General features: G+C 67.5%; 44 protein-coding genes (2 of these 44 cut by a window edge). 31 read left to right on the top strand and 13 right to left on the bottom strand.

What is annotated here, in order from left to right; all coding sequences use genetic code 11:
- The 4 genes in view from PSEMAI1_RS0120290 to PSEMAI1_RS0120275 are tightly spaced (at most 43 nt apart) and all read left to right on the top strand, a layout consistent with a single transcriptional unit that may run on beyond the window.
- Positions 1-585, top strand: the 3' portion of a protein-coding gene (locus tag PSEMAI1_RS0120290; protein WP_024304632.1) for a glycosyltransferase family protein. Its footprint begins 594 nt before the window's first position; the window shows 585 of its 1,179 coding nt (coding positions 595-1,179); the start codon falls outside the window, past its left edge; it ends in the stop codon at positions 583-585.
- Positions 582-1,727 carry a glycosyltransferase family protein gene (locus PSEMAI1_RS0120285; RefSeq protein WP_024304631.1) on the top strand — a complete coding sequence of 382 codons (1,146 nt, stop codon included), beginning with the start codon at positions 582-584 and terminating at the stop codon, positions 1,725-1,727. Before PSEMAI1_RS0120290 ends, PSEMAI1_RS0120285 begins: the two co-directional genes overlap by 4 nt.
- Positions 1,717-2,511, top strand: coding sequence for a polysaccharide deacetylase family protein (locus PSEMAI1_RS0120280; protein WP_024304630.1), 795 nt, complete (start codon positions 1,717-1,719; stop codon positions 2,509-2,511). Before PSEMAI1_RS0120285 ends, PSEMAI1_RS0120280 begins: the two co-directional genes overlap by 11 nt.
- 43 nt (positions 2,512-2,554) lie before the next feature.
- The gene (locus tag PSEMAI1_RS0120275) at positions 2,555-4,654 is read left to right on the top strand and encodes a mechanosensitive ion channel family protein (protein ID WP_024304629.1); all 2,100 of its coding nucleotides are present in this window, start codon (positions 2,555-2,557) and stop codon (positions 4,652-4,654) included.
- A 29-nt stretch (positions 4,655-4,683) separates the two neighbouring features.
- Here PSEMAI1_RS0120275 and PSEMAI1_RS0120270 read toward each other — a convergent pair whose 3' ends face one another.
- Positions 4,684-6,564, bottom strand: coding sequence for a sigma-54-dependent Fis family transcriptional regulator (locus PSEMAI1_RS0120270; RefSeq protein ID WP_024304628.1), 1,881 nt, complete (start codon positions 6,562-6,564; stop codon positions 4,684-4,686).
- Between the two features lie 309 nt (positions 6,565-6,873).
- Between PSEMAI1_RS0120270 and yiaY the strand changes: the two genes are divergently transcribed.
- Both yiaY and PSEMAI1_RS0120260 read left to right on the top strand, forming a co-directional pair.
- A complete protein-coding gene (gene yiaY / locus PSEMAI1_RS0120265) occupies positions 6,874-8,022 on the top strand; it encodes an L-threonine dehydrogenase (protein WP_024304627.1) in 1,149 nt (382 codons plus the stop codon).
- A gap of 182 nt (positions 8,023-8,204) precedes the next feature.
- A complete protein-coding gene (locus PSEMAI1_RS0120260) occupies positions 8,205-8,615 on the top strand; it encodes a hypothetical protein (protein WP_024304626.1) in 411 nt (136 codons plus the stop codon).
- Positions 8,616-8,714: 99 nt separating this feature from the next.
- Here the strand turns inward: PSEMAI1_RS0120260 and PSEMAI1_RS0120255 are convergent, their stop codons facing one another.
- The 3 genes from PSEMAI1_RS0120255 to PSEMAI1_RS0120245 form a co-directional block, all read right to left on the bottom strand.
- Positions 8,715-10,103 (bottom strand): aminopeptidase P family protein, encoded by a 1,389-nt coding sequence (locus PSEMAI1_RS0120255; RefSeq protein WP_024304625.1) that lies wholly within the window; start codon positions 10,101-10,103, stop codon positions 8,715-8,717.
- Positions 10,104-10,203: 100 nt separating this feature from the next.
- Positions 10,204-11,808, bottom strand: a complete 1,605-nt coding sequence (locus PSEMAI1_RS0120250; protein WP_024304624.1) for a methyl-accepting chemotaxis protein — start codon at positions 11,806-11,808, stop codon at positions 10,204-10,206.
- A 450-nt stretch (positions 11,809-12,258) separates the two neighbouring features.
- A complete protein-coding gene (locus PSEMAI1_RS0120245; RefSeq protein WP_024304623.1) occupies positions 12,259-13,443 on the bottom strand; it encodes a benzoate/H(+) symporter BenE family transporter in 1,185 nt (394 codons plus the stop codon).
- A 189-nt stretch (positions 13,444-13,632) separates the two neighbouring features.
- Here PSEMAI1_RS0120245 and PSEMAI1_RS0120240 point away from each other — a divergent pair, with 189 nt between their 5' ends.
- The 11 genes from PSEMAI1_RS0120240 (at position 13,633) to PSEMAI1_RS0120190 (ending at position 27,385) form a co-directional block, all read left to right on the top strand.
- Complete coding sequence (locus PSEMAI1_RS0120240) at positions 13,633-15,066, top strand: PLP-dependent aminotransferase family protein (RefSeq protein ID WP_024304622.1); 1,434 nt, start codon at positions 13,633-13,635, stop codon at positions 15,064-15,066.
- A gap of 11 nt (positions 15,067-15,077) precedes the next feature.
- The gene (locus PSEMAI1_RS0120235) at positions 15,078-16,178 is read left to right on the top strand and encodes an NAD(P)/FAD-dependent oxidoreductase (protein WP_029770866.1); all 1,101 of its coding nucleotides are present in this window, start codon (positions 15,078-15,080) and stop codon (positions 16,176-16,178) included.
- A gap of 187 nt (positions 16,179-16,365) precedes the next feature.
- Positions 16,366-17,094 carry a response regulator gene (locus tag PSEMAI1_RS0120230; RefSeq protein ID WP_024304621.1) on the top strand — a complete coding sequence of 243 codons (729 nt, stop codon included), beginning with the start codon at positions 16,366-16,368 and terminating at the stop codon, positions 17,092-17,094.
- Positions 17,095-17,102: 8 nt separating this feature from the next.
- Positions 17,103-19,691 carry an ATP-binding protein gene (locus tag PSEMAI1_RS0120225; RefSeq protein WP_024304620.1) on the top strand — a complete coding sequence of 863 codons (2,589 nt, stop codon included), beginning with the start codon at positions 17,103-17,105 and terminating at the stop codon, positions 19,689-19,691.
- A gap of 168 nt (positions 19,692-19,859) precedes the next feature.
- Positions 19,860-21,128: an ABC transporter substrate-binding protein gene (locus PSEMAI1_RS0120220; RefSeq protein WP_024304619.1), complete on the top strand. Its 1,269-nt coding sequence runs from the start codon at positions 19,860-19,862 to the stop codon at positions 21,126-21,128.
- A gap of 77 nt (positions 21,129-21,205) precedes the next feature.
- Positions 21,206-22,150, top strand: a complete 945-nt coding sequence (locus PSEMAI1_RS0120215; protein WP_024304618.1) for a carbohydrate ABC transporter permease — start codon at positions 21,206-21,208, stop codon at positions 22,148-22,150.
- 1 nt (position 22,151) lies between these two features.
- Complete coding sequence (locus PSEMAI1_RS0120210; RefSeq protein WP_024304617.1) at positions 22,152-22,982, top strand: carbohydrate ABC transporter permease; 831 nt, start codon at positions 22,152-22,154, stop codon at positions 22,980-22,982.
- A 14-nt stretch (positions 22,983-22,996) separates the two neighbouring features.
- Entirely contained in the window at positions 22,997-24,631 is a 1,635-nt protein-coding gene (locus tag PSEMAI1_RS0120205; RefSeq protein WP_024304616.1) for an alpha-glucosidase family protein, read from the top strand.
- Entirely contained in the window at positions 24,631-25,770 is a 1,140-nt protein-coding gene (locus PSEMAI1_RS0120200; protein ID WP_024304615.1) for an ABC transporter ATP-binding protein, read from the top strand. The genes PSEMAI1_RS0120205 and PSEMAI1_RS0120200 overlap by 1 nt, the downstream gene beginning before the upstream one ends.
- Positions 25,771-25,857: 87 nt before the next feature.
- Entirely contained in the window at positions 25,858-26,877 is a 1,020-nt protein-coding gene (locus tag PSEMAI1_RS0120195) for a porin (RefSeq protein WP_024304614.1), read from the top strand.
- Positions 26,878-27,145: 268 nt separating this feature from the next.
- On the top strand, positions 27,146-27,385 hold the full coding sequence (locus tag PSEMAI1_RS0120190) for a hypothetical protein (RefSeq protein ID WP_024304613.1): 240 nt from the start codon (positions 27,146-27,148) through the stop codon (positions 27,383-27,385).
- A 135-nt stretch (positions 27,386-27,520) separates the two neighbouring features.
- On the opposite strand, the gene PSEMAI1_RS0120185 is transcribed toward PSEMAI1_RS0120190, so the two are convergent.
- Positions 27,521-30,580, bottom strand: coding sequence for a transglycosylase domain-containing protein (locus PSEMAI1_RS0120185; RefSeq protein ID WP_232219960.1), 3,060 nt, complete (start codon positions 30,578-30,580; stop codon positions 27,521-27,523).
- 265 nt (positions 30,581-30,845) lie between these two features.
- Between PSEMAI1_RS0120185 and PSEMAI1_RS0120180 the strand changes: the two genes are divergently transcribed.
- Positions 30,846-31,046 (top strand): DUF1059 domain-containing protein, encoded by a 201-nt coding sequence (locus tag PSEMAI1_RS0120180; protein ID WP_024304611.1) that lies wholly within the window; start codon positions 30,846-30,848, stop codon positions 31,044-31,046.
- Between the two features lie 172 nt (positions 31,047-31,218).
- Here PSEMAI1_RS0120180 and hutH read toward each other — a convergent pair whose 3' ends face one another.
- The 4 genes from hutH to hutI form a co-directional block, all read right to left on the bottom strand.
- Positions 31,219-32,754, bottom strand: a complete 1,536-nt coding sequence (gene hutH / locus PSEMAI1_RS0120175; RefSeq protein WP_024304610.1) for a histidine ammonia-lyase — start codon at positions 32,752-32,754, stop codon at positions 31,219-31,221.
- Positions 32,755-32,782: 28 nt separating this feature from the next.
- Positions 32,783-34,111 (bottom strand): YjiH family protein, encoded by a 1,329-nt coding sequence (locus PSEMAI1_RS0120170; RefSeq protein ID WP_024304609.1) that lies wholly within the window; start codon positions 34,109-34,111, stop codon positions 32,783-32,785.
- Positions 34,112-34,190: 79 nt separating this feature from the next.
- Positions 34,191-35,864: a urocanate hydratase gene (gene hutU, locus PSEMAI1_RS0120165; RefSeq protein WP_024304608.1), complete on the bottom strand. Its 1,674-nt coding sequence runs from the start codon at positions 35,862-35,864 to the stop codon at positions 34,191-34,193.
- A gap of 472 nt (positions 35,865-36,336) precedes the next feature.
- Positions 36,337-37,575, bottom strand: coding sequence for an imidazolonepropionase (gene hutI, locus PSEMAI1_RS0120160; RefSeq protein ID WP_024304607.1), 1,239 nt, complete (start codon positions 37,573-37,575; stop codon positions 36,337-36,339).
- Positions 37,576-38,135: 560 nt separating this feature from the next.
- Between hutI and PSEMAI1_RS0120155 the strand changes: the two genes are divergently transcribed.
- The 6 genes from PSEMAI1_RS0120155 (at position 38,136) to PSEMAI1_RS0120130 (ending at position 42,858) form a co-directional block, all read left to right on the top strand.
- A complete protein-coding gene (locus PSEMAI1_RS0120155) occupies positions 38,136-38,906 on the top strand; it encodes an ABC transporter substrate-binding protein (RefSeq protein WP_024304606.1) in 771 nt (256 codons plus the stop codon).
- A 172-nt stretch (positions 38,907-39,078) separates the two neighbouring features.
- A complete protein-coding gene (locus PSEMAI1_RS0120150; protein WP_024304605.1) occupies positions 39,079-39,768 on the top strand; it encodes an ABC transporter permease in 690 nt (229 codons plus the stop codon).
- Positions 39,765-40,487, top strand: a complete 723-nt coding sequence (locus PSEMAI1_RS0120145) for an ABC transporter permease (protein ID WP_036986363.1) — start codon at positions 39,765-39,767, stop codon at positions 40,485-40,487. The genes PSEMAI1_RS0120150 and PSEMAI1_RS0120145 overlap by 4 nt, the downstream gene beginning before the upstream one ends.
- 25 nt (positions 40,488-40,512) lie before the next feature.
- Positions 40,513-41,280, top strand: a complete 768-nt coding sequence (locus PSEMAI1_RS0120140) for an ABC transporter ATP-binding protein (RefSeq protein ID WP_024304603.1) — start codon at positions 40,513-40,515, stop codon at positions 41,278-41,280.
- Positions 41,281-41,376: 96 nt separating this feature from the next.
- Positions 41,377-42,231, top strand: coding sequence for a D-hexose-6-phosphate mutarotase (locus tag PSEMAI1_RS0120135; protein WP_024304602.1), 855 nt, complete (start codon positions 41,377-41,379; stop codon positions 42,229-42,231).
- Positions 42,232-42,306: 75 nt separating this feature from the next.
- Positions 42,307-42,858, top strand: coding sequence for a hypothetical protein (locus tag PSEMAI1_RS0120130; RefSeq protein ID WP_024304601.1), 552 nt, complete (start codon positions 42,307-42,309; stop codon positions 42,856-42,858).
- A gap of 71 nt (positions 42,859-42,929) precedes the next feature.
- Here the strand turns inward: PSEMAI1_RS0120130 and PSEMAI1_RS0120125 are convergent, their stop codons facing one another.
- The gene (locus tag PSEMAI1_RS0120125; protein WP_024304600.1) at positions 42,930-43,658 is read right to left on the bottom strand and encodes a 16S rRNA (uracil(1498)-N(3))-methyltransferase; all 729 of its coding nucleotides are present in this window, start codon (positions 43,656-43,658) and stop codon (positions 42,930-42,932) included.
- A gap of 142 nt (positions 43,659-43,800) precedes the next feature.
- Between PSEMAI1_RS0120125 and PSEMAI1_RS0120120 the strand changes: the two genes are divergently transcribed.
- Positions 43,801-44,592: an inositol monophosphatase family protein gene (locus tag PSEMAI1_RS0120120; protein WP_029770864.1), complete on the top strand. Its 792-nt coding sequence runs from the start codon at positions 43,801-43,803 to the stop codon at positions 44,590-44,592.
- Between the two features lie 168 nt (positions 44,593-44,760).
- On the opposite strand, the gene rarD is transcribed toward PSEMAI1_RS0120120, so the two are convergent.
- Positions 44,761-45,666 carry an EamA family transporter RarD gene (gene rarD / locus PSEMAI1_RS0120115; RefSeq protein ID WP_024304598.1) on the bottom strand — a complete coding sequence of 302 codons (906 nt, stop codon included), beginning with the start codon at positions 45,664-45,666 and terminating at the stop codon, positions 44,761-44,763.
- 328 nt (positions 45,667-45,994) lie between these two features.
- Here rarD and PSEMAI1_RS0120110 point away from each other — a divergent pair, with 328 nt between their 5' ends.
- The 5 genes from PSEMAI1_RS0120110 (at position 45,995) to PSEMAI1_RS21940 (ending at position 55,644) form a co-directional block, all read left to right on the top strand.
- Positions 45,995-49,477, top strand: a complete 3,483-nt coding sequence (locus PSEMAI1_RS0120110) for an indolepyruvate ferredoxin oxidoreductase family protein (protein WP_024304597.1) — start codon at positions 45,995-45,997, stop codon at positions 49,475-49,477.
- Positions 49,478-49,836: 359 nt separating this feature from the next.
- Positions 49,837-52,743 carry a type VI secretion system Vgr family protein gene (locus tag PSEMAI1_RS0120105; protein WP_024304596.1) on the top strand — a complete coding sequence of 969 codons (2,907 nt, stop codon included), beginning with the start codon at positions 49,837-49,839 and terminating at the stop codon, positions 52,741-52,743.
- The gene (locus PSEMAI1_RS20785) at positions 52,724-54,016 is read left to right on the top strand and encodes an N-acetylmuramidase domain-containing protein (RefSeq protein ID WP_024304595.1); all 1,293 of its coding nucleotides are present in this window, start codon (positions 52,724-52,726) and stop codon (positions 54,014-54,016) included. The genes PSEMAI1_RS0120105 and PSEMAI1_RS20785 overlap by 20 nt, the downstream gene beginning before the upstream one ends.
- Positions 53,988-54,722, top strand: coding sequence for a hypothetical protein (locus PSEMAI1_RS21945; protein ID WP_156943175.1), 735 nt, complete (start codon positions 53,988-53,990; stop codon positions 54,720-54,722). Before PSEMAI1_RS20785 ends, PSEMAI1_RS21945 begins: the two co-directional genes overlap by 29 nt.
- Before the next feature lie 307 nt (positions 54,723-55,029).
- Positions 55,030-55,644 carry a hypothetical protein gene (locus tag PSEMAI1_RS21940; RefSeq protein WP_156943174.1) on the top strand — a complete coding sequence of 205 codons (615 nt, stop codon included), beginning with the start codon at positions 55,030-55,032 and terminating at the stop codon, positions 55,642-55,644.
- Positions 55,645-56,201: 557 nt separating this feature from the next.
- On the opposite strand, the gene PSEMAI1_RS0120080 is transcribed toward PSEMAI1_RS21940, so the two are convergent.
- Complete coding sequence (locus PSEMAI1_RS0120080) at positions 56,202-56,432, bottom strand: hypothetical protein (RefSeq protein WP_024304591.1); 231 nt, start codon at positions 56,430-56,432, stop codon at positions 56,202-56,204.
- 173 nt (positions 56,433-56,605) lie between these two features.
- Between PSEMAI1_RS0120080 and PSEMAI1_RS0120075 the strand changes: the two genes are divergently transcribed.
- Complete coding sequence (locus tag PSEMAI1_RS0120075) at positions 56,606-57,118, top strand: GNAT family N-acetyltransferase (protein WP_024304590.1); 513 nt, start codon at positions 56,606-56,608, stop codon at positions 57,116-57,118.
- A 68-nt stretch (positions 57,119-57,186) separates the two neighbouring features.
- Here PSEMAI1_RS0120075 and PSEMAI1_RS0120070 read toward each other — a convergent pair whose 3' ends face one another.
- Positions 57,187-57,671, bottom strand: partial view of a tripartite tricarboxylate transporter permease gene (locus tag PSEMAI1_RS0120070; protein ID WP_024304589.1) — the 3' end only. 1,021 nt of this gene lie beyond the right edge of the window; 485 of the gene's 1,506 nt are visible here — the last part of the coding sequence; its start codon lies beyond the right edge, outside the window; the stop codon is at positions 57,187-57,189.

Raw genomic sequence — 57,671 nt, 5'->3', positions numbered from 1 at the left:
CACCTGCCGGAGCACGAAAGCTCGGGCCTGCTGGAGGAGCTGCCCGAGTCCTACCTCTTGGTGACGCCGGGCGGCGGCGGCGACGGCGCCGAGATGGTGGACTGGGTGCTGCGCGCCTACGAGAGCGGCGCCGAGCTGCCGTGGCCGGCGCTGATCATGCTGGGCCCCTTCATGTCGACGCACGAGCAGGAGGCATTCCGGCTGCGCGCCGCCCCGCTTCCCAACGTGCGCGTCGCCACCTTCGACACCCAGTTCGAGTCGCTGATGAACCACGCCAGCGCGGTGGTGGCGATGGGCGGCTACAACACCTTCTGCGAGATCCTGTCGTTCGACAAGCCGGCCTTGCTGGTGCCGCGCACCGAGCCGCGCATGGAGCAGCTGATCCGCGCGCGCAAGGCGGCGGCGCTGGGGCTGACGACGATGCTGGACCCGGCGCAGCTGGCCGACACCGCGCCGATGGTGGCCGCGCTGCAACGCCTGCCGCAGCAGCCGCCGCCGTCCGCCGCGGCGCGCCGCAACATGCTGTGCGGACTCAGGACCATCGGCAATCGGGTCGGCGCCATCGTGCGGGAGAATGCGTCGTGAGGGTGCTGTTCTACGTGCAGAGCCTGCTCGGCATCGGCCACCTGCAGCGCGCCGCGCGCCTGGCCCGGGCGATGCAGGACAGCGGCCTCGAGGTGCACGTGCTGCTGGGCGGCGAGGAGAGCCCGCTGGTCGACTTCGGCGCCGCCACGCTGATCGCACTGCCGCCGCTGACCAGCGCCGACGCCCGTTTCAGCACGCTGGTCGACGCGGCGGGACGGCCGCTCGACGCCGCGCTCGAGGCGGAACGGCGCGAGCGAGTACTGGCCGCGCTCGAACGCGTGCACCCGGCGCTGCTGCTGATCGAGAGCTACCCGTTCGGGAGGCGCCGGCTGCGTTTCGAGCTGCAGCCGCTGATCGAGGCCGCACGCGCTATGACCCCGCGCCCGCTCATCGTCGCCTCGGTGCGCGACGTGCTGCAGGCGCGCCCGACCGAGCGCCAGGCCGAGAGCGCGGCGCTGTTCCGGCGCGACTTCGACCAGTTGCTGGTGCACGGCGACGCCGCGTTCCTGCCGCTGTCGCGCTCCTTCCCGGTCGAACTGTTGCCGGCCGAGCGCGTGCACCACACCGGCTACGTCGGCGCGGCGGTGACGTCGTCGGACGACCCGGACGCGGCCGGCGAGGTGCTGGTCTCGGCCGGCGGCGGCGCGGTCGGCGCCGAACTGCTGCGCTGCGCGCTGGCGGCCCGACCGTTGAGCCGGCTCGCCACGGCGCGCTGGCGCCTGCTGTGCGGCCCGCGGCTGGAGCCGACGCTGCGCCGTACGCTGGAGCGCGAGGCGCCGGACGGCGTGATCGTCGAGGACCTGCGTGCCGACTTCGCGCCGCGCCTGGCGGTGGCTGCGCTGTCGATCTCGCAGGCTGGCTACAACACCGTGCTCGACGTGCTGGCCGCCGGCTGTCCGGCCGTGTTGGTGCCATTCGAGGGCGACAACCAGACCGAGCAGCGGCGGCGCGCCGAGGCGCTGGCCGCGCACGGGCGCGCCGTGGTGCTGGGCGAGAACGCGCTGACGCCGGCGACGCTGGCGGCCGCCGTCGATGCCGCGCTGGCGCTGCCGCCAACCAGGGTGCCGCTCAGGATGGACGGTGCCGAACAGAGCGCGCGGCTGCTGCGGCGCTGGGCCGAAGAGGCCGGCCATGGCGACTGACGACGCCTTCGCCCCATTGCGCCGCGAACTCGACCGCTGGCAGGAGGCGGGCCGCCCAGCCACGTTCTGGTGGCGCGACGACGACGCGGTAGCGGACAGTGCCGCGCTGCAGCGCCTGCTCGCGCTGGCCGATGCCCACGGCGCGCCGCTGTGGCTGGCGGTGATTCCGGCCCGGCTGGAGGAGTCGCTGCCTGCCGCGCTGGAGGACCGGGCCGCGATCGGCGTGCTGCAGCACGGCATCGCCCACCAAGACCACGCCGCGCCGGGCGAGCGCCAGTGCGAGCTGAGCGCTACCTGGCAGTGGGAGCCGCTGCGCGCGGCGCTGCAAGCCGGACGGGAACGCCTGGCGGCGGCCTTCGGCCCGCGCTTCCGCCCGGTGCTGGTGCCGCCGTGGAACCGCATCCACGCCGGCTGGACGACGCGCCTGCCCGAGGCCGGGCTCGTCGGGCTGTCGACGCTCGGCCCGCGCGAGCCCGTGCCCGGCCTGACCGTGGTCAACGTGCACGCCGACCTGATCGACTGGCATCGCCGCCAGTACGCCGGCGACGCCGCGGTGGCGGCGGCACTGGCGCGCCATCTGGCGGCACGTCGGCAGGGTGAGGGCCAGGGCGGGGCCGACCCCGCCGAGCCGACCGGCCTGATGAGCCACCACCTGGTGCACGACGCCGCGCTGTGGGACGGCTGCGCGCGCCTGTTGGCCGTGCTGGCGGAACATCCGGCCGCCATCTGGCTCGAACCGGAGACGCTGTGGAGCACGAGGGGGGTTTCCCATCCACGGCGATGAAACGACGGGGAACACGCCCTAATGCGGCAGAAGGAGCGCCGCCATGCTGAACGAACTCTTCAACAGTACCAACCAGATCGCCGACGTGCTGTGGATCATCCAGCAGGTTCTCGGCCGCGCCCCCGACGAACTGCTGACGATCGTGCGCCAGATCGACCGCGACGTCACCGCCGCCGGCTGGGACCGCTTCCTCGCCCTCGCCGGGCTGGTGGTGGCGACGGCGACGCTGGCCGAATACCTGGCCGGGCGGCGCTTCCGCGCGCTAGCCAACGCCATCGGCCGCGAGGAGGCGAGCGGGCTGGGCAGCCGCATCGGCTACCAGCTGCTGCGCACGCTGTTCCGGCTGCTGTGCGTGGGTATCTTCATGGTCACCGCCCAGGGCATGCTGCTGTTGACCAGCAACACCGTCGACGTGCGGCCGAAGATCCTGTTCAGCCTGCTGCTGGCGATCGTCACCTTCCGCGCCGTCAACGTGCTGTCGCAGGCGGTGTTCGCCCCCACCTCCAAGGGCATCCGTCCGCTGCCGATCGCCTGCGAGCAGGCGATGAGCTTCCACCGCGGTGTGATGAGCTTCACCCTGCTGTTCGTCGTCGGCTTCCAGGGTACCGATTTCCTGGCCTGGCTCGGCATGGACGGCGAGCTGGTACGGCTGATCAAGGTGCTCACCGGGCTCGTGCTCAACCTGTTCGCGCTGGGTTTCGTCTGGACCCAGCGGAGCACCATCGAGCAGTTGTTCAAGAGCCGCGACAACGGCGCCGCGGAGCACGGCCTGGCGCTAATCCTGGCGCAGTCGTGGCCGATGCTGGTGACGGTGTGGCTGCTGTCGATCTGGGCGCTGTGGAGCTACAGCCTGATCGTCGGCAACCTGCAGCACGCCGCCCGGATGGCCTGGCCGTGGTGGATCACGCTGCTGTTTCCCATCATCGACCGGCTGTTCGCCGCCGCGCTGTACAAGCTGTGCCAGCTGCCCTGGCTGCAGAGCCATACCTTCGCCCAGCGCTCGCGCCGCTTCCGCCGCATCCTGCAGGGCGGCCTGCGGCTGATCCTGATCACCATCGCCGTGCTGACCGTGGCGGACGTGCTGGGCTACGACGCCATGGCCATGGGCGGCGACAGCGGCACCCGCCGGCTGCTCAAGTCGCTGCTCGACAGCATGGCGATCGTGCTGATCGCCTACGTGGTGTGGGAGGTGCTGCTGTCGCAGATCGAGCGCCAGCTGCCGCCGCCGGAGCAGGAGGAACGCGGCACGCTGGCCGACGAGGGCGAGGGCGGCGCCGCCGGCAGCCGTACCGAGACCTTGCTGCCGCCGCTGCGCACCCTGCTGTTCTTCCTGCTGTTGATGATCCTGACCTTGAGCCTGCTGCACGCGCTCGGGGTGGAGATCGGGCCGCTCTTGGCCGGCGCCGGCGTGGTCGGCATCGCCATCGGGCTGGGCGCGCAGAAGCTGGTGCAGGACGTCATCTCCGGCATCTTCTTCCTGCTCGACGATGCCTTCCGCCGCGGCGAGTACATCGAGGCCGGCGACTTGCGCGGCACCGTCGAGCGGCTGTCGATCCGCTCGATGCAGTTGCGCCACCACCTGGGCGCGCTGCAGACCATCCCCTACAGCTCGATCAGCACGGTGCGCAACCTGAGCCGCGACTGGGCGACGATGAAGCTGGAGATCCGCCTGCCCTACGACGTCGACCTGGAGACGGTGCGCAAGGTGATCAAGAACGTCGGCGAGGAGATGCTGGCCGATCCCGAGCTGGGACCGCACTTCATCCTGCCCTTGAAGTCGCAGGGGGTGATGCGCATCGAGGAATCGGCGCTGATCGTGCGCATGAAGTTCACCACCCGGCCCGGCGAGCAGTGGGTGATCCGGCGCGAGGCCTACCGCCGCGTCAAGGAGGCGCTGGAGGCGCGCGGCATCTTCTTCGCCCACCGCGCGGTGCACGTGATCCTGCCGGGGCAACAGACGCCGCCCCCGGTGCGGCCCATCCTGCCGGCCCAGCCGGCACCGGCCGTCGCCTACGACGACACCCACGGGCTGACGGAAGAGGACAGCCAGCGCCTGGCGGCGCTGGCCGGCGCCAGCGCCGGGGCGATCCTGGCCGCCGAGCTGGAGCGGCAGGCGCGCATCGACGACGACGATAGCTCGTGATCGCTTGCTGAGCGGCGGCGCGGAGCGCCCTAGCGCATGCCGCGCCCCAGGCGCCGGTACAGCGTGCTGCGGCTGATGCCCAGCGCGCGCGCCGCGGCACTGGCGTTGCCGCCACAGCGCTGCAGCATCTGGCGGGCGAGGGCGTCGCCGTGATCGTCCGCCACCATCCCGCTCCCCTCCCCGCCCATCTCCCCACGCAAGGTCTCCGGCAGGTGGGCCAGCGTCAGCTGGGTGCCGTCGTCGTTGAGCGCGAGCAGCGTCTGCAGCAGGTTGTCCAGCTCGCGCACGTTGCCCGGCCAGGCGTAGCGCCGCAGGGCCTGCGCCAGTTCCGGTGCCAGCGTGATGCCGCGCCGCGCGCCGCCGCGGCGGTCGAGCAGTTGCTGGGCGATCAGCGCCACGTCGCCACGCTGGCGCAGCGACGGCAGGCGCAAGGGGTAGTGGCACAGCCGGTAATACAGGTCGGCACGGAAGGCCCCCTCCGCCACCGCGCGCTTGAGGTCGCGGTGGGTGGCGCAGACCAGCCGCACGTCCACCGGCTGCGGCCGGCCGCCGCCCAGCGGCGTCACCACCCGCTCCTGCAGCACGCGCAGCAACCGCGCCTGCAAGGGCAGCGGCATGTCGCCGATCTCGTCGAGGAACAGCACCCCGCCCTGCGCCTCGCGCAGGCGTCCACGGCTGCCATGGCGGCGCGCGCCGGTGTAGGCCCCTTCTTCGTAGCCGAACAGTTCCGCTTCCACCAGCCCGTCGGGAATGGCGGCGCAGTTGATCGCCACGAACGGCCCGCCGCGGCGTGAGCTGGCGGCGTGCAGGGCCTGGGCGAAGCGGTCCTTGCCGGTACCGGTCTCGCCCAGCACCAGCACGGGGATGTCCGCTTCCAGCAGCTTCAGCGCCTGCGACAGCAGCGCCGGCGGCAGCCCGGCGTCGTCGGCCGGGGGCACCGTCGGCACCGGCCGCGCGCTGCGGGACGGGCGCGGTTTGGCATCGACCGGCGTGGCGGGCAAGGTAGTTTCCGGTTCGTCGACGCGCGCCGACAGCAGGCGCTGGCCGCATGCCACGCTGGCGATGCCGCGGCCGTGGCGGTGCTGCCAGTGCTCCAGCGTTTCGCCGAACAGCTCGACGAAACGGCGGCGGCCCAGGTCGTCCCAGGAAAGGCCGAGCGCCGACAAGGCCTGGCGGTTGGCCGCCAGCAGGCGCTCGCCGTCGTCGAACGCCAGCCGCGCCGCGCGCACCGTGCCGAGCAGCGCGGCGTCGTCGGCCAGCTGCAACACCCGGGCGTGGCCGCAGTGCCGCTCGAACAGCGCGAGCTCGATCTGCCGCACCGCCGCCGCGAGGCGCAGGCCATGTGGACGGCCGAGCCGGCGCGGCGGACCGGAGACGTCGAGCACGCCCAGCGCCTGGCCGAAGGGATCGAGGATGGGGCTGGCCACGCAGGACAACGGGCGCAGGCGCTCCAGGAAGTGCTCGCTGCCGCGCACCAGCACCGTCTCGGCCTGGGCCAGCGCGGTACCGATGGCGTTGGTGCCGCGCAGCGCCTCGCTCCAGCCCACCCCCGGCGTCAGCGCCAGCCGTTCGGCGCGGTCGAGGAAAGGCGTGTGGCCGATCTCGTTGAGGATCACGCCGTCGCGGTCGGCCACGATCACCACGTGGCCGTCGTCGACCACGCTGTCGAACAGCGTCTCCACCTGCGGCCGCGCCACGGCCAGCCAGTCGGCGTTCTGCTGGCAGCGCAAGCGCAGCTGCACTTCATCCAGCCGCTCGCCGTACATCGGACGCGAGGCGGTCAGGCCGAGGCCGAGGCAGCGCCGCCACGAGTGCAGGATGGACGCCGGCACGGCATGGTCCGGCAAGGGCAGGCCGTCGAAAAAGCGGCGCCGCGCTTCGCTCAACGGCAGGGGGGAAGATGGCTTCATGGCAGGGTCCCGCAAGTGTCTCGGGTGTCGCGCGACGGTGTCGCACGGCGCGACACGAATCGATCGCTGAATGCCCCCGATTATGGCCGCCGCCGCCCGCGAAACATAACGATTGGATCAAGCTTTTCTGCTGCAGGGCAAAAAGGACCGCCGCGAATGGCGGGCCGGCGCCGCCCGCCACGTTGCTGCACCGCAGCAACGATCGGCGCTGGCACGGTCTGTGCGGGGCAAGCAGGGATACCCGCCCGGCGCGGGGCAACCGAACCCTCGCGCCGGCCACTGCTGACTTTTCCGGAGATGCACGACACCATGACGACGACTTTCTTCATTCCGCCGGTCAACATGATGGGCGAGGGCAGCCTCGCCGATGCCATGCGCGCCATCCGCGGCTACGGCTTCCGCCACGCGCTGATCGTCACCGATGCCGGGCTCCATCGCGCCGGGGTGGCCGCCAAAGTAGCCGCGCTGCTGGCCGAACAGGACATCCAGGCCACCATCTTCGACGGCGCCCAGCCCAACCCCACCATCGGCAACGTCGAGAACGGCCTGGCGCTGCTGCGCGACAAGCAATGCGACTGCGTCATCTCGCTGGGCGGCGGCTCGCCGCACGACTGCGCCAAGGGCATCGCGCTGGTCGCCGCCAATGGCGGGCGCATCGCCGATTACGAGGGCGTCGACAAGTCGGCCAAGCCGCAGCTGCCGCTGATCGCCATCAACACCACCGCCGGCACCGCCAGCGAGATGACGCGCTTTTGCATCATCACCGACGAGGCCCGCCACGTGAAGATGGCCATCGTCGACCGCAACGTCACGCCCATCCTGTCGGTCAACGATCCGACGCTGATGGTCGGCAAGCCGCCGGCGCTGACCGCCGCCACCGGCATGGACGCGCTGACCCACGCGGTGGAGGCCTACGTCTCCACCGCCGCCACCCCGATCACCGACGCCTGCGCGCTGCAGGCGGTGTCGCTAATCGCCGCCCACCTGCGCCGCGCGGTGAGCGACGGCCAGGACCTGCACGCCCGCGAGCAGATGGCCTACGCCCAGTTCCTCGCCGGCATGGCGTTCAACAACGCCTCGCTCGGCTACGTGCACGCCATGGCGCACCAGCTGGGCGGCTTCTACGACCTGCCGCACGGTGTCTGCAACGCGGTGCTGCTACCGCACGTGGAAGCCTTCAACGCCAGCGTCTGTCCGGGCCGCCTGGGCGACGTGGCGCGGGCCATGGGTGTGCAGACCGACGGCCTGGACGAGGCCGCGGCCGCCGAGGCGTGCCTGGCGGCGATCCGCCAGTTGTCGGCCGACGTCGGCATTCCGGCCGGGCTAACCGCCCTGGGCGCGCGCGCCGAGGATATCCCGGTGCTGGCCGCCAATGCCCTGAAGGACGCCTGCGGCCTGACCAACCCGCGCCCGGCCAGCCAGCAGGAGATCGAGGCGATCTTCCGCGCCGCGCTGTAATCCTCTCTAAGACTGCACTCTCCATCCTTTGTGTGCACGTGTTGGGCCGCCGATCTGGCGGCCCTTTTTTCGCCACCTCCGCCGTTCGGCCTAGCCCCTCCCCGTCGTCGGGCGTATCGAAGCATCCCCCACCGCCACGCTACACTGCAGCTTCCCCCCCTGCCCGTATGGAAGCACCCACCATGACCCAGATCACCGATTTCGACTCGCTGCTCGCCGCCGCACGCGCGCAGCCCGACCCGCAACGCCTGCTGTTCGTCTTCGCACGCGCGGTGCTGCACGACGACCATCAGCCACAGGAGGCCGAGCGCTTCCACGCCGGCCAGGGCGGCATCCTGCAGCCGGTGCTGTGCGTCGACAAGACGCCTGAGGAACTGACCAGTTTCACCGCCCTGGCGGCGGAATCGGCACGTACCGGCGAGCGCTGGCAGCTCATGTTCGTCGCCGCCATCGGCGGCAGCGGCGGCAAGGCCCCGAGCAGCGACGACGCCGAAGAGCCGCTCAAGCGCATGATCCAGACCATTCAGACCGGCGGCGACGTGTCGCGCTACCTGGCGTTCGACCATCAGGGCGAGCCGGTGCGCTTTCTCTGAGACGGCGCCGCCCGCGCGCTCAGTCGAGATAAAAAAATCGGCCGAAGCCCCTGTCGGGGTCTTCGGCCGTGCTTTCGTCAGCGGGTGCGGTGTGGCGGCTCAATCCGCCATCGCCGCCTCCACCTCCTCCGCCGTCTTCGGGATCGGCGCGCCCAGCACGCGGCAGCCCTGTTCGGTCACCAGCACGTCGTCCTCGATGCGGATGCCGCCAAAGTCGCGGTACTGGCGGAAGGTCTCGTAGCGGATGTACTGGCTGTGGCGGCCCTCGGCCTGCCAGGCGTCGATCAGCGCCGGGATGAAGTAGATGCCCGGCTCGACGGTGATCGCCATGCCGGCCTTGAGCGGCTTGGCCAGGCGCAGGTAGCCCAGACCGAACAGCGGGCTGCGCTCGGCCTCGTCGCCGTAGCCCACCAGATCCTCGCCCAGGCCCTCCATGTCGTGCACGTCCAGGCCGATCTGGTGACCGAGCCCGTGCGGGAAGGCGATGGCGTAGGCGCCGGAGTCGACGATGGCGTCGGCGTCGCCCTGGAAGAAGCCCAGCGCCGTCATCCGCTCCACCATCACCCGCGCCGCCAGCTTGTGCACGTCGAGATAGGGCACGCCCGGGCGGATCGCGTCGAGGGCGGCCAGCTGCATCGCCAGCACCGTGTCGTACAGCTCGCGCTGGCGCGGCGTGAAGCGCCCACCCACCGGCAGCGTGCGGGTGATGTCGCTGGCGTAGCCGCTGTCGCTCGCCGCGCCGCTGTCGTTGACCACCAGGTCGCCGGCCTGCAGCAGCTGGTCGTGGTGGTGGTTGTGCAGCACCTCGCCGCGGCGCGAGAAGATGCTGGGGTAGGCGAGCTGCCAGTCGTGGCCGCGCACGATGCCTTCCATCTCGCCCACCACCGCGCGCTCGGCCACGCCCGGCCTGGCCTCCCGCATCGCCGCCAGGTGCATGGCGCGCGTCACCGTAAGCGCGCGCTCCATCTCGGCGATCTCCTCGGCGCCCTTGATCTCGCGCAGCGCCACCACGGCGCGGGTCAGCGCGGCCGAGACGCCGGCGCCGAGCTCGTCCGGGTGCAGCGCCAGGAGCCGCCCCAGCTCGATCAGCGCCTCGCCGCGATACGGCGCCAGATAATGGACGGTACGGCCGTTGTCGCGTGCCGCGCGCAGCACGGCGGCCAGCTCGGCATAGGGGCGGCTTCGGTTCACGCCGGCCAACGCGGCGCGTTCGGCCAGCGACGGCTGCGGCCCGGTCCACACCACGTCGGCGACCTCGGGCTCGCGGCCGAACAGCGTGACCTCGCCGCTGTCGGCGTCGATCACGCCGGCCAGTCCCGGCTCGTTCAGGCCGAAGAAGTAGCGGAAGGAACTGTCCTGCACGAAGGGGTAGATGTTGTCGCGGTAGTTCATCGGCGCGTCGGCGTTGCCCGGGAACAGCAACAGGCCGGACAGGTCGGCCGCCTGCAGGCGGGCGCGACGCTGCTGGTAGATGTCGGCAGAAAACATGGAGTCGGTACCTTGTGGGTGACGAAACGGAAGGCGACTGGATTGTATACAGTCGCACAACTGTACACGCCGCATCGCCGTCCCGCCAGCACCGGCGCCCTCACACGCGGTAGGCGCTGACCTCCTGCCGCATGCTGGCCGCCACCTCTTCCAGCCTTGCGGCCAGCGCGGCGGCCTGGCTGGCGGCGCTGCTGTTCTCCTCCGCGCCTTGCGCCACCATTTCGACCTGCTGGGCGATGCTGTTGGTGGCCGTGCCCTGTTCGCGGATGGCGTCGGAAATCTCCGCCACCAGCCGCGCGCTCTGGCTGGCACCCTCATGCAGGCTGCCCATGCTCTGCTGCGCCGATTGCACGCCTTCCTGGCCCTGCTCCACCTGCTGCACTGTCTGCTGCATGCGTCCCACCACGTTGCCGGAAACCTGTTGGATCGCGGCGATGATGGTGCCGATCTCCTGGGTGGAGGCGGCCGTGCGCTCGGCCAGCTTGCGTACTTCGTCGGCCACCACGGCAAAGCCCCGCCCCGACTCGCCGGCGCGCGCCGCTTCGATCGCCGCGTTGAGCGCCAGCAAATTGGTCTGCTCGGCCACGTCGCGGATCACCCCCACCACCGAGGCGATGTCCTTGCTGCGCGCGTCGAGCTGGACGATGTCCTCCGAGGCGCCGCTCACGGTGGCGGCGATGGCCTGGATGTCGGCCACGCTGCGGCCAATCACCTGCTGCCCATTGCCGGCCTGCTGTGCGCCCTCGCCCGCCAGTTGCTGCGCCTCGCCGGCGCGGGTGGCGACGTGGTTGATGCTGACCGTCATCTGTTCCACCGCGGCGGCCATCTGCGCCGACGCGGCGCTCTGGCTGTCCGAGCTGTCCGCCACCTGGCGCGACGCCGCCTGCAGTTGCTGCGACGATTCCGCCACCGCGACGATACCTTGCTGCAGCGAGCGCAGGCTGGACTGCAGCCGTTCCAGCAGTTGGTTGAAGGCCTGTGCGGTCTGGCCGATCTCGTCCTTGCTGCCGGCCGGCGCGCGCTGGGTGAAATCGAGCTGGCTGCTGATAGCCTCCATGGTATGCACCAGATCGTCCAGGCCCCGCTTGATGTTGCGGCATAACAGCCCGCCGCCCACCACGGCCAGCACGACGGTGAGCGCCATCAGGCCGGCGGCCAACCAGAACGCCTGCTGATAGGCGCGGCCGTTGTCCTGGCCCAGTTTGTCCGAAAGCTGGCCATTGTAGGCAATATGCGTGGTCCAGGCCTGGGCCAGCACACCCCCCTTGCCGCGGCTGGCGGCGGCGACGGAGCCGTCGAAGTCGCCGTTGCGCGAGGCGGCCAAGGTGTCGGCCACTTCTTGCTTGTAGGCCGCATACGCCGCCTTGTCGGCGGCCAGCAGCGCCCGGTCCTCGTCATCGCTGATCAGCGGCTCGTAGACCGCCAACTGCTTGTCCATGGTGGCAAAGCCCTGCTGCACCTGGCTCTCGTACTCGGTCTTCTTCGCCAGATCCATCGTCGCGATGTGCTTCCACACCGCCACCCGGGTGCTGGCGGTGGCGTCCTTGGCATCGACCAGCACCTTGATGCTGGGGATGATGTTGGCGGAGAAATACTCGAAACGGACCTGTGCCTGACGCAGTTGCCACAGGCCAAGCCCACCCAGCGCGATCACCAGCACCACCACGGCCAGGAACGCCAGTATCAAACGCGTTGTGATTCTCATCGGCATCTCCATTCTTCCGGTATTTCAGCAGCCACTTTTATCATATCGGAAAGAATTAATGCCGATTAGAAGCCAAAAATAATTGGCACGCTTTACTGTTGTGCAGAGCGCGCCAAATGAGCATTGATCCGCAAGGCTTTCAATGCAGGCGGCCTGATGCAAAACAGCAACATCCCTCGATGGCGCTCTTCGCATGGCGGCGGCCAATTCAAAAAACTGTCGTTCGCAACAGAATTTAAATGTCGTTTATTAACAGAAATTGTTCGGCCCTATTGATGCTTGATTTTTTCTCGTGCGCATCAATAACTTCGCGGGAATGCCATAATCAAAATCCTGGGTTCTTATTTTAAATAAATATCTTCGGCATATAACTTGCTATCTATAAGATAAAGACGTAATTGCCGCTCATTTATCCCGATTCACACGGAAGCCATGCAAAAACCATAGCCGTCAGGCGCGGGCCAGGCGCCAGCGCTGCTGCTGCAGCCCGCTGACCGCGACGCCGGCCAGCAGCGCCCACAGCGGCGCGCCGAGCCCGGCGATGGTCACGCCGGAGGCCGCCACCACGAAGGTGATCAGCGCCGCCTCGCGCTGGCGCTCGTCCCCCAACGCGGTGGCGAGCGAGGAGGCCAGCGTGCCGAACAGCGCGAGCCCGGCCGCAGAGGCCACCAGCGCCTTGGGCAGGGTCAGGATCGCCGCCGCCAGCGCGCCGCCGGCCAAGCCCAGCAGGATGTAGAGCACGCCGCACACCACGCCGGCCATGTAGCGCCGCGCCGGGTCCGGATGCGCCTCCGGGCCGGTGCAGATTGCCGCAGTGATGGCCGCCAGCACCACGCCGTGGCCGCCCAGCGGCGCGGTGACGATCGACATCAGGCCGAGCGACGTGACCGGCGAGCGCGCCGGGATGCGGTAGCCGGACGAGGCCAGCACCGCCATGCCCGGCAGGAACTGCCCGGTCAGCGCCACCAGCGCGAGCGGAATGGCGAGGTTGACGAAGGCCGTCCACGACCATGCCGGCAGGGTGAACTGCGGCCCGGCCCCGCCCTGCCACGCCGGCAGCGTGCCGAACAGGCCCTGCGTGCCGGCAATGGCCAGACCCAGCGCCAGCGCGACCGGCAAGGCGTAGCGTGGGAACAGCCGCCGGCCGAGGAAGAACGTCGCCGCCATCGGCAACACCAGCGCCGCGTCGTGGCTGGCCGCCCCGGCCAGCTCGGCGACGAAGCGGAACAGGATGCCGGCGAGCAGCGCCGCCGCCAGCGCCGGCGGAAACACCTGCATGATCTTGTCGAACAGCCCGGAAGCGCCGATCACGGTGACGATGAGCGCCGCCGCCAGGAAGGCGCCCACCGCCTCGGCGTACGGCACGCCGGGCAAGGCTGCCAGCAGCAGCGCCGCGCCCGGTGTCGACCAGGCGGTGATCACCGGCGCCTTCCAGCGCAGCGACAGCCACAAGCCGGCCACGCCGGAACCGATCGACACCGCCCACACCCAGGAGCCGAGCTGGGCGGCGCTCAGGCCCGCCGACTGCGCGGCGTGCACGATGATGAGAAAAGGGCCGGAATACCCCACCAGCAGTGCAAGTACCGCGGCGAGGACGGCCGAAGGCGAGAGATCGCGCCAGGGGGAAAGCGTCATGGTTCTGCTCCTTGGAGCCGCTAACAAAACCCTCTGCAGCCGCACGCCTAGCCAAGACCGCTGCGCTGGGTTTGTTAACAGCTCTTGTGTCATTAGATGACCCGAGCGTAGTCCCGCCGCGCCCCACCGCCTTCACACACGGCGCCAAACAGCTTAGGCTGGGAGCGATCTGTTCTATATAACAACACCATGAGCGACACCCCGCACTACCAGCGCATCGCCGCCGAGCTGCAAGGCCGTCTCGACGCCGGCGAGTTCGCCCCCGGCAGCCGGCTGCCGGCGGTGCGCCGCCTGGCCGAGCACTACGGCGTCAACACGCTGACCGCGCTGGCCGCCTACCGCCTGCTGGAACAGCGCCAGCGCGTGGTGGCGCGCCCGCGCGCCGGCTTCTACGCCGCGCTGCCGGGGCGTTCGGCCATACCGGAGCAGCACCCGCCGCTGCCCGCCCCGGCGGCGCTGGTCCAGGTCAATGGCCGCGTCTCCCAGCTGCTGAAGCTATCCGGCTCGCGCCTCGCGCTGCAGCTGCACATGGCCGAGGCCGCCACCAGCCTCTACCCGACCGCCGAACTGGCGCGCCGGCTGCAGCACACGCTGGTGCGCCAGCCGGAGTTGATCGGCGCCTATCTCGCCGAGTCGGAGCAGACCCGGCTCAAGCGCGAAATCGCCCGCCTCGCGGCCGGGGCCGAGCTCGAGTTGGGCCCCGACGACATCCTGATGACCCAGGGCATCACCGAGGCGATCAGCCTGGCGCTGCGCCTGCTCACCCGCCCCGGCGACACCGTGGCGGTGGAGACCCCGGTCTACTTCGGCCTGCTGCAGACGCTGGAAAGCCTCGGCCTCAAGGCGCTGGAAATCCCCTGCACGCCGGACGCCGGGCTGTCGCTGGAGGCGCTGGAGTTCGCGCTGCGCCACGGCCCGGCGGTGAAATGCCTGGTCACCGTGCCGCATTTCCAGAACCCCACCGGGGCGCTGATGCCGGACGACAACAAGAAGCGCCTGCTGCAACTCGCCCGCAAACACGGCGTGACGATCATCGAGGACGACGTGTTCGGCGACCTCTACTTCGGCAACCGGCGCCCCACCCCGATCAAGGCCTGGGACCGCGACGGCGACGTCATCTACTGCGCCTCGTTCACCAAGAGCTTCGCGCCCTCGTTCCGCCTGGGCTGGCTGGCCGGCGGACGCCACCAGGCGGCGCTGGCGCGGCTGCGCGAAAGCAGCTCGCTGGTCAGCTCCTCGCTGCTGCAGGTGGTATTGGCCGACATGCTGGCCGGCGGCGACTACGCGCGCATCAGCCAGCGCCTGCGCCAGCAACTGGCGCAGCAGATGCAGATCACCGCCGACGCGGTGCTGGCGGCCTTTCCGCTCGGCACGCGCGTACGCCGGCCGCAGGGCGGCCTGCTGCTGTGGGTGGAATGTCCGGACGGGGTGGACACGGCGAAACTGCTGGAAACGGCGCTGGCGCAGTCGATCAGCTTCGCGCCCGGCCTGCTGTTCTCGGCCGAACCGCGCTTCAGCCACTGCCTGCGCCTCAACTTCGGCCACCCCTGGTCGGACGAGGTGGCCGCCGGCATCGCCCTGCTCGGGCGGCTGGCGACGGCGCAACTGGCGGGACAGGACTGAGGGGGAGGAACATGGACCGCATCGACACCCTGGTCATCGGCGCCGGCGTCATCGGCCTGGCGGTGGCGCGCGCTCTGGCCTTGCAGGGACGCGAGGTCATTGTCGCCGAGGCCGAGGCCGGCTTCGGCCTGCACACCTCCAGCCGCAACAGCGAGGTGATCCACGCCGGGCTGTATTACCCCACGGGCTCGCTCAAGGCCCGGCTGTGCCTGGCCGGGCGCGAGGCCTTGTACCGCTACTGCGCCGAACACGGTGTGCCGCACCGCCGCCTGGGCAAGCTGATCGTCGCCACCCAGCCGGATGACATGGCGCGCCTGGCACAGCTTGCCGAGCGTGCCGCCGCCAACGGCGTGACCGACCTGCGCTGGCTGGACCGGGCCGAGCTCGCCGCGCTGGAACCGGAACTCGCCGGCCACGCCGCGCTATTGTCGCCCTCCACCGGCATCGTCGACAGCCACGCGCTGATGCTGGCGCTGCTGGGCGACGCCGAAGCCGCCGGAGCGCTGCTGGCGCCGGCCTCGCCCATCGTCGGCGGGCGGGTCGAATCCGACGGCATCGTGCTCGAGATCGGCGGCGACGAGCCGTATCCGATCAAGGCGCGCAGCGTGGTCAACGCCGCCGGACTGTGGGCGCACCGCGTCGCCGCCGCCATCGAGGGCGTGCCGCCGGCCACCATCCCGACGGTGCGCTACGCGCGCGGCGTCTACTTCACGCTGAGCGGCCGCGCGCCGTTCTCGCACCTGATCTACCCGCTGCCGGTGGCGGGCGGGCTCGGCACCCACCTGACGCTGGACCTCGCCGGCCAGGCGCGCTTCGGCCCGGACGTGGAATGGATCGACACGGTGGACTACAGCGTCGATCCGGCACGCGGCGCCCGCTTCGCCGCCGCGGTGCGGCCATGGTGGCCGGGGCTGCCAGACGACGCGCTACAACCGGGCTACGCCGGCATCCGCCCCAAGCTCGCCGGGCCGGGCGAGCCGGATGCCGATTTCCTGATCCAGGACGAGCGCGAGCATGGTGTCGCCGGGCTGATCAACCTCTACGGCATCGAATCGCCGGGCCTGACCAGCTGCCTCGCGCTGGCCGACGAGGTGGCGCGGCGGCTGGCCTGACGCGCCTTGTAACAATTGAAACACATAGTGCCGCGCTTTCTGCTAAGAACCTAGGCACGAGCTTTTCAGCACCGCCCTAACCATCATCCGCGCTGCGGACACAAAAAACCGCTTCGTTAGAAAACGGTATACAAAGAGCGAGAACCGTTCCGAAAGAGAACGCGCCAGAAAAAGGAGGAGCCCCCGCATGGACGATAAACACCGCATCCTGATCGTCGACGACGAGGCCGAGGTGCGCGACTGGCTCGCCGCGCTGCTGGAGGACGGCGGCTTCGCCAGCTGTTGCGCCGGCGACGGCGCCGCCATGCGCCGCGCGCTGGCCGAGCACCCCTTCGCGCTGGTGATCCTCGACCTCAAGCTCAAGGGCGAGGACGGCCTCACGCTGGCGCGCGAGCTGCGCCGCCAATCCGCCGTGCCGATCATCATGATGAGCGGCAAGGGCGACGAGACCGACCGCGTGCTGGGACTGGAACTGGCCGCCGATGACTACCTGACCAAGCCCTTCTCCGGGCGCGAACTCCTGGCGCGCGTGCGCGCCGCGCTGCGCCGCACCACCGAGCTGTCGATCCCGCTGCAGCGCCACCCGGGCGAGGCGCACGAGTGCTACGCCTTCAACGGCTGGGTGCTCGACATGACGGCGCGCGAACTGCACCAGCCGGACGGCACGCCGTGTCCGCTGACGCAGGGCGAGTTCACGCTCTTGGCCACCCTGGTCAAACATCCGCAGCGGGTATGGAGCCGCGAGCAGCTGCTGGAGCAGACGCGCGGCCTCGACACCGAGGTGTACGACCGCACCATCGACGTGCTGATCCTGCGCCTGCGGCGCAAGATCGAGCCGAACCCGCGCCACCCCGAACTGATCTGCACCGAGCGCGGCCTGGGCTACCAGTTCCGCGCCACGGTCAGCCGCCATTGAGGTCCGCCGTGCCGCCTCCCTCCCCCCTGTTGTGCTCCGCCTGGTCGCAGCCAATCCGCACCCGGCTGCAGGCGGCGTTCGTCGTGCTGTTCGTGCTGATGCTGGCGGTGACGCTGGTCGGCGTCAGCGGCATGCGCACCACGCTCGACACCCTGACCGGCTTTCGCGAAGAGGTGATGCCGGAGCTGGCGCGCGTGCTGGAGCTGGCGGAAAAGGTGTCGCAGGTGGCCGCCATCGCCCCCAACCTGGCGGACAGCTACGCCCCGGACACGCTGCCCGCCGACGTGCAGCGGCTGCAGGTGCTGATGCGCGACATCCGCCGCCTGTCGCTGGCGCTGCCACCGCAGGCCGACCGCCAGCTGGCGGTCAGCAGCATGCTGGAGGGCGCCGAGCACGACCTCGAGCAACTGCTGTTGCTGTCCGGCGACAAGCGCCGCCACCAGCAGATTCTCGACGCCTACCACAAGCGTCTCGACGGGCTGGGGCAACGACTGGTGAGCGCCGGCACGGTACGGCAGGCGCCCACCCTGCTGCCGCTGTGGCACACTCTGCTGGCGGTACCGCTGGCGCGCGACCGCGCCGCGCTGGGCGCGCTGGAAGCCGACGCCGAGGCGCTGCTCGCGGCGATGCAGCGGCGCGGCGAAACGCGCCAGCTGCCGCCCTGGCTCGCCACCGAGCTGGAGGTGATCTGCAACGCGCCGCAGAACCTGTTCGAGCAACGCCGCCAGGTGATCGAAACCGGCGAGCGCATGGCGCTCTTGCTGCAGCTCTACCGCAGCAACGCCGAACACCTCAGCCGGCGCACCGCCGGCTACGTGCAGGAGCTGCGCACCCTGGCCGATGAACGCAGCCGCGGCGTGCAAACGTCGATCCGCTCCGGCATCAGCGGCCTGACCGTGCTGGCCGCGGTCGGCGTGCTGGTGGCGCTGCTGGCGGCGGGCTACGTGCGGCGCGTGGCGCAGCAGCTGCAGTCGATCTCGCGCGTGATGAGCCGGCTCGCCGCCGGCGACACCGCCCAGGCCACGCCGGCCACCGAGCGCGCCGACGAGATCGGCGAGCTGGCGCGCGCGTTCCAGGTGTTCCGCGACAACCTGCTGGAAAAGCAGCGCCTGGCACAGGGGCTGGAAGCGCAGCGCCGCCTGCTGCAGACGGTGTTTGCCAACATGAACGACGGCCTGTCGGTGTACGACGCCGACGGCGCGTTGGTGGTGTGGAACCCGCAGTTTCCGGCCTTGCTCGGCATCGCGCCGGAACGGCTCAGCGCCGGCCTGCCCTACCCCGCGCTACGCGCCGCCATGCCGGCGGGCACGCGTTGGCAGGCGGTGACCGCCGACACCGCCACCCACACCGCCGACGGCCGCGAGCGCATCGCCAGCGCCGCCGAACTGCACCTGCCCGACGGCCGTGTGCTGGAATTCCGCAGCCGCGCCATGCCGGAGGGCGGCTGGGTGGCGGTGTGCCGCGACGTCTCGGCCCGGCGCGCCGCCGAGGCGCAGCTGCAGCAGATGCAGAAGATGGAAGTGCTGGGCCAGCTCACCGGCGGCGTGGCGCACGACTTCAACAACTTCCTGGTGGCCATCCTCGGCAACCTGGAACTGCTCGAGCAGCGCGCCGACCTGCCCGACGACGCGCGACGACGCCTGGAGCGCGCCCACGTGGCGGCCAACAAGGCGGCGGCGCTGACGCGCCGGCTCTTGGCCTTCGCGCGGCGCCAGCCGCTGACGCCGGAAATCGTCGACCTCGACGACATGCTGCAGGAGATGCTCGACCTGATCGAATACAGCGTCGGCGACGGCATCGCCGTCACGGTGGACGCCGAGGCCGGGCTCGTCGTCTGCGTCGACCGCGGCCAGCTCGAGAACGCCGTGCTCAACCTGGCGCTCAACGCGGCGCAGGCGATGCCGGACGGCGGCCGGCTCGACATCGTCGCGCGGCACGTCGACGGCGCCACGCCACTGGAGGGCCCGGCGCTCTGCCTCGAGGTGCGCGATACCGGGCGCGGCATCCCGCCCGAAGTGCTGCCGCGCGTGCTGGAGCCGTTCTTCACCACCAAGGAACAGGGCAAGGGCAGCGGGCTCGGGCTGTCCATCGTGTACGGCTTCCTGCGCCAGAGCGGCGGCGACGTCAGCATCGACAGCACACCGGGCCGGGGCACCACGATCTCGCTGTGGCTGCCGCCGGCGGCGCCGCACTGCACGCTCGAACATGGCCAGGCCGCCCTGCCCGCCGTTCTGCCGGCGCACCGCGTGCTGCTGGTGGACGACGACGCCGACGTGCGCGACACCGCCGTGGCGCTGCTGCAACAGCTGGGCGCCACGGTGCACGCCGTGGCCGGCGAGGCGGCGGCGCTGGCCTGGCTCGCCGAGGGCGGCGAGGCCGAGCTGGTGCTGTCGGACGTGATGCTGGGCGACGGCGGGGACGGCGTGCGGCTCTACCGCCGCCTGCAGCAGGAGCGGCCCGGCCTGGCGGTGGTGCTGACCTCCGGCCTGCCGCCGGAATACCACGCCCGGCGCAGCGATTGGCCGGCCGGCGCGCCCTTCCTGGCCAAGCCCTACACGCTGCCGGAGCTGGCGCGGCTGCTGGGCGGGAATGGCTGACATGCCCCCGCGCCGGCCATTGTTGCAATTGTTAACCGCTGACTGTTTTTGATGAAATTTGCCATTAACGCCGCCGCGTTTAGATGGGTACAGGGCATCGTGACGCCGTCGCCACCACACACCGGCAGGGCATGCGATGCCAATCACCACAACGAGGAGAGACCCGTCATGAAGATCGCGTTGATGAGCACCGCCGTGGTACTGGCGCTGGCCGGCACGGCCCAGGCCGCCACCCTGAAGATTTCCTGCGGCGCCGTGGGCCAGGAGCTGGAGCTGTGCAAGCAGTCGGTAGCCGAATGGTCGAAGAAGACCGGCAACGAAGTCCAGGTCGTGGCCACCCCGAATGATTCCAACGAGCGGCTGGCGCTGTACCAGCAGATCCTCGGCAGCGGGTCGGACAAGATCGACGTGCTGCAGATCGACGTGGTGTGGCCGGGCATCCTCGCCAGCCACCTGGCCGATCTCAAGCCGCTCGCCAGCGGCGCCGAGAAGGCCCACTTCGCCAGCATCGTCAGCAACAACACCGTCGGCGGCCGCCTGGTGGCGATGCCGTGGTTCACCGACGCCGGCCTGCTGTACTACCGCAAAGACCTGCTGGCCAAGTACAAGCTGGCACCGCCGAAGACCTGGGAAGAACTGACCGCCGCCGCCAAGAAGGTGCAGGACGGCGAGCGCGCCGCCGGCAACGACAAGATGTGGGGCTACGTGTGGCAAGGCCGCGCCTACGAGGGGCTGTCCTGCGACGCGCTGGAGTGGATCGCCAGCTATCAGGGCGGCAGCGTGATCGACGCCTCCGGCAAGCCCTCGATCAACAACGCCGGCGCCGTCAAGGCGCTGGAAACCGCCGCCGGCTGGGTCGGCAGCATCACCCCGAAAGCGGTGCTGAACTACGGCGAGGAAGAAGCGCGCGGCGTGTTCCAGGCCGGCAATGCGGTGTTCATGCGCAACTGGCCGTACGCCTGGGCCCTCAGCCAGAAGGCCGACAGCGCGGTGAAGGACAAGGTCGGCGTGATGGCGCTGCCCAAAGGCGGCGCCAATGGCCGCAACGCCGCCACGCTGGGCGGCTGGCAGCTCGCCGTCTCCAAGTATTCGAAGAACCAGAAGCTCGCCGCCGAGCTGGTACTCTACCTGACCAGCAGCGAGGTGCAGAAACAGCGCGCCATCCAGGGCGCCTACAACCCCACCATCGACGCCCTGTACCGCGACAAGGACGTGCTGCAGGCCAACCCGTTCATGGGCAACCTGTACACCACCTTCACCAGCGCGATCGCCCGGCCGTCCTCGGTCAGCGGCAACCGCTACAACCAGGTCAGCAACCAGTTCTGGAACGCCACCCATGACGTGCTGTCCGGCAAGACCGACGCCAAGTCGGCACTGGCCCGGCTGGACGCGTCGCTGAAGCGGCTGGCGCCAGCAGGCTTCGTCGCCGCCAAGTAATTCTCCTCCTTGCCCGCGTACAACGCCCCTCTTCATGAGGGGGGCGCGGGCCCTTTCTTACCCTCGGAGTGTCTCCCATGACGAGTCAAACCCTGACCTCGGCGGCGCCCGCGCGTCCGTCGGCCGCCGAGTCCTCGCTGCAGCGTTCGCGCCAGCGCATGGCCTGGCTGTTGGTGGCGCCGTCGCTGGTGGTGCTGCTGGCCATCGCCGGCCTGCCGCTGGCGCGCACGCTGTGGCTGAGCCTGACCGACGCCCAGCTATCCGACCTGTCGGCGCGCCAGTTCGTCGGCCTCGCCAACTACCTCGGCGACACCGGCGTGCTGGCCGACCCGGAATGGTGGGGCGCCGTAAAGAACACGCTGTGGTTCTCCGTGCTGTCGGTGTCGCTGGAAACCGTGCTCGGGCTCGCCGTGGCGCTGATGCTCAACCACCCGTCGCGCCTCAAGACCCTGCTGCGCGCCGCGGTGCTGGTACCGTGGGCGATTCCCACCGTGGTGTCGGCCAAGATGTGGACCTGGATGCTGCACGACCAGTTCGGCGTGATCAACGCCATGCTGCTGTCGCTGGGGCTGATCGATGCGCCGCTGGCCTGGACCGCCGACCCCGACCTCGCCTTCACCACCATCGTGCTGGTCGACGTGTGGAAGACCACGCCGTTCATGGCCTTGCTGATCCTGGCCGCGCTGCAGATGGTGCCGTCCGACTGCTACGAGGCGGCGCGCGTCGACGGCGTGCCGAAGTGGTCGCAGTTCCTCCACATCACGCTGCCGCTGATCACCCCGGCGGTGCTGGTGGCGATGATCTTCCGCACCCTCGACGCGCTGCGCGTGTTCGACCTGATCTACGTGATGACCTCCAACAGCCGCACCACCAAGAGCATGTCGGTGTACGTACGCGAGCAGCTGATCGACTTCCAGCTCGCCGGCTACGGCTCGGCCGCCGCCACGCTGCTGTTCCTGATCATCGCGCTGATCACCGTGAGCTACATGGCGCTGGCGCGCCGCCGCATGGAAGGACATTGAGATGAAACGCATCGAATTCACCGACGTGCTGTACTGGCTGGCCGTGCCGCCGGTGCTGGGCTTCGCGCTGTTCCCGTTCGCCTACGCCATCGCCAGCTCGTTCAAACAGGGCAATGCGCTGTTCTCCAGCGACTTCTGGCCCAAGACCTGGTCGCTCGCCAACTACGCCAGCGTGTTCGCCGAGCAGCCGTTCGGCCAGAACCTGCTCAACTCGGTGCTGGTGGCGGGCGGCGTGGTGGCGCTGTCGCTGACCGTCTCGCTGCTGGCCGCCTACGCGCTGGGCCGCGTCAGCTTCCGCGGCCGCGGCGTGCTGATGATGACCATCCTCGGCGTGTCGATGTTTCCGCAGGTGGCCATCCTGTCCGGCCTGTTCGAGCTGATCTCGGCGCTCGGCCTGTACGACAGCCTGTGGGCGCTGGTGCTCTCCGACCTGATCTTCACGCTGCCGTTCACGGTGTGGGTGCTGGTGACCTTCATGCGCGAGCTGCCCAAGGAACTGGAAGAAGCGGCGCTGATGGACGGCGCCGGGGTGCTGACGGTGATCTTCCGCATCTTCCTGCCGCTGCTGTGGCCAGCGGTGGCCGCCACCTCGCTGCTGGCCTTCATCGCGGCGTGGAACGAGTTCCTGTTCGCGCTCACCTTCACGCTGTCCGGCGAGCAGCGCACCGTGCCGGTGGCCATCGCGCTGATCTCCGGCGCCAGCAGTTACGAATTGCCGTGGGGCAACATCATGGCGGCGTCGGTGATCGTCACCCTGCCGCTGATCGCCCTGGTGCTGGTTTTCCAGCGCCACATCGTGTCCGGGCTCACTGCCGGGGCCGTCAAAGGTTGATGAGGAGACAAACAATGCATCCGAACGCACACAACGAACAATGGTGGCGCGGCGCGGTGATCTACCAGATCTACCCGCGCAGCTTCCAAGACAGCAACGGCGACGGCATCGGCGACCTGCCGGGCATCACCCGCCGCCTGCCGCACGTCGCGGCGCTGGGCGCCGAGGCGATCTGGATCTCGCCGTTCTTCACCTCGCCGATGGCCGACTTCGGCTACGACGTGTCCGACTACTGCGACGTCGACCCGATGTTCGGCACCCTGGCCGACTTCGACGCCCTGATCGCCCGCGCCCACGAACTGGGCCTCAAGGTGCTGATCGACCTGGTGCTGAGCCACACCTCGGACCAGCACCCGTGGTTCAAGGAAAGCCGCATGAGCCGCGACAACGCGCGCGCCGACTGGTACGTCTGGGCCGACGCCAAGGCCGACGGCACCCCGCCCAGCAACTGGCTGAGCCTGTTCGGCGGCAGCGCCTGGCAGTGGGACGCGCGGCGCCAGCAGTACTACCTGCACAACTTCCTGACCAGCCAGCCCGACCTCAACTTCCACTGTCCGGCGGTGCAGGATGCGCTGCTGGACGTGGCGCGCTTCTGGCTGGAGCGCGGCGTCGACGGCTTCCGCCTCGACACCGTCAACTTCTACACCCACGACGCGCAACTGCGCGACAACCCGCCGCAGCCGGCCGGCGAGTTCGCTGCCGGCGTGCCGCGCACCAACCCTTACGCCTTCCAGCGCCACCTGTACGACAAGACGCGCCCGGAAAACCTGCTGTTCATCAACCGGCTGCGCGTGCTGTGCGACCAGTTCGACGAGCGCGTCACCATCGGCGAGATCGGCGACGACCGCCAGTACCAGACCCTGCGCGACTACACCCGCGGCGACGACCGCCTGCACATGGCCTACGTGTTCACGATGCTGACCGAGCAGTGCTCGCCGCGCTATCTGCACAACGTGCTCGACGAATACCTGCGCGAAGCCGGCGACGCCTACGTGTGCTGGTCTCTCTCCAACCACGACGTGGTGCGCGTGGCGAGCCGCTGGGCGGAACTGGGCGGCAGCCCGGCCGAGCGCGCCCGCGCCTTCGCCGCGCTGTTGCTGTCGCTGCCCGGCGCGGTCTGCCTGTATCAGGGCGAGGAGCTGGGCCTGCCGGAAGCCGACGTGCCCTACGAACTGCTGCAAGACCCGTACGGCAAGGTGCTGTGGCCGGAGTACAAGGGCCGCGACGGCTGCCGCACGCCGATGCCGTGGCACGACGAGGCCGACGGCGGCTTCGGCAGCGCCACGCCGTGGCTGCCGGTATCCGCCGAGCAGCTGCCGCTGGCGGTCAACCGCCAGCAGGACAACGTCGACAGCACGCTGGCGTTCTGGCGCCGCTTCATCGCGTGGCGCGCCGGCCAGCCTGCGCTGCGCTACGGCCGCCTGGAACTCGCCGAGGCCGACGACCGCCTGCTGAGCTTCACGCGCCAGCATAACGGCAACGCCGTGCAGTGCGTATTCAACCTGTCCGCCGAACCCGCCACGCTGGCCTTGCCGCACGGCGCCGAGCGGCTCTCCGGCAGCGGCTTCGATGCCGAGCTCGCGGGCACGGTGCTGACCTTGCCGGCGATGTCCGCCGCCTTTCTTCGCCTCGCCACGGGAGAACAGTGATGTGCCAGATCCGTCTTGAAAACGTCCAGAAGCGCTTCGGCGACAACCCCATCCTGGCCGACATCCAGCTGACCGTGGAAGCCGGCGAGTTCTGCGTCTTCATCGGCCCGTCCGGCTGCGGCAAGTCCACCCTGCTGCGCCTGATCGCCGGCCTCGAAGACGCCAGCGCCGGCGACATCCACATTGACGGCGTGCGCGTCAACGACCTGGCGCCGGCCAAGCGCGACGTCGCCATGGTGTTCCAGAGCTACGCGCTGTACCCGCACATGACGGTGTACGACAACATGGCCTTCGGCCTGCGCCACCTCAAGCTCGGCCACGACGAGATCGACCGGCGCGTGCGCGCCGCCGCCGAGTCACTGCACCTGGCGGCGCTGCTCGACCGCAAGCCGGGCGCCCTGTCCGGCGGGCAGCGCCAGCGCGTGGCGATCGGCCGCGCCATCGTGCGCCAGCCCAAGGTGTTCCTGTTCGACGAGCCGCTGTCCAACCTCGACGCCGCGCTGCGCGTCAAGACCCGCGTCGAGATCGCCCGCCTGCACCGCGCACTGGGCAACGCCAGCATGATCTACGTCACGCACGATCAGGTGGAAGCGATGACGCTGGCCGACAAGATCGTGCTGCTCAAGCCGCTCGCCGGGCAGGAAGGCGTGCCCAGCATCGCCCAGGTCGGCCATCCGCTCGAGCTCTACCATCACCCGCGCAACCGCTTCGTTGCCGGCTTCATCGGCTCGCCGTCGATGAACTTCATCGACGCAGCGCTGCTCGACGCCCGCGCCGACGGCCTCATCTGCAGCGCCGGCGGCCTCACCCTGCCCGCCGCCGCCGACGCCACCGGCCTGGCACCCGCCAGCTCCGTGACGCTGGGCATCCGCCCCGAGCACATCGCCGTCGGCAGCGGCCCGCTCAAGGGCCGCGTCAGCCACCTCGAACACCTGGGCGAGCACAGCTACGCCTACCTGGAAACCCCGCTCAGCGCGACCCCGCTGGTCGCCAAGCTGAGCGAGCAGCAGGCGGCGATCGGCGACGAGCTGCCGTTCGCGCTGCCGGCCTCGCGCCTGCACGTGTTCGACGGCGCCGGCGACGCGCTGCCGCGGCTGAACCGGCAAAACACCGCACCGGAGCTCGTGGCCACCCACTGAATCACCCACAAGTAAAAAACCGGCGGCATGCCCCCTGTCCGGGGGCGCCGACCGCCGTTCATCACCAAGCAGAGAGGGAATGGAGAAATGAAACTGAACTACCTGATCGTGGCCCTGGCCGGCCTGTCCGCCGTCGCGCACGCCGACGTCAAGATCATCGGCAAGATGGAAGGCGGCCTGCAATACAAGCGCAGCACCGACGGCACCCATGTGAACGGCGTCAAGGACTTCGGCTCGGAAATCGACTTCGTCGGCAGCGAGGACCTGGGCGACGGGCTGAAGGCCATCTGGCAGATGAACAACAACGTGCACCTGGACGGCGCCCAGTCTGGCGACACCTTCGCCTCCGGCGACACCTTCGTCGGTCTGTCCGGCTCGTTCGGCGCGGTCAAGCTCGGCCACGGCATCAACGCCTACGGCGACAACTACTACGGCGCCAACTTCTTCGACGTCGGCGACCACGGCGCGGACCGCGGCGTCGGCGGCGTGCTCGGCCTGGGCGATGCCGGCGGCCAGAAGGGGGCGATCAAGTACGAAACGCCGAAGTTCGGCCACTTCAACGCCTCGGTGAGCTGGGCGGCCGGCGAGAAGGAAGGCAGCTCGGACAAGGCCGGCAACGCCTGGGCGCTCGGCGCCAACTACGAAGGCGCCAACTTCGGCCTGCACGCCGGCTACACCCGCCAGGACCTGGTCAACGGCACGGCCGGCGCCTACACCGCCGCCGGCAGCGCCACCGACTGGGTACTGGCCGGCAAGCTGACCCCGTTCCAGGGGCTGACCGTGGGCGCCGAATACAACCACGCCAAGCTGTCGACCAGCGCCACGCTGCTGGGCAGCTCGTTCGTGGTGCCCGACGACCCAGCGGCCATGAAGAGCCTGACGCTGCGCGCCGAGTACAAGCCGGACCGCTTCGCGCTGCGCGCCTCGGTCACCCGCACCAACAACTACAAGTACGACAGCGACAAGCGCCGTACCGAGTACGTGCTGGGCACCAGCTACAACCTGTCCAAGCGCACCGCGCTGCTCGCCGAGTACCTGCACAGCAAGGTGAACAGCGATGCCCACGCCAGCAGCGAACTGGTGGTCGGCCTGCACACCGAGTTCTGAGCGCGCGGCAGGGCTCCCGCGTCCCCCTTCCGGCCGCCTCGTGCGGCCTTTTTTTCGTCCTCACCTTCCGCTCGTCCCGCCAGCGCGCGCACCGGGCCACGCGGCGGGCACGGCCGCAATCCGTCCCTGACTTGGGGGCAAATCGGGTCAATAATGAAAATGGCTCTCAGGGCATCGTGGCGGCGTCGCGCCGCCATCCCTCCCGGACGTGAAGGTTCAACCGGTGTCCCGGGACCGTCACAACAACACAAGAAAGGAGTGTCCCACCATGATCAGGCATTTACCCACCGCCCTCGTCGCCGCCGTCCTGCTCGCGGCACCGGCTTTCGCCGGCAGTCCGACCCAGCAGCAGCAAGACCAGGGCAAGCCCTCCACCAGCCTGCAGCAGGCGACCGAAGAGTACATCTCGACCAAGCTGGATTGCGACAACATGAGCCAGTATCGCAAGGACGTGTGCCTGCGCGATGCCGAGGAAAAATACCAGCAAGCCAAGAAAGCCGCCGGCTAAGTGCCGCGTGAACGCGACGAGCGCCGCGAAGAAGCGCAGGCGCCATCCCGCAATGAGATAGCAGCCCGCCCCACCCGCGCGGCGCCCGGCCGCAACCCAATTCCCCCTCCCGACGACAGTCCTGATGCGCCGGGCTCAGGTTAGTGCGCGCCGGCAAGAAGCCGACTGCTCCAGCGGCATGTTCAAGCCGGTCAGGCGCGTCAGCGTCGGCGCCAGCACTTTCATGATCTGTACCGGCAAGCCGCTGGTGAAGCCGTAGCTGGCGGCTTCCGGCCCGGACACGTAGGCGGTCAGCGTGCCGAAGTAGCGGTCGCCGATGAAGAACACGAAGGTGCCCGAGCGGCTGACCACGCGCGACGACAGCAGCACCCCGCCCCGGCCGAAGGTATCGAAGCGGTGATCGCCGGTGCCGGTCTTGCCTCCCACCGGCAGCGGGCTGCCGTCCTCGGCGGTGAAGGCCCCCTTGAGGCGGACGGCGGTGCCCTGCTCGACCACCTCGGTCAGCGCCGCGCGTGCGACCTGCGCCACTTCCGCCGGCAGCAGGCGTTCTCCCTTGCCCGCCTCACGCGCCAGCGCCACCTCGTACGGCGTGTCGGCGGCGAAGTGCAGCCGGTCGATCAGCACGCTGGGCTGGCGCACGCCGTCGTTCACCAGGATGCCCATCAGCTCGGCCAGCGCCGCCGGACGGTCGGCCGAGGCGCCCAGCGTGGTGGCGTAGGACGACACCAGCGAATCGAACGGGTAGCCCAGCCGTTTCCAGCTCTTGTGGATCTCGCGGAAGGCATCCTCCTCCAGCAACTGGCGGATACGCCTATCCTGCCCGACCTTGTTGCGCGACTTGAACAGCCAGCCGTACACCTCCTGCCGCTGCTCGCGGCTGGCGGCGAGCGCCTGCGACAGCGTGGCCTTGGGCTCGCGCGCCAGGTAGCCCAGCAGCCACAGCTCCAGCGGGTGCACGCGGGCCAGGTAGCCGCGGTCGTTGAGGTTGAAGCGCTCCACGTCGTAGTTGGCGTACAGCTTGTTGAAGTCCTTTTCATCCAGCGTCGAGTGGGGCAGATGGCTGGTCAGGAAGCGGCGGAACGCCTCTATCCCGGCGTCGGGGTGTAGCGAGCGGAAGATCACCGCCAGCCGCACCGGCGTCGGGCGGATACCCTGCACCAGCAGCTCTTCGGCCTCGGCCAGGCTCTTGCCGCGGTACTTCTGGTAGAAGCCCTGCAGGTACAGCCGCCCCTCGCGGTCGGCGAAGCGCTGCAGGTAGGCGGCGCGGCGCGGATCGTTGGGGTCGGAGAGCAGCATCACGCTGGAACCCGGCACCTGGTACATGTAGTGGCGCACCACGTCGCGCATCAGGCGGATGAACACCAGGTTGACCGAGTTGCGCAGCCCCTCGCGCACGGTGAGGATGCGGTGGTTGTCGAGCGGGTTGAAGTTCTCGAAGGTATGGATGCCGCCGCCGGTGAAGAACGCCTCTCCCGGGCTGGCCGAATACTTGCGCTCCAGGGCGGCCTCGAGCATCGGCTTCAGGCTGCGGTCCTGGGCCGTCTTGAGGTAGTCGATCGCCCAGCGGGTGATGAAGTCGAGCTCCGCCACTTCGACCTTTTTCAGCTCCTCCGGGCTCAGTTGGCCATAGCGCTGGTGCAGGTTGGCGACGATCTCCAGATAGGTCACCAGGGTGCGCAGCTTGGCGGTCGACCCAAGGTCGAGCTTGGTGCCGCGGTTGATGTCGAAAGGCTGGTCGTAGTTGTCGGTCTGCACCCGCACCAGGTTGACCCCCGGCGTGCGTTCGAACAGCGTGAAGCTGTAGATGACCTTGGCCGGATCGCCGGTTTCCAAGAGACGCGGCGCGATCAGCCCGGCGGCACGGGCCTGTTCCGGGTCGCGCAGGCTGCGCAGCGTGGTGCTCGCGGCCTGCTGCAGGTGCTGGTCGAGCGTGCTCCGGGCGGTCAGGTCGAGGTGATCCAGATCGTACAGCCGCGGGGCGCCGAGCATGCCGGCCAGCCGGGTACGGGTGGCGTTGGCGGCCTTGCGCTCGAGGAAGGACACCGCCGGCGCGCTGATCGTCCCTTCCCGCCGCTTGAGCGGCTGGGCCAGCGCCGCGTCGCGCCAGGCCGGCGCGATCACGCCGGCCGAGGCCAGCAGGCGCAGGTAGCTGTTGGTGAGCGCTTCTAGCGGCTGGGTCGAGCCGCTCAGGTAGTACGACGGGCGGCGCTGCGCGATCATCAGGCTCAACGCCTGCTTGAAGGCATAGGCGCGCTCGGCCAGCGGAGCCGTGGTGGTGCCGGCCAGCAGCCGGTTGATGTCGGCCATATCGCGGCCGTACCAGGCCCACAGCCCGTCGCCCAGGCCGTTGACCGCGCCGTAGCCGCTCTTGGCGCTCAGCGGCACGGTATTGACGTAGTTCAGCACGATCTCGCGCCGCCACGCCGTGGTGTCCTCGCCGTTGCGGTAGGCGCGCACCGAAGCCGACGCCATCTGGCGCAGCTTGTCCTGGGCGCTGGCGGTGCGCCCCCCCTCCGAATGGCGGTACTTCTCGATCTGGGTGGCCAGCGTGCTGCCGCCCGAGGTATCGACGCCGGACACGAAGATACTCTGCACCCGCTCGATCACCGCCTTGGACAAGCGCCCCCAGTCCACCGCCGGGTTGTGGGTCGGGTAACGGTTGTCCAGCAACTCGCGGTTCTCGATGAACAGCAGCGATTGCACCAGGATGGGTGGAATGGTCTCGAAGCTGTGGTAGGTGCGTTCCGGGTAGCGCGTCGAGAACAACGCGTCGCCGCTGCAATCGAGCACGGTGAGGCCCGCCTGCATCTTCTCGCGGTAGCTCGGGAACAGCCCCAGATCGACCAGTTCGCGCTGGCGCGGCGACATGCGCGCCTGCTGCTCCACGCCATACCCCTGGCGGCGCAAGCGGTCGAGATAGCCGGGTAGCGCGGTGTAGCCCAGCAGCTGGTCGTAGGGGCCGGTCTGCGGATAGCGCAACGCCTCGGCCGGGGCCGGGCCCGGTTCGAGCTTGAAGGTCAGGTGCTGGTTCAGTTCGCTGAGGTAGCTGGCTTGCCAGCGCGAACTGGCCATTTCATCGGAAACGACGTAGGCGGCGGCCCCGATCAGCACCAGCACCACCAGCACGATGATGATCCAGGGACGGCGGATGAAGGCTTTCACCCCGCGCAGCGCAGGATTCATGCCATCTGACATAAGCTCCCCCTTTCGTGCCTCTGAGTCCTTTTCTTTCATAGTAGGTTACTCCCCGCGCAGATTTCTCCCAATCCAGCCGCCCCTTTCCGCTTCTTTAACTATTCTCCTCTTTGCCCACAAAGGCCACCCTCACGGAGGCCGAAACGGCGGCCGGACACCGGGGAAATGCTATAACTGGGGTGCCAATACAGGGAGAACCCATCGCAACGCCAGGGGTGTCCGCCCCATGACGACGGACACGTCCCCAAGGGGGCGAGGAAAGATCATGGCCAGGAAATACATCGACTGCCGGGAACATCCGGGCACCACCCAATGCACGGTCTCGATCGCGGCTGACGACGACGACGAACTGTTGAACGCCGCGGTACAGCACGCCGTCGCCATGCACGGCTACCAGGACAGCCCGCAGTTGCGCGAGCAATTGCGCCAGATGTTCAAGGAAGAACGGAGTGAGGTGTCGCACTGAGCGGGAGCCAGGATGACGATGAACAACAGCAGGGGCGGCCGCGTGGCCGCCCCTGGTTTTATTTGGGCGCTATCCCCGCCCCCCCTTCGGGCCGGCACAGTCGTAAAAAAGGCCCCTTGCGGGGCCAGACAACGGACCAGACGGTCCAGACAGGATGGAGGATGCCGCGCGCTTACAGCGACGGCAGCAGGCCGTCGATGGCGAAGCGGTTGTACTCCGCGCGCTGGATCAGCGCGGCCGCCTTCTGGATGTCCGGCGCGAAGTAGCGGTCCTTGTCGTAGAACGGCACTTCGGCGCGCAGCATGGCCTTGGCGTCTTCCAGCGCTTCGGCCGCCTTGTTCGGGGCGCGGAAGTCCACGCCCTGGCAGGCGGCCAAGAGTTCCACGGCCAGGATGCCGGCGGTGTTGTCGGCCATGTCGCGCAGGCGGCGGCCGGCGAAGGTGGCCATGGACACGTGGTCTTCCTGGTTGGCCGAGGTCGGCAGGCTGTCTACCGAGGCCGGGTGCGCCAGCGACTTGTTCTCCGACGCCAGCGCCGCGGACGTCACCTGGGCGATCATGAAGCCGGAGTTCACCCCGCCGTTGTTGACGAGGAACGGCGGCAGCTTGGACAGGTTGCTGTCGATCAGCAGCGCCATGCGGCGTTCGGACAGCGAGCCGATTTCGGCAATCGCCAGCGCCAGGTTGTCGGCGGCGAAGGCCACCGGCTCGGCGTGGAAGTTGCCGCCGGAGATGATGTCGTTGTCGTCGGCGAACACCAGCGGGTTGTCGGATACCGCGTTGGCTTCGGTCAGCAGCACCTCGGAGGCCTGGCGGATCTGGGTCAGGCAGGCGCCCATCACCTGCGGCTGGCAGCGCAGCGAGTACGGGTCCTGCACCTTGCCGCAGTTCTCGTGCGAGTGGGCGATGTCGGAGCTGTCACCCAGCAGCGCACGGTATTGACGGGCGGCGTCGATCTGGCCCTGGTGGCCGCGCACCAGGTGGATGCGGTCGTCGAACGGGCGGCGGCTGCCCTGGGCGGCTTCCACCGACATGGCACCGGCCACGGCAGCGGCGACGTACAGGTCTTCGGCAGCGAACAGGCCTTCCAGCGCGAAGGCGGTCGACGCCTGGGTGCCGTTCAGAAGAGCCAGGCCTTCTTTCGGGGCCAGGGTGATCGGTTCGAGACCGGCGGCGTGCATCGCTTCGCGGCCGTGCACGCGCTGGCCGTCGACGAAGGCTTCGCCTTCACCGATCAGCACCGCGCTCATGTGCGACAGCGGGGCCAGGTCGCCGGAGGCGCCGACCGAGCCCTTCTGCGGGATCACCGGGTAGATGCCCTTGTTGAACAGGGCGATCATCGCGTCCAGCACCAGGCGGCGGATGCCGGAGAAGCCGCGCGCCAGCGAGTTGATCTTGAGCGCCATCACCAGGCGCACGGTGCTGTCCTTCATCGGCTCGCCGATGCCGGCGGCGTGCGACAGCACGATGGAGCGTTGCAGCAGTTCCAGTTCGTCCGGGGCGATCTTGGTGTTGGCCAGCAGGCCGAAACCGGTGTTGATACCGTACACGGTGCGGTTTTCCGCCAGCACGCGCGCCACGGTGGCGGCGGAGGCGTCGATGGCGGCATGGGCGGCCGGGTCCAGCTTGAGCTGCACGGAGGCGTCGCGGGCGATCAGGCGCAGTTGGGCCAGAGTCAGCTTGCCCGGGGTGATGGTGATGGTGGTCATAATGGATCCCTAATCTTTCAATAATTGTTCAGATCAGCCAGCCTTGGGCAACGGCGACGTGGCCAATCGCGGCAGCCAGCAGCAGGCTAAGTACGGTACGCACGAACCAGATCACCACCAGCTGACGCACGGAGAGAGGGATCTTGGTCGCGAGTACGCAAGGAATGGAGGCGGAGAAGAACAGAACCGAGCTCACCGATACCACAGCGGCAACAAAGCGCACTACCAGTTCAGCATCCTTCAGCATGATCGCCGGCAGGAACATCTCGGCTAGGCCAGCAGCCAGCGCCTTGCTGGTTGCCAGCGGCTCGGCGAGACCGCCCAGCCACACGAACGGCACAAGCAGCATACCCAGCAGGTCGAACACCGGGGTATAACGCGCCAACAAGAGGCCGATCAGCCCAACCGACAGGATGGAAGGCACCACGGCGCCAGCCATGGCCACGCCATCGCGCAGGTTGTCCAATAACACCTTGGTCAAGCTGGGCGCACTGCTGGCCTGCTGCATGCCGGCGGCCTTGGCGGCCTGCCAGCGAGTCATGCCGGTCGGCAATTCATCACTGACCCCGCCACTGTCGTCCATGCGCGAGATCGGCGGAATCCAGGCGGTGATGGCGGTGACGACAAAGGCAACCACGAAGGTGGACCAAAAGTAGAAGTTCCACACCGGCATCAGGTCGAGGGTCTTGGCCACAATCACCATGAATGCGGCCGACACCGTAGAGAAGCCGGTGGCGATGATGGCGGCTTCCCGGATGGTGTACTTACCTTCCAGAAACACGCGGTTGGTGATCAACAAACCGACCGAGTAGCTACCGACAAACGACGCCACGGCATCGATGGCGGAGTGCCCCGGTGTGCGCCAGATCGGCCGCATCACCGGCTGCATCAGCACCCCCACCAGTTCCAGCAGGCCAAAACCGACCAGGAAAGCCAGCGCCATCGCTCCCAACGGCACGATCAGCCCCACCGACAGGGCCAGCTTGTCGAACAGGAACGGCAGCATGTCCTTGTCGAACAGCACGGCCGGGCCGATTTGCAGCAGATACATCACCGACAGGCCCAGACCCAGCAGCTTGAGCATGGTAAACACGGTGCTCAGCATGCTGTGCCTCCAGTTACCACTAAACAGCGGTACCAAAGCTCCGTAGGCGATCAACAGCATCACCAGGGTGATAGCCAGCGGGCGCTGGCTCTTGGCCAGGTAGCTGGCAGCGTGGTCGAGTAGAATGGTGGACTTGCCACCCAGTTCCAGCGGCAGAAAAAATAGTACCAGCCCGATAGAACTGTAGAGCACCAGGCGGACCAGTGCCTGAGCAGGATTAGTCGGCAGCGGTAGTGTGCGGCTTGTTTCCATGAACATATTCTCCTTGAGACATGGCAAACAGGCCTGGCACGGTGTTGTATTAGTATGGTGCGCCAGGCCCTAGGTAGACTTAGTCCTTCAGCATCGGCAGATCCAGGCCTTGCTCTTTCGCACAAGTTTTGGCGATGTCGTAGCCGGCGTCGGCGTGGCGCATCACGCCGGTGCCCGGGTCGTTACGCAGCACGCGGCCGACACGCTTGGCGGCTTCGTCGGTGCCGTCGCACACGATCACCACGCCGGAGTGCTGGCTGAAGCCCATGCCCACGCCGCCGCCGTGGTGCAGCGACACCCAGGTGGCGCCGCCGGCGGTGTTCAGCAGCGCGTTGAGCAGCGGCCAGTCGGATACGGCATCAGACCCGTCCAGCATGCTTTCGGTTTCGCGGTTCGGGCTGGCAACGGAGCCGGAATCCAGGTGGTCGCGGCCGATCACGATCGGCGCCTTGAGTTCGCCGTTCTTCACCATTTCGTTGAAGGCGAGGCCCAGGCGGGCGCGGTCTTTCAGGCCGACCCAGCAGATGCGCGCCGGCAGACCCTGGAAGCTGATGCGCTCCTTGGCCATGTCGAGCCAGTTGTGCAGGTGCGGATCGTCCGGGATCAGTTCCTTGACCTTCTGGTCGGTCTTGTAGATGTCTTCCGGATCGCCGGACAGCGCCACCCAGCGGAACGGGCCGATACCCTCGCAGAACAGCGGACGGACGTAGGCCGGCACGAAGCCCGGGAAGTCGAAAGCATTCTCGACGCCCATTTCCAGCGCCATCTGGCGGATGTTGTTGCCGTAGTCGAGCGTCGCGGCGCCACGGCTTTGCAGCGTCAGCATGGCCTGTACCTGCACCGCCATGGACTTCTTGGCCGGCAGCACGATGGACTGCGGGTCGTTCTGACGCGCGGCACGCCACTGGTCCATGGTCCAGCCCTGCGGCAGGTAGCCGTTGACCGGGTCGTGGGCGGAAGTCTGGTCGGTCACCACGTCCGGGGTGATGCCACGGGCGACGAGCTCGGCGAACACGTCGGCGGCGTTGCCCAGCAGGCCCACGGACACGGCCTTGCCGGACTGCTTGGCGTCTTCGACGATGGCCAGCGCTTCGTCCAGGGTCTTGGCCTTGCGGTCGACGTAGCGGGTCTTGAGGCGGAAGTCGATGCGGGTCTCGTCGCATTCGACGGCGATCATGCTGAAGCCGGCCATGGTGGCGGCCAGCGGCTGGGCACCGCCCATGCCGCCCAGACCGCCGGTCAGAATCCAGCGGCCTTTCGGGTTGTTGTCGAAGTGCTGCTTGGCCACCGCGAAGAAGGTCTCGTAGGTGCCTTGCACGATGCCCTGCGAGCCGATGTAGATCCACGAGCCGGCGGTCATCTGGCCGTACATCATCAGACCCTTCTTATCCAGCTCGTTGAAGTGGTCCCAGTTGGCCCAGTGCGGCACCAGGTTGGAGTTGGCGATCAGCACGCGCGGAGCGTCGGCGTGGGTCTTGAACACGCCCACCGGCTTGCCGGACTGCACCAGCAGGGTTTCGTCGTCTTCCAGACGCTGCAGCACTTCCAGAATCTTGTCGTAGCACTCCCAGTTGCGGGCGGCGCGGCCGATGCCACCGTACACCACCAAGCTCTGCGGATGCTCGGCCACTTCCGGGTCGAGGTTGTTCTGGATCATGCGGTAGGCGGCTTCGGTGAGCCAGCTCTTGCAGGTCTTGTCAGAGCCACGCGGGGCGTGGATTACACGGGAAGCGTCAAAGCGCGGGTCGGTCATGGTGGGGACTCCTCCTAATGGCCTGCTCCGGCAGGCGCGGTATGAAACAGGTCGCTGCCCATCGCAGGAGCCGGCCCCTGTTCGGGTCGGCGGGCGGTATCGTTCCACCCGGTTCATCCTGCGGTCGACAGATGTCTATACAAGTGAGCCCAGTGTAGCGAGTTCGTATTGTCTATACAAGTAGAAAATCGCGATTTTGACAAAATTTGTTGCCGGAACCCGACAGCGCCCCGGCGCACTGGCGGCAAAGCCAGGCGTGGCGCGGCTTGCAGCTCGGTCAGGGAGGCCATGGTGGCCGTCGCGGAGGGGGTCGAATGCAACATGGCGGCGCGCCGCCGGCGCGCTCAACACGGCAGAAGGCGCCAGCTATCGGGCCGAAAAAAGTTCAGGGCGTGTATCCCCTGACAGGCAGCCGCTCACGCCGCTGTTGCCGACGGGACACACGCCCTGAGGCATGTGGCGTGAGTACGCCCTACTCGTGCTGGATCACGCCGCGGAACACGCGGTGCGTCAGCGGGTTGGTGCCAAGGCCGTAGACGATCTCGGCCGGATGCTCGATGTCCCACAGCAACAGGTCAGCGACACAGCCTTCGGCCAGGCGGCCGTGCGTGGCACCGCGCCCCAGCGCCTGGGCGGCGTGGCGGGTAGCTCCTGCCAGCGCCTCTTCCGGGGTCAGGCCGAACAGCACGCAGGCCTGGTTCATCGACAGCCTGAGCGAGGCGAACGGGCTGGTGCCGGGGTTGAGGTCGGTGGAGACCGCCATGGCCACCCCGGCGGCGCGCAGTTTGTCCACCGGCGGTTTCTGGGTTTCGCGCAGGAAGTAGTAGGCGCCGGGCAGCAGCACCGCCACGGTGCCGGCGGCCTTGAGCACTTCCACCCCCGCATCGTCGAGGTATTCGATGTGGTCGGCGGACAAGCCATGGTATTCCGCCACCAGCGCCGCGCCGTGCAGGTTGGAGAGCTGCTCGACGTGGCCCTTGACCTTGAGGCCATGGGCCCGGGCGGCCTCGAACACGCGGCGGGTCTGCACTGGCGAGAAGCCGACGCCCTCGCAGAACACGTCGACCGCCTCGGCCAGCCCGGCCTCGGCCGCTGCCGGCAGGATCACGTTCACCACGTGCTCGATGTAGCCGTCGGCATCACCGGTGAACTCCGGCGGCACGGCGTGCGCCGCCAGCAGGGTCGGCGCCACTTCCACCGGCAGCGCCTCCGCCAGCCGGCGCGCGGCGCGCAATTGCTTGAGCTCGTCCGCCAGCGTCAGGCCGTAGCCCGACTTGATCTCGACCGTGGTAACCCCCTCTTTCATCAGCGCCTTGAGGCGCGGCAGGCTCAGCGCCGCCAGCCCTTCCTCATCCAGCGCGCGCGTGGCGCGCACCGTCGAGACGATGCCGCCGCCCTCGGCGGCGATCTGCTGGTAGGGCACGCCGGTGAGGCGCTTTTCCCACTCGGCGGCGCGGTTGCCGCCGTAGACGAGATGGGTGTGGCAGTCGATCAGCCCCGGTGTCATCCAGCGCCCCGCGCCGTCGATCACTTCGCCGGTGAAGGCGGCGAAGTCGATCTCGGCCTGCGGCACGATGGCGGCGATATGGCCGTCGCGCACCAGCAGGGCGTGCGCGTGCAGTGCACCGTACGGGGCGGGATGGCGCGGGTCGAGGGTGGCCAGGCGGACGTTGATCCACAGGCTGTCGCCGGTCAGGGTGTGTCGGGTCATGGCGTAGGGCTCCGATAGTTGTATATACATTCAACCATACCACGGCGCGCTGTCAAGCCTGCTGCCTGGGCGACGGCGGCACCTCCTCCGGCACACCACGCAGCGGGTCCATTATGTCTATACAATATTTTCGTTAATCTCCCGGCAAGCACGACGGCAGGTGTCGTAGATACGCGACAACGCCGCCTCGGCTGTCTGCGGCGGTCCCTGGCGGGGAGTGCAGCGCTTCCGGCATGCCGTGGCACGAAAAACACAAGCCATTGATACTTATAACAATTACTTCCACGAAAAACCATGAAAAGGGAGATGACGGCCCCGTAGGCCATCCCCTCCAAGCCGCCCCATCATTGGTTTTTTGCCTGCGCCACGCCATGGCCAAACCGCAAAAAGCGATTGCGCTCGCCCCGCTTCGCTCTTAGATTTGTCTATACATCTGATCAAGCCAGCCGCAGAGCGGCAGTCGGATGGCCACCCTGAGCACCCGCCCCGGATGGTATTTCCCTGCCCTGGCCGCAAGCCTTGGCCCGCTGCACTCAATCTGATCTACGGAGACATAGCCCATGAAAAAACTCGCCCTCACCGTTTGCCTCGCCCTGGCCGCCGGCAGCGCCTTCGCCAAGGACTGGAAGGTCATCCGCTTCGGCGTCGACGCCAGCTACGCCCCGTTCGAATCGAAAGCCGCCGACGGCAAGCTGGTCGGCTTCGACATCGATCTGGGCAACGCCATCTGCGAGAAAATGAAAGCCAAGTGCGTGTGGGTCGAGAACGACTTCGACGGCATGATCCCGGCGCTCAAGGCCAAGAAGTTCGACGGTATCCTGTCGGCGCTGTCGGTCACCGAGAAGCGCGCCGAGCAGATCGCCTTCTCCGACAAGATGTACAACTCGCCGGTGCGCATGATCGCCAAGAAGGGCTCGCCGCTGCAGCCGACGGCGGAGTCGCTGCGCGGCAAGCGCGTCGGCGTCGAGCAGGGCTCGACCCAGGAGGCCTACGCCAAGGTGTACTGGGAGCCCAAGGGCGTGAACGTGGTGCCGTACCAGAACCAGGATCTGGTGCTGTCCGACCTGCAATCGGGCCGCCTCGACGCCTCGCTGCAGGACGCGGTACAGGCCGACATCGGCTTCCTGAGAACGCCGCGCGGCAACGGCTTCGCCTTCGCCGGTCCGGAAGTGAACGACGTGAAGATCCTCGGCACCGGCACCGCGATCGGGCTGCGCAAGGAAGACACCGATCTGCGCCAGCAGATCAACCAGGCGCTCGCCGCCATCCACCAGGACGGCACCTTCCAGCGCCTGGCCAAGAAGTATTTCTCCTTCGACATCTACCACTGAGCGGCTGCCAAGCCGCTGCCGCCGCGCCCCGCCCCACAACGGCGGGGCCGATCGACGCGGGCAGGGACGCCATTCCGTCCTTGCCCGCGGTCGAACCCGGCGGCGTGACGCAATCCACGGCGGATGGGCGGCGGCAGCCGCGCCATCGCCGACCCATTTCAAGGAGTAAGCCATGCTGCTGCAAGGCTATGGCCCGCTGATCGCGAGCGGCACCTGGATGACGATCAAGCTGGCGCTGCTGTCAATGCTGGCCTCGGTGCTGATCGGGCTCGTCGGCGCCAGTTCCAAGCTGTCCGGCAGCCGCGTGCTGCGCGGCCTCGCCACCGGCTACACCACGCTGATCCGCAGCGTGCCCGACCTGGTGATCATGCTGCTGCTGTTCTACAGCCTGCAGATGCTGCTCAACGAGTTCACCGAGTGGCTGCAGATCGACCAGATCGACATCGACCCCTTCCTCGCCGGGGTGGTGACGCTGGGCTTCATCTACGGCGCCTATTTCACCGAGACCTTCCGCGGCGCCTTCCAGGCGGTGCCGCGCGGCCAGATCGAGGCAGCCGCCGCCTACGGCATGAAGCCGTGGCAGGTGTTCCGCCGCGTGCTGTTCCCGCAGATGATGCGCTTCGCGCTGCCCGGCATCGGCAACAACTGGCAGGTGATGATCAAGGCCACCGCCCTGGTGTCGATCATCGGCCTGTCCGACGTCGTCAAGGCCACCCAGGACGCCGGCAAAAGCTCGATGCAGCTGTTCTACTTCTGCATGGTGGGGGGTCTGATCTACCTCGCCATCACCACGGTATCGAACGGCGTCCTGCTCTGGCTGGAGCGGCGCTATTCGGTCGGCGTCAGAAAGGCCGCCCTATGAACGAGATCCTCTCCATCCTGAGCGAATACGGCCAGGCTTACCTGTGGAGCGACGGCTACCGCCTGACCGGCGTGGCCATGACGCTGTGGCTGCTGGTGGCATCCATCGGCATCGGCTTCGTGCTGTCGGTGCCGCTGGCGGTGGCGCGCGTATCGTCCAATCCGCTGATCCGCGGCCCGGTATGGTTCTACACCTACGTGTTCCGCGGCACGCCGCTCTACATCCAGCTCCTGGTGTTCTACACCGGCATCTACAGCCTGGAAGCGGTGCGCGCCCAGCCCCTGCTCGACACCTTCTTCCGCGAGGGCCTCAACTGCACGCTGCTGGCGTTCGGCCTCAACACCTGCGCCTACACCGTGGAAATCTTCGCCGGCGCGATCCGCGCCACGCCGTACGGCGAGATCGAGGCGGCACGCGCCTACGGCATGTCGAGCTTCACGCTCTACCGCCGCATCATCATCCCCTCCATGCTGCGCCGCGCCCTGCCGTACTACAGCAACGAGGTGATCCTGATGCTGCATTCCACCACGCTGGCCTTCACTGCCACGGTGCCGGACATCCTCAAGGTGGCGCGCGACGTCAACTCGGCCACCTACGCCTCGTTCGAGGCCTTCGGCATCGCCGCCGTGCTGTACGCCGTGATCGTGTTCGCGCTGGTCTGGCTGTTCCGCCGCTGCGAGCTGCGCTGGCTCGCCTTTTTGAAGCCCCAGGCGCATTGATTCGCCGCATTGGGAGACATGGGATATGTACAAACTGAAGGTCGACGACCTGCACAAGAAATACGGCAGCCACGAAGTGCTCAAGGGCGTGTCGCTCAAGGCCAAGGCCGGTGACGTGATCAGCATCATCGGCTCGAGCGGCTCGGGCAAGAGCACCTTCCTGCGCTGCATCAACTTCCTCGAGCAGCCCTGCGCCGGCAGCATCACGCTGAACGACGCGCCGATCCGCACCGAACAGGACAAGCACGGCGCGCTGCGCGTGAGCGATGCCAAGCAGCTGCAGCAGATGCGCACCAAGCTCGCCATGGTGTTCCAGCACTTCAACCTGTGGGCGCACATGACGGTGCTGGAGAACATCATCGAGGCGCCGATGCACGTGCTGGGCGTGAACCGCGACGAGGCGGTGGCGCGGGCGCGCAAATACCTGGCCAAGGTTGGCCTGCCCGAGAGCGTCGAGGGCAAGTACCCCTCGCACCTGTCCGGCGGCCAGCAGCAGCGCGTGGCGATCGCCCGCGCGCTGGCGATGGAGCCCGAGGTGATGCTGTTCGACGAGCCGACCTCGGCGCTCGACCCGGAACTGGTGGGCGAGGTGCTCAAGGTGATGCAGACCCTGGCCGAGGAAGGCCGCACCATGCTGGTGGTGACGCACGAGATGGGCTTCGCGCGCGAAGTGTCCAACCACGTGATGTTCCTGCACCAGGGCCGGGTGGAGGAGGAAGGGCATCCCGACGAGGTGTTCAACCACCCCAAGAGCGAGCGCCTCCAGCAGTTCCTCGCCGGCAGCCTGAAGTAAATCCGTGCGCCCAGGGAGGCGGGCGGGCGATGTAGCACTGCGGCTACGCGGCCGGTGCGCTACCATCGAGACCCGCCCGTTTTCCCTGGAGTCGCCATGTCCCTCACCCTGCCCGAAGGCGCCGCCCTGAGCGAACTCGCTCCCGGCGTCACCCTGCTCACGCTCGAACACGAGCGCTTCAGCGCCCGGCTGTCGCTGCTGGGCGGCCAGTTGCTCGACTACACCCGCCACGGCGAAACGCCGCTGCTCTACCTGTCGCCCGCCGCCGTGTTCCAGCCCGGCAAGGCGATCCGCGGCGGGGTGCCGCTGTGCTGGCCGTGGTTCGGCGCCCATCCCGACGACGCCAGCGCCCCGGCCCACGGCGTGGCGCGCCAGCAAGTGTGGGAGTTGCAGCAGGTGACGCGCGACGCCGACGGCTTCGACATCCGCCTCGCCGGCCCGCGCCACGGCGCACTGGAAGCCAGCCTCGCCCTGCGGCTGGATGACGCGGTCGGGATCAGCCTGACCACGCGCAACACCGGTTCCGTCGCAACGCCGCTGTCGGCCGCGCTGCACAGCTACCTGGCGGTGGGCGACATCGGGCGCGTCACGCTGGAAGGTCTCGCCGGCGCGCCGTACTACGACCAGCTGCAGGCGGAAGAGGCGCGCTTCGGCACCGAGCCGCTGCGCTTCGACCGCGAGATCGACAGCATCGCCTACCCCGCCGGCCCGCTCACGCTGCGCGATGCCGCCTGGGAACGCAGCGTCACCGTCGAGGCCGCGGGCTCCGCCAGCAGCATCGTGTGGAACCCGTGGATCGCCAAGTCGGCGCGGCTCACCGATCTGCCGGACGACGGCTACCGCCACTTCGTCTGCGTCGAGACCGCCAACGCCGGCCGCGACGCGCGGCTGTTGGCGCCGGGAGCCAGCCACACCCTGGGCACACGCCTGACGCCGCAGCCCAGCACCTGACAGCGCGCCGACACGCGCTATAATGATCGGCTGCCGCCGCCTCCGTAACGGCGGCCGAGCCTGATTTCGAGACCCATGACGACGCCCCAGAAAATTTCCCGCTTCCTGCCCCTCACCTTCCCCAACGGCAACCGCATCAGCCGTTTCGCCAAGGCCTGCCCGCACTGCCACGGCATGGTCACGGCGCGCGAGATGGAGGGGCTGGCCCGCCTGCTGCACGACAAGATCGTGCTGGCGGCCGAGGCGGAATGCCCCGATTGCCACCGCCGCTTCCCGGTCACCTGCGTGATCAGCGACGACAAGCGCGTGCACCGCGTGCGCATGCCGCTGTGGCTGTTCCGCATCTGGCTGAAGCTGGCGCTGCGCAACCTGCCCGAGCCGCAGCTGCAGGAAGACTGGTCGGTGCCGGAAGAAGCGCCGCGCGCCGGCATCCGGCTGGCCAACAACGCCGAGATCACCCGTTCCAGCGAAGTGCTGGGCCAGTTCGACGGCACGCCGATCAGCGCTTGGCTGGAAGTCGACGGCCGCCGCTTCGTGTTCGAGCGCGCCCTGCCCCCGGCCGGCCAGCTGTGCCTGAGCGACAGCGAGCTGTTGTTCGAGGGCAAGCTGGTCTACAAGCCGGCCTGAGGACGACGTCCCCGGAATCAAAAAAGGTTGGCCGAAGCCAACCTTTTTGTTTGGAGAGGCGAAAGCTCCGCTCAGCCGCGGTAGTCGCCCCACACCGCCTGGATCGCCGCCACCGCCGCCAGCGCCGCGGTCTCGGTACGCAGGATGCGCGGCCCGAGCTTGAGCGGGGTCCAGCCGGCCTCGATCGCCGCCCCCTCCTCGCGCGCCGACAGCCCGCCCTCCGGCCCGGCCATCAGCCAGGCCGAGGCCGGTGCCGTGGCGATGTCGGCCAGCCGTTGCGTGCCGAGCGGCGACAGCACCAGGTGGGCGTCGGCCGGCGGCAGCTCGCGCAGCCATTCGGCCAGTGTCAGGATCGGCCGCACCTCGGGCACGCTGTTGCGGCCGCACTGCTCGCAGGCCGCCACCACGATCTCCTGCCAGCGCGCCACGCGCTTGTCGGCGCGCTCGCCCGAGAGCCGCACCACCGAGCGCTCGGCGGCGAGCGGCTGGAACACGCTGACCCCCATCTCCACGCCCTTCTGCAGCGTGAATTCCATCTTGTCGCCGCCGGAAATGGCCTGCGCCAGCCCGAGCCACACCGGCGACTCGCGCGACACGTCGGCGAACTCGCCCAGCACGCATTCGGCCTCGCGCTTTTGCACCTGGGTGAGCGTGGCCGGGTATTCCCCGCCGCGGCCGTTGAACAGCGTGATGGCGTCGCCGGCGTTGAGGCGCAGCACCTGCACGTGGCGCAACACGCCGTCGGGCAGGGCGAGGGTCATACCGGGGGCGAGATCCCCGTCTATAAAAAACCGTGGCATTGTCTTGAAAGTCCTTGGCGATACCGGTATTTTGCTTTGTTTGCTGCGGTTGCAACAATACCCTCTTTCCGTCGCCAGCGTTACCCCGCGGGCGGCGCGCGGCCAGGCCAGACAAGAACTCAGCTCATCGAAGGAGAATCGGATGCAGGTGGTCGACCAGGTAATACGTGTGCTGCGCGACGTCGCCCAGACCGAAGTGATGCCGCGCTTCCTCCGTGTGGGCTCCAACCGCAAGAGCGACGGCACGCTGTTTACCGAAGCCGATCTCGCCTGCCAGCAGGCGCTGGCCCAACGGCTGCCCGCCATCCTGCCGTACCCGATGCTGGGCGAGGAAATGGACCATGACGCCCAGGACGCGCTGTGGCAGGCCAACCGCGCCGGCCTGTGGGTGGTCGACCCGATCGACGGCACCACCAACTTCATCAACGGCCTGCCGTATTTCGCCATCTCGGTGGCGCTGATGGTCGACGGCAAGAGCGAGCTCGGGGTGATCTACAACCCGGTGTCCGACGAGATGTTCTACGCCCGGCGCGGCCACGGCGCCTTCATGAACGGCATCCGGCTGCCGCTGAAGAAAATCCCCAACTGCATGGGCGACGCCATCGCCGGGGTCGAGGTCAAGTACCTGCGCTCGGGCAAGCTGGCGGCGCGCCTCAACAGCCTGGCGCCGTGCGGCAGCCAGCGCAACATGGGCTCCTCGACGCTGGACTGGTGCTTCCTCGCCGCCGGCCGTTACGACCTCTACCTGCACGGCGGCCAGCGCCTGTGGGACTACGCCGCCGGCGTGGTGATCCTGGAAGAAGCCGGCGGCCAAGCCGCCACGCTGGACACCGACGACTACTGGGCCGACCAGCCGTGGAGCCGCTCCGCCATCGCCGCGCTCGACCCGGGGCTGTTCACGCAGTGGTTGCGCTGGGTGCGCGCCAACCAATAAAACCCGTCCCGATTCATCGTGGGACGTAGACGTAGGATGGGAGGAGGCATTCCATGCCGTAACCCATCGACGGTAAGCGATGGGTTACGCTGCGCTCCACCCATCCTACGTTTCAGAAACAAAAAAAGGTTGGCCGAAGCCAACCTTTTTTGCATCCATCCGCCCCAATCAGGCGGGCTTCACGCTGCGCTCCCTCAGGTAATCCAGCAGCCCCGCGCCCGAATACAGCGCGAGCCCGGCCCAGATGAAGCCGAAGCCGACCAGACGGCCCACGCCGAACGGCTCGTTGAACAGCCAGGCGCCTAGCAAGAGCTGCATGATCGGACTGGTGTACTGGATCACCCCTACCGTCGCGAGCTTGAGCCGGCGCGCCCCGGCGGCGAACAGCAAGAGCGGGATCGCCGTCACCACGCCGGCCCCGGCCAGCAGCGCGTCGCGCAGCCCCCCGCCGTGGCCGAATGCGCCGTGGCCCTGGCTCTCGAACCACAGCAGCGCGCCCAGCGCCAGGGGCAGCATCAAAAAGGTTTCCAGCGCCAGCCCCGGCAGCGAGGCCAGCGGCGCCTTCTTGCGCAACAGGCCGTAGCAGCCGAACGACAGCCCCAGGCTCAGCGCCACCCACGGCGGTGTGCCGGCCAAGATGGTCAGCCACAGCACGCCGAGCGCGGCGAGCCCCACCGCCGCCTTCTGCGGCGGCGCCAGCCGCTCGCCGAGGAACAAGCGCCCCAGCAGCACGTTGACCAGCGGGTTGATGAAGTAGCCCAGGCTCGCGTCCAGCACGCGGTCGGCGTTCACCGCCCAGATGTAGATCAGCCAGTTGGTCGACAACAGCGCCGAGGACAGCGCGAACACGCCGAGCTTTTTCGGCTCGCGCGCGAACTCGGCCAGCCAGCCCCACTGGCGGCGCACCAGCAACAGCGCCGCCACGAACAGCGCCGACCAGGCGATGCGATGGCACAGGATCTGCAGCGCCGGCACCTCGTGCAGGGGCTTCCAGTACAGCGGGAACAAGCCCCAGATCAGGAAGGCGCCGAACACGAACAGCACGCCGCGCCCGGTTTCATGGGATGAAGACATGGAAAGCATCTCGATGTGGGAGGGTCATCGGCGCAGCACGCCGTTTTTATCCGCCTAGCCTAACGTCCGCCCGCCATGGCTTCAATCGGCGCCAGCTGACAAGTCTGTTCAGGTGGCCGAACAATCGTCACCCGCGTTAGCAGTTGCTGCACTGGCACATACGCAACGGCAAGGCGACAATCCGTCAATAACTTTGACGTTTACGTAAACGTTACCTATAGTCGGCTGAAACTACCACGCGGCCCGAATGCACTAAATCTAGAGGAGAAGACCTGCCCACAAGGCGGGTTGCCGCTGACGCCACAAGCGAGCACAGGAGGAGAACCCCATGTCGATCCGCCATGTCGATCTGGAAGAAAAGTACACCGCGCCCACCGGGCAGGTATTCATGACCGGCATCCAGGCGCTGGTGCGTCTGCCGATGCTGCAACAGGAGCGCGACCGCGCCGCCGGCCTCAACACCGCCGGCTACGTCACCGGCTACCGCGGCTCGCCGCTGGGCAACGTCGACCTGTCGATGCAGAAAGCCGAGAAATACCTCAAGGAACACAACGTGGTGTTCCACCCCGGCATCAACGAAGACCTCGCCGCCACCGCCGTGTGGGGCACCCAGCAGGTCAACCTGTTCGAGGGCGCCAAGTACGACGGCGTGTACGCCATGTGGTACGGCAAGGGCCCGGGCGTGGACCGCTCCGGCGACGTCATCAAGCACGGCAACGTGGCCGGCACCAGCCCGCACGGCGGGGTGCTCTTGGTGGCGGGCGACGACCATGCCGCCAAGTCCTCCACCTTCCCGCACCAGTCCGACCACATCCTCGCCGCCAGCATGATCCCGGTGCTCAACCCCTCCGGCGTGCAGGAAGTGCTCGACTTCGGCCTGCACGGCTGGGCGATGAGCCGTTACTCCGGCTGCTGGGTGGCGATCAAGGCCATCACCGACACCGTCGAGAGCGCCGCCATCGTCGACGTCTCGCCCGAGCGCGTCAACGTGGTGATCCCGGACGACTTCCCGCTGCCGCCGGACGGCCTCAACATCCGCTGGCCGGACACCCCTCTCGCCCAGGAAAAGCGCGTGCTGCACCACCGCCTGTACGCGGCGCTGGCCTACGCGCGTGCCAACCACCTCAACAAGATCGTGCTCGATTCGCCCAACCCGCGGCTCGGCATCATCACCACCGGCAAGAGCTACCTCGACGTGATGCAGGCGCTCGACGACCTCGGCATCGACGAGACGCTGGCGGCCGAGATCGGCCTCAGGATCTTCAAGGTCGGCATGACCTGGCCGCTCGAGCCGGAAGGCGTGCGCCACTTCGCCGAGGGGCTGGACGAGATCCTGGTGGTGGAGGAAAAACGCCAGATCATCGAATACCAGCTCAAGGAACAGCTGTACAACTGGCGCGACGACGTGCGCCCGCGCGTGGTCGGCAAGTTCGCCGAGAAAGGCGAATGGGCGCTGCCGCACGGCGACTGGCTGCTGCCGGCGGCGGGCGAACTGACCCCGGCGATGATCGCGCGCGCCATCGCCAGCCGCCTGGCGCTGATCTTCGACAGCCCGGTGATCCACGACCGCCTCAAGTTCTACGACGACAAGGAAGCGCAGCTGGTGCAGCCGCGCGAGGCGATCCCGCGCGTGCCGCACTACTGCTCCGGCTGCCCGCACAACACCAGCACCAAGGTGCCCGACGGCAGCCGCGCGCTGGCCGGCATCGGCTGCCACTACATGGCGACCTGGATCGAACCGCACACCAAGACCTTCAGCCAGATGGGCGGCGAAGGCGTGCCCTGGCTCGGCCAGGCACCGTTCACCAGCACCAAGCACGTGTTCGCCAACCTGGGCGACGGCACCTACTACCACTCCGGCCTGTTGGCGATCCGCGCCGCCATCGCCGCCAAGGTCAACATCACCTACAAGCTGCTCTACAACGACGCGGTGGCGATGACCGGCGGCCAGCACGTCGACGGCCCGCTCGACGTGCCGATGATCACGCGCCAGCTGGCGGCCGAGGGCGTCAAGCGCATCGTCATCACCAGCGACGAGCCGGAGAAGTACCAGAACGTCAAAGGCCTGGCCGACGGCGTCGAGGTGTTCCACCGCCGCGAGCTCGATCGCCTGCAGAAGGAACTGCGCGAGACCGAAGGCACCACCATCCTGATCCACGACCAGACCTGCGCCGCCGAGAAGCGCCGCCGCCGCAAGCGTGGCGACTACCCCGACCCGGCCAAGCGCGTGTTCATCAACGAGCGCGTGTGCGAAGGCTGCGGCGACTGCAGCGTGAAGTCCGGCTGCCTGTCGGTGATGCCGGTGGAAACGCCGCTGGGCCGCAAGCGCAAGATCGACCAGAGTAGCTGCAACAAGGACTACTCCTGTCTGGAAGGCTTCTGCCCGAGCTTCGTCACCGTCGAAGGTGGCAAGCTGCACAAGCCGGCGGCCGCGGCAGCCAATCTCGGGAGCCTGCCTCCGTTGCCGGCACCGCTGGTACCGGCGGCGCACCAGCCCTACGGCATCATGGTCACCGGCGTCGGCGGCACCGGCGTGGTCACCATCGGCCAGGTGCTGGGCATGGCGGCCTACCTCGACGGCAAGGGCGTCACCGTGCTCGACATGGCCGGCCTCGCCCAGAAGGGCGGCTCGGTGTGGTCGCACGTGCGCATCGCCGACAAGCGGGAGCAACTGCACGCGGTACGCATCGCCGCCGGCGACGCCAACCTGGTGTTGGGCTGCGACCTGGTGGTCACTGCCGCCGAGGAAGCGCTGGCCAAGATGCGCGAGGGCTTCAGCCACGCCGTGATCAACAGCTTCGAATCGCCGACCAGCGCCTTCCTGAAGAACCCGGACCAGCGCTTCCCGGCACGCAGCATGAAGGACGCCATCATCGAATCGGTCGGCGCCGGCCATTACTCCGAGGTCAACGCCACGCGGCTCGCCACCGCCCTGCTCGGCGACGCCATCGCCAGCAACATGTTCATGCTGGGCTACGCCTGGCAGAAGGGGCTGGTACCGGTGAGCGAGGAAGCGATCATGGAGGCGATCCGCCTCAACGGCGCGGCGGTGACCTTCAACCAGCAGGCCTTCTTCTGGGGCCGCCACGCCGCGCACGACCCGGCGCGCGTCGAGGCGCTGGTCACCCCCAACGCCGTGGTGCAGTTCGTTCCACGTGAAACAGCGGACGCCGTGCTGCACCACCGCGCCAAGCTGCTCACCGCCTACCAGAACGAGCGCCTGGCCGAACGCTACAAGGCGCTGGTGCAGCGGGTGAAGACGGCTGAAGACGGCGTCAAGCCGGGCAGCCAGGCGCTGACGCTGGCGGTGGCGAGAAGCTACTACCACGTGCTGGCCTACAAGGACGAGTACGAAGTGGCGCGGCTCTACACCGACGGCGAATTCCTGCGCGCGCTGGACGGCACCTTCGAGGGCGACTACACCCTGCACTTCCAGCTCGGTGCGAGCTGGATGACCGGCGGCAAGGCGAAGAAGGTCAGCTTCGGGTCGTGGATGCTGCCGGCGATGAAGGTGCTGGCCAAGCTGCGCTTCCTGCGCGGCACGCCGCTCGACATCTTCGGCTGGCAGGCCGATCGGAAACTCGAACGCCGCCTCATCGGCGAGTTCGAAACCCTGGTCGATACCCTGCTCGCCGGGCTCAAGGCCGACAACCTCGCCAGCGCGGTGGAACTGGCCAAGCTGGCCGAAAGCGTGCGCGGCTTCGGCCCGATCAAGGACCGCAGCTACGCGTTCGCACAGCAGAAACAGCAGGAACTGCTGGAAGCCTTCGCCGACAAGGGGAAAGCGATCAAGGGCGTGGTAGCGGCCTGAGCCAAAGAGTACTTCGAGGAGTGTTGGGCGCGGACCGGTTCCGCGCCTTTTTTTCGTCTGATAGTCGGGCAAGCAATTAAGAAAGCATCGGACCTTCTACTTGCCCTAAAAGCCGTTGCCCCCTTGCCAAAGGCTACCGACGGTTCCCCCTTGCAGGGGGCGCTGTTTTCCCTCCCTTACTCCTATTTATTCAAGACCCAACACCTCCTGCCCCCACCAACGTCGGGATAACACAGTATCCAGAGCCGCCTTCGCTGCGCCCTGCCACCACATATTGCCATCGGCATAACCCTGCTAGATAATCCTGGCCCTCGCTTTTGTCATATTTTATTGCCCTGCAATATCACAATCAGACTCCCATGACCTTTCACCCCCTCCTCGCCAGCTTCGCCGCCGCCTTTACCCAGGACCAGCGCCTCCTCACCCTGCAACTGGGCGACGGCGTACGCTGGGGCGAGACGCTGCTGCCGCTCGCCGTGCACGGCGAGGAGGCGGTGTCCGACAGCTACCGCTACCGCGTCGAGTGCCTGTCGCCCGATGCCGGCCTCGAACTCAAGGGCCTGCTCGGCGTGCCGGTGCGGCTGGGCATCGCTGGGGCGGATGGGGCCGAGCAGGTGCGCTGCGGCGTGGTCAGCGCCGCCGAGACGGCGGGCAGCGACGGCGGCTTCGCCCGGTACGCGCTCACCGTCGAGCCGCCGTTCGCGCTCCTGCGCCTGCGCAAGACGTCGCGCGTGTTCCAGGACCTCTCGGTGCCCGACATCCTGCGCCAGGTGTTCGCCGAGCACGCCGCCGCCAACCCGGTGTTCGCGGCGGTGCAGAGCCTGGATTTTTCATTGGCGGGCGAGCTGCCGCCCCGCAGCTACTGCCTGCAGTACCGCGAATCCGACTTCGATTTCATAGTCCGCCTGCTGCACGAAGAAGGGCTCAGTTGGCGGTTCAACTTCCTGGATGACGACCTACCTCAGGTCCAGCTCATCGCCTTCGACGACCCCTACTCGCTGCCGCCCGCTGGCGTCGAACGGGTGCACTTCCACCGCAGTGACGCCACCGAAGCCGAAGACGGCCTCACCCGCTGGGACAGCACGCGCCAGATCGTCAGCGGCAGCGTGGCACTAGCGACCTTCGACTACCAGCCGGTGGCCACCGGCCATAGCGGCGATACCAGCGCCGTTGACCAAGGTACCGACGGCACCCGACTGCAGAGCAGCCTGCAGGACTACGACGTCCCCGGCCAGTACTACGCCGGCGACGCCGACCAGCTCGCCCACTACGCCCGGCTGCGCCAGCAGGCGCACGATGCGCAAGCCAAGCATTTCGACGGTGGCGGCAGCGTGCGCGGGCTGAGTGCCGGGCAGTGGTTCCGCCTCGACGACCACCCAGCGCACGAATGGGATAGCGCCGAACGGCGCGAATTCGTCGTCACGCGCCAGACCTTCACCGCCCGCAACAACCTGCCGGCCGAACTGGAACGGGCGCTGCCCGCCAGCCTGCGGCCAAGCTTGACCGCCGCCGGTGATGCCCCGGCGAACGACGTGCCATTTCTCACTCAATTCCAAGCCCAGCGTCGCGGCCTGCCACTCACCCCGGCCTACGCCGGCACGACGCTCGCCAAGCCCACCGCACGCGGCGCCCAGACCGCTACCGTGGTCGGGCCGGAGGGTGAAGAAGTTCACACCGACGCCCATGGCCGCATCAAGGTCCAGTTCCACTGGCAGCGTCCTGCCGAACATCCGACGATCGGCGCCAACTTCGACGATACCTCGAGCTGCTGGCTGCGCGTCGCCATGCCCTCGGCCGGGGCCGGCTGGGGGCATCAATTCATTCCCCGCATCGGCCAGGAAGTGCTGGTCGACTTCATCGAAGGCGATATCGACCGGCCGGTCATCACCGGCGTGCTGTACAACGGCAGCCACCCGCCGCCCGCCTTCAGCGGGGCCGGCAGCCTGCCGGCCAACAAGACCCTGTCCGGCATCAAGTCGAAAGAACACCAGGGCGGGCGGTACAACGAACTCTTGTTCGACGACACCCCCGGTGAAGTGCGGGCCAAGCTCTCGTCCGAGCACGGCAAGACCCAACTCAACCAGGGCTACCTCACCCACCCGCGCACCGACGGCAAAGCCACGCCGCGCGGCGACGGCTTCGAACTCAGAACCGACCGCCACGGCGCGATCCGCGCCGGGCACGGCCTGCTGCTGAGCACCGAAGCGCAGAACGGTGCAGCTGGCAAGCAACTGGCGCGCGACGGCGCGCAAAGCCAGCTCGATGCGGCGTTAAGCCTGAGCCAGTCTCTCGGCGAAACCGCCACCGCCCAGCTGGCCGACAGCGTCGAAACCGGTCCGGAGACCATCCAGCCGGACAACGCCAAAGGGGCCAAGAAGACCGACGGCCACCTACAGCACCACGTCGCGGCGCTGAAGGCGTGGGAGGCAGGTACCAATACCGATAAGGATGGCAAAACCGCCAACGACTCATTCCCTCGCGACGCTTCGCTACCTCGCTCGGTCACCGGCCAGCAGCCGCTGATGATCCTCTCTGCCCCCGCCGGCCTCGCCGCGGCGACCGACAACAGCCTCACCCTGGCCGCCGGGACGAATATCGACCAGGTTGCCCAGCGCGATACGAATCAAACCTCGGGCCGGCGCTGGCTGCACAACGTCGGCCAGCACATCAGCCTGTTTGTGTCGGGGGTGAAGGACTCCGTCAGCCTGAAATTGATCGCGGCGAAGGGCAAGGTGCAGGTCCAGGCGCAGAGCGGGGAGATGGAGCTGACGGCGGACAAGGACGTGGCCATCACCTCCTGCAAGGGCAAGGTGGTGATCAGCGCCAAGCAGGAGATTCTGCTCGCCAGCGGCGGCGGTTACATCCGGCTCTCCGGCGGCAACATCGACATCCACTGTCCCGGCACGGTAAGCGTGAAGGGGGCGGAGCATGTGGTGGAGGGGCCGGCGAGCATGCACGTAGCCGCGCCAGCGATGCCAGTACCCAAAGAGGATGTCCGTTACAGCCAAAAACTGGATTGGTCCGATTACCCTGCTTCCTGGTTACCATTTCCAGGAGCATACGAAGCACGCAGCCTTACCGAGAGCCAGCGACATTCTATTTTACGCGCCCGCCCCGCGCTGAGCGAAACGCCAAGCCTGACCGCCAAGCAGGCAGACAAGGTCACTCATATGCCGGCATTGGGCACGCAATGGCATATGGAGGACGAAGTCGTGGATTGGAGTGCAGTACAACAGGAAAGTGAAGATGAGCCCAATTCCCTCTGACGTTTACATTGCCAAAGAAGGCGACACGCTGAGCGGCATTGCCAAGAAAACCGGCCAGTCACTTGGCAGTCTGATCCGCCTGAACGGCATCAAGAACCCGAACAAGATTGAAGTCGGCCAGGCGATCTATTTGAGTGAGCGAGCCGCTTTCTCGGTTCAGGCCCTGTTTCTGGATGCGTTACGCCACCCCATCGAAAACCTGGCCTACCGCCTGGTGATCGATGGCAAGGCTCACCAAGGTAAAACCCAGGCCAATGGCCTGACCGAGCAGAAAGTCAGCCGGGACGCTCGATCCAAGGTCGAAATCCATAGCAAGGACTATCTGGGCAACTGGCAGCATCTGGGCAGCACGATCTCCGACTACGGCCAGAAACTGATCACGCTCGTCAGCCCCTATGTGTCGTTCAAGGACCAGTTGGAGCCTCACCCACCGGAAGCGCCAACCACTCCCCAACCCACTGGGCAACCGGACAAGCCGAAAGCGACGCAGCCACCGCTGCCCCAAAAGCCCGCCGGCCCGCCCAGCAAAAATAACCCCAGCGTGCGCCCGCACAAGACCAAGGGCAAGCACGGTGAGTCGGTGATCAAGATCGGCATCGACCTGCCTAAGGACTTGTTGAAGTACATGCAGGCGTATGAGGACAAGCCGATCACAGAAAAAGATTGGGCAGACTATGCCTACGACCTTAAATGCGAAGTCAACGTGCTCAAGGCCATCGGCCAGAAGGAAAGCAAGGGCAGCGCGTTCTGGCGGCTGCAGGATGGGCAGGGGGCGCATGTGCCCGCCATCCTGTACGAGCGGCATTTCTTCCGCAGGCTCACCAAGGGGCGCTACGACCAGAGCCACCCCGATCTTTCCGGTCCCTTTGGTAAAGCATACGGCCCGCACTCGAAACAATACCTGCGCCTGCTCAACGCCTACCGGCTGGACCCCGATGCCGCCTTGATGAGTGCCTCCTGGGGGATGTTCCAGATATTGGGCGCGAATTATATGTATTGTGGCTACAAGGATGTTCGACCGTTTGTTGAAAAAATGTGCAAAAACGAGCAAGGACAGTTGGACATATTGGCGAGATTTATCCGCAACAAACCGTCGGCGTGGAAAGACCCGAAGAACAAGGCTTTGGGAAAGAGAACGTCGCTATGGGATGCGGTCAAAACCAAGGATTGGTCCGCCATCGCTTTTAACTTCAATGGGCCGGATTACCGAACCAATCATTACGACACCGAACTAAAGGCTATCTATGAAAAACTGTGCGATCGCACTGCTTAACGCAATGGCATTGAGTTATAGCCTTGATGTGCAAGCGGAACTGCTCGTTAATCAAGTAAAGTATGAGGAAAGTATTATAGAGGTAGCCCCCGGGAGATACCGGGTAGAGAGCTTCTACAAGAAATGGGAGGAGGCTATTCGGCGCAATATCGCCGCCATCAATGAAGGTATTGCCCCTGACGTATCCGGAGGTAGAGACTCCGCCCGCGTCCTCTGGAATGGCGAGGAATATTATGCGTGGGCGGAGCAATATCATTCTGCCGAGCAAGACAGGCAGATTGAAAAAAATGTTCGCCTGAAAGTACGCCTCCCACCCCCCCTTCCTGGCGGCGGTGTCTGCGCCGTCTTCCTGCACGACAAGAGTCTGAACCCGATTACTTCGCTCAAGATTGATCTGCCCGAGAACAACCATGGCACGTGGTGTAACGGCACCTATGGCCTTGGTAGCGCCGGCAAGGGAGTGGATGGCTTGCTGGTATCGATCAGTTATTACCTGACTGGCGAGAAGCCCGCACAGCGCCCGCAGGACATTGGCGAAGGCTGGCGTTATATGACGGTGCTGCTGCGTCTGGAAAAAACCGCTGACGGCAAGGTGCGCCTGGTACAGGACGATCGCTGCCTGGGCAATCCCAATCGCTACGAAGACATTCCAACGGCGCGCAAGAGACTGTCAATCTGCATCAAATCCAGTTTGCAAGTTCAGTAGCCTCACCGTTCTATACAAGCGGCATCTTTTTCGCAGGCTGACCCAGGGGCGCTACGACCGGCACCACCCCGATCTTTCCGGTCCCTTTGGCAGAGGATACGGCCCGCATTCGAAAACGGCCCGGCTTACCGGCCCAGACATTACGACACCGAACTGAAGGCTATCTATGAAAAATTGTGTAAGAACTCTGCTTAATGCCGCAATATTAACTTGCAGCTTCAGCGCGCATGCGGAATTGTCCGTTGATAAGCGCTATAACGGCGAGAGCAAGAATGTCGGTGAGCTAAAGGCAGAGGGATGGCATCGCGTGGAAAATTTCATTGAGCGCTGGGAAGATGCTGTTCGGCGCAATATCGCCGCCATCAATGAAGGTATTGCCCCTGATGTGTCCGGAAGCAGAGACGCCGCCCGCGTCCTCTGGAATGGCGAGGAATATTATGCGTGGCTGAAGGAATATACTTCATCTGAGCAAGACAGAGAATACGATCGCGCCATCGCTGCTAAAAGAAAATCCCGCGCCCTTCCTGGCGGCGGCGTCTGTGCCGTCTTTCTGCACGACAAGAATCTGAACCCGGTGACCTCGCTCAAGATTGACCTGCCCGAGAACAACCACGGTACCTGGTGCAACGGCACCTATGGCCTTGGTAGCGCCGGCAAGGGGGTGGATGGCTTGCTGGTATCGATCAGCTACTACCTGACTGGCGAGAAGCCCGCGCAGCGCCCGCAGGACATTGGCGAAGGCTGGCGTTATATGACGGTGCTGCTGCGCCTGGACAAATCCGCCGACGGGAAGGTGCGCCTGGTACAGGACGATCGCTGCCTGGGCAATCCCAATCGCTACGAGGACATTCCGACGGCGCGCAAGGCACTGGCGAAGTGCAAGGATATGAATAATGGCTGGATCATGATCGAGAATCGCTAAGTGACGCTCCTAAGTGGAGGCTCGCAAATACAAGGCGGTTTCATCGCCGGGCCGTCCACCGAAAAAGAAGAAATCCTGGAAGCACTTCCAATTGACGAAATCACCGAACGGTGGAGAAGCAAGCATGGGTAAGGCCATGCCATGCGGCTGTACGCACACGCCGGACAAAGTAGCCGCCCCCGCTGGGCAAAGGCAGTTTTGTAACGATTCCCACCAGCGCGATCCGCGCACCAGTTCAATGGAGATTGCCGACATCCCCTGGCCTGCTATCACCGACACGCTGCGGCCGGGGGCAGATGGGTTTTGAGGCAGGATGATGCTACCCGTCAAAACCGGCCACGGACCAGCTTGTAAAGACGGCCACGCAACGCCTCGCTCCACTGTGCCCATCCCGGTTCCTGTGGGTCTGCAGCACTACAACCTGCCTCGGCCCGCTCGCCCACGGGAACAGGTGCCAGGCAAGGTTCACAATGAGTCGTTCGAGAGAGTGTCGGCGCGGACCGGTTCCGCGCCTTTTTTTCGTCCCGGCGCGGGGACGCGCGCACCAGCGCGGCGCGTCAGGACAGCATCAGGCTCAGCCGGCGCGCCTGCTCCAGCGCCTGGTCGCCGTGATGGCATTCGTCTTCCCACACCCACACGCCGTGCACCCGGTCCAGCGTCTCCACCAGCCAGATGCGTCCGCCGCTGCCCAGCGCCACCAGCCGCGCCCGGGCCGGGCGGCAGTAGTTGAACATCACCAGCTCACTGGTGGTGCCGCCGGTGTCCTCCTTGGCTTTCGACTTGAACATATCGACTCCCAGAATTACGATCCGACTGTATACAATGCAAACCTCATGCCAGCTTCCTACACCTTTTGACAGTCCTGGAGCCAACACCTAGCATGAATCCTGAGCCTCAAGAACAGCACAAGAACGGCGGCGGCCAGCCCCGCTCAGCCGTCCTCCCCGGAGGGACCACCAGCATGCACATCCGTGACGCCCGGCTCGCCGACCTGCCGCAGATTCTCGCCATCTACAACGACGTCATCGCCACCTCGACGGCGGTGTACTGCGACCAGCCCAGCACGCTGGCAGAGCGCCAAGCCTGGTTCGAGGGCCGCCGCGTGCAGGGCTACCCGGTGCTGGTGGCCGAGTACGGCGAGGAGGTGGTCGGCTTCGCCAGCTTCGGCGACTTCCGTGGCTTTCCCGGCTTCCGCTACACCGTGGAACACAGCGTGCACATCCATCGCGACCATCGCGGGCGTGGCATCGGCGAGCTCCTGCTGCTGGCGCTGATCCCGCGCGCCGTGGCGCTGGACAAGCACGTGATGGTGGGCGCCGTGGACGCCGCCAACGCCGGTTCCATCCGGTTTCACGAACGGCTGGGCTTCACCCAGGTCGGCCACATGCCGCAGGTCGGCTACAAGTTCGGGCACTGGCTCGACCTGGTGCTGCTGCAGCGCTACCTCGACGCCCCGGACAGCCCGCGCGACTGAACTCGCTGCCCGTAAAAACGAAACCGGCCAAACGGCCGGTTTCTTTATTGATACGAAGGGGATACCGCTCAGGCTTCCTGCAACAGCGCCTGACGGCGCTTGAGCAGCGGCGGCACCACCAGGATGGCCACCGTGGTCAGCAGGATGACCAGCGAGATCGGATGGGTCACGAACACCGTCAGGTCACCCTGGCTGATCGACATGGCGCGGCGGAAGTGCTTCTCCGCCATCGGCCCGACGATCAGGCCCACCACCAGCGGCACCACCGGGAAGTCGAAGCGCCGCATCAGGAAACCCATCACCCCGATCAGGTACAGCAGCATCAGGTCGAACCAGCTCTGGCGCAGCGCATACGCCCCCATCGTCGCCAGCACCACGATGCCGCCGTACAACAGCGGGCGCGGCACCTTGAGGAACTGCACCCACAGCCCCACCAAGGGCAGGTTCAGCACCAACAGCATCACGTTGCCGATGTAGAGCGAGGCGATCAGGCCCCACACCAGTTCCGGGTTGGTGTCGAACAGCAGCGGACCCGGCACGATGTTGTACTGCT

The organism is Pseudogulbenkiania sp. MAI-1, assembly GCF_000527175.1.
Taxonomy (GTDB): domain Bacteria; phylum Pseudomonadota; class Gammaproteobacteria; order Burkholderiales; family Chromobacteriaceae; genus Pseudogulbenkiania.
The sequence above is the reverse complement of the archived record's forward strand: the minus strand, read 5'-3'. Positions and strand labels throughout refer to the sequence as shown.

What these genes read in the sequence shown, in the direction of transcription:
- PSEMAI1_RS0120270 (WP_024304628.1), bottom strand. Translation starts at nt 6,564, where the DNA reads ATGAAGCCATCTTCCCCCCTGCCGTTGAGCGAAGCGCGGCGCCGCTTT.
- PSEMAI1_RS0120200 (WP_024304615.1), top strand. Translation starts at nt 24,631, where the DNA reads ATGTGCCAGATCCGTCTTGAAAACGTCCAGAAGCGCTTCGGCGACAAC.
- PSEMAI1_RS0120235 (WP_029770866.1), top strand. Translation starts at nt 15,078, where the DNA reads ATGGACCGCATCGACACCCTGGTCATCGGCGCCGGCGTCATCGGCCTG.
- hutH (WP_024304610.1), bottom strand. Translation starts at nt 32,754, where the DNA reads ATGACCACCATCACCATCACCCCGGGCAAGCTGACTCTGGCCCAACTG.
- PSEMAI1_RS0120125 (WP_024304600.1), bottom strand. Translation starts at nt 43,658, where the DNA reads ATGCCACGGTTTTTTATAGACGGGGATCTCGCCCCCGGTATGACCCTC.
- PSEMAI1_RS0120205 (WP_024304616.1), top strand. Translation starts at nt 22,997, where the DNA reads ATGCATCCGAACGCACACAACGAACAATGGTGGCGCGGCGCGGTGATC.
- yiaY (WP_024304627.1), top strand. Translation starts at nt 6,874, where the DNA reads ATGACGACGACTTTCTTCATTCCGCCGGTCAACATGATGGGCGAGGGC.
- PSEMAI1_RS0120135 (WP_024304602.1), top strand. Translation starts at nt 41,377, where the DNA reads ATGTCCCTCACCCTGCCCGAAGGCGCCGCCCTGAGCGAACTCGCTCCC.
- PSEMAI1_RS0120280 (WP_024304630.1), top strand. Translation starts at nt 1,717, where the DNA reads ATGGCGACTGACGACGCCTTCGCCCCATTGCGCCGCGAACTCGACCGC.
- PSEMAI1_RS0120150 (WP_024304605.1), top strand. Translation starts at nt 39,079, where the DNA reads ATGCTGCTGCAAGGCTATGGCCCGCTGATCGCGAGCGGCACCTGGATG.
- PSEMAI1_RS0120105 (WP_024304596.1), top strand. Translation starts at nt 49,837, where the DNA reads ATGACCTTTCACCCCCTCCTCGCCAGCTTCGCCGCCGCCTTTACCCAG.
- PSEMAI1_RS0120255 (WP_024304625.1), bottom strand. Translation starts at nt 10,103, where the DNA reads ATGTTTTCTGCCGACATCTACCAGCAGCGTCGCGCCCGCCTGCAGGCG.
- PSEMAI1_RS0120170 (WP_024304609.1), bottom strand. Translation starts at nt 34,111, where the DNA reads ATGGAAACAAGCCGCACACTACCGCTGCCGACTAATCCTGCTCAGGCA.
- PSEMAI1_RS0120230 (WP_024304621.1), top strand. Translation starts at nt 16,366, where the DNA reads ATGGACGATAAACACCGCATCCTGATCGTCGACGACGAGGCCGAGGTG.
- hutI (WP_024304607.1), bottom strand. Translation starts at nt 37,575, where the DNA reads ATGACCCGACACACCCTGACCGGCGACAGCCTGTGGATCAACGTCCGC.
- hutU (WP_024304608.1), bottom strand. Translation starts at nt 35,864, where the DNA reads ATGACCGACCCGCGCTTTGACGCTTCCCGTGTAATCCACGCCCCGCGT.
- PSEMAI1_RS0120190 (WP_024304613.1), top strand. Translation starts at nt 27,146, where the DNA reads ATGATCAGGCATTTACCCACCGCCCTCGTCGCCGCCGTCCTGCTCGCG.
- PSEMAI1_RS0120215 (WP_024304618.1), top strand. Translation starts at nt 21,206, where the DNA reads ATGACGAGTCAAACCCTGACCTCGGCGGCGCCCGCGCGTCCGTCGGCC.
- PSEMAI1_RS0120145 (WP_036986363.1), top strand. Translation starts at nt 39,765, where the DNA reads ATGAACGAGATCCTCTCCATCCTGAGCGAATACGGCCAGGCTTACCTG.
- PSEMAI1_RS0120140 (WP_024304603.1), top strand. Translation starts at nt 40,513, where the DNA reads ATGTACAAACTGAAGGTCGACGACCTGCACAAGAAATACGGCAGCCAC.
- rarD (WP_024304598.1), bottom strand. Translation starts at nt 45,666, where the DNA reads ATGTCTTCATCCCATGAAACCGGGCGCGGCGTGCTGTTCGTGTTCGGC.
- PSEMAI1_RS0120080 (WP_024304591.1), bottom strand. Translation starts at nt 56,432, where the DNA reads ATGTTCAAGTCGAAAGCCAAGGAGGACACCGGCGGCACCACCAGTGAG.
- PSEMAI1_RS0120155 (WP_024304606.1), top strand. Translation starts at nt 38,136, where the DNA reads ATGAAAAAACTCGCCCTCACCGTTTGCCTCGCCCTGGCCGCCGGCAGC.
- PSEMAI1_RS0120260 (WP_024304626.1), top strand. Translation starts at nt 8,205, where the DNA reads ATGACCCAGATCACCGATTTCGACTCGCTGCTCGCCGCCGCACGCGCG.
- PSEMAI1_RS0120275 (WP_024304629.1), top strand. Translation starts at nt 2,555, where the DNA reads ATGCTGAACGAACTCTTCAACAGTACCAACCAGATCGCCGACGTGCTG.
- PSEMAI1_RS21945 (WP_156943175.1), top strand. Translation starts at nt 53,988, where the DNA reads ATGAAAAACTGTGCGATCGCACTGCTTAACGCAATGGCATTGAGTTAT.
- PSEMAI1_RS0120195 (WP_024304614.1), top strand. Translation starts at nt 25,858, where the DNA reads ATGAAACTGAACTACCTGATCGTGGCCCTGGCCGGCCTGTCCGCCGTC.
- PSEMAI1_RS0120210 (WP_024304617.1), top strand. Translation starts at nt 22,152, where the DNA reads ATGAAACGCATCGAATTCACCGACGTGCTGTACTGGCTGGCCGTGCCG.
- PSEMAI1_RS0120180 (WP_024304611.1), top strand. Translation starts at nt 30,846, where the DNA reads ATGGCCAGGAAATACATCGACTGCCGGGAACATCCGGGCACCACCCAA.
- PSEMAI1_RS0120220 (WP_024304619.1), top strand. Translation starts at nt 19,860, where the DNA reads ATGAAGATCGCGTTGATGAGCACCGCCGTGGTACTGGCGCTGGCCGGC.
- PSEMAI1_RS0120110 (WP_024304597.1), top strand. Translation starts at nt 45,995, where the DNA reads ATGTCGATCCGCCATGTCGATCTGGAAGAAAAGTACACCGCGCCCACC.
- PSEMAI1_RS0120250 (WP_024304624.1), bottom strand. Translation starts at nt 11,808, where the DNA reads ATGAGAATCACAACGCGTTTGATACTGGCGTTCCTGGCCGTGGTGGTG.
- PSEMAI1_RS0120240 (WP_024304622.1), top strand. Translation starts at nt 13,633, where the DNA reads ATGAGCGACACCCCGCACTACCAGCGCATCGCCGCCGAGCTGCAAGGC.
- PSEMAI1_RS0120130 (WP_024304601.1), top strand. Translation starts at nt 42,307, where the DNA reads ATGACGACGCCCCAGAAAATTTCCCGCTTCCTGCCCCTCACCTTCCCC.
- PSEMAI1_RS20785 (WP_024304595.1), top strand. Translation starts at nt 52,724, where the DNA reads ATGAGCCCAATTCCCTCTGACGTTTACATTGCCAAAGAAGGCGACACG.
- PSEMAI1_RS0120245 (WP_024304623.1), bottom strand. Translation starts at nt 13,443, where the DNA reads ATGACGCTTTCCCCCTGGCGCGATCTCTCGCCTTCGGCCGTCCTCGCC.
- PSEMAI1_RS0120075 (WP_024304590.1), top strand. Translation starts at nt 56,606, where the DNA reads ATGCACATCCGTGACGCCCGGCTCGCCGACCTGCCGCAGATTCTCGCC.
- PSEMAI1_RS0120120 (WP_029770864.1), top strand. Translation starts at nt 43,801, where the DNA reads ATGCAGGTGGTCGACCAGGTAATACGTGTGCTGCGCGACGTCGCCCAG.
- PSEMAI1_RS0120185 (WP_232219960.1), bottom strand. Translation starts at nt 30,580, where the DNA reads ATGTCAGATGGCATGAATCCTGCGCTGCGCGGGGTGAAAGCCTTCATC.